Annotated in this window: 30 protein-coding genes and 2 pseudogenes; 22 read left to right on the forward strand and 10 right to left on the reverse strand. The window is 72.4% G+C overall.

Translation table 11 applies throughout. The features are described 5' to 3' along the window. Together ACFV04_RS21075 and ACFV04_RS21080 are read left to right on the forward strand one after the other, a co-directional pair. Window positions 1-126: pseudogene (locus ACFV04_RS21075) on the forward strand (sensor histidine kinase); the annotation flags it as partial. Then, window positions 123-806, forward strand: coding sequence for a response regulator (locus ACFV04_RS21080; RefSeq protein WP_380531037.1), 684 nt, complete (start codon window positions 123-125; stop codon window positions 804-806). The pseudogene ACFV04_RS21075 and the gene ACFV04_RS21080, both read left to right, overlap by 4 nt. Window positions 807-1,203: 397 nt before the next feature. On the opposite strand, the gene ACFV04_RS21085 is transcribed toward ACFV04_RS21080, so the two are convergent. Together ACFV04_RS21085 and ACFV04_RS21090 are read right to left on the reverse strand one after the other, a co-directional pair. Beyond that, window positions 1,204-2,814 carry an amino acid permease gene (locus ACFV04_RS21085; protein WP_380531040.1) on the reverse strand — a complete coding sequence of 537 codons (1,611 nt, stop codon included), beginning with the start codon at window positions 2,812-2,814 and terminating at the stop codon, window positions 1,204-1,206. Between the two features lie 753 nt (window positions 2,815-3,567). Beyond that, complete coding sequence (locus ACFV04_RS21090; protein ID WP_380531043.1) at window positions 3,568-4,146, reverse strand: TetR/AcrR family transcriptional regulator; 579 nt, start codon at window positions 4,144-4,146, stop codon at window positions 3,568-3,570. Between the two features lie 88 nt (window positions 4,147-4,234). On the opposite strand from ACFV04_RS21090, the gene ACFV04_RS21095 reads away from it, so the two are divergent. Next, window positions 4,235-5,116 carry an SDR family oxidoreductase gene (locus tag ACFV04_RS21095; protein ID WP_380531045.1) on the forward strand — a complete coding sequence of 294 codons (882 nt, stop codon included), beginning with the start codon at window positions 4,235-4,237 and terminating at the stop codon, window positions 5,114-5,116. A gap of 221 nt (window positions 5,117-5,337) precedes the next feature. After that, on the forward strand, window positions 5,338-6,189 hold the full coding sequence (locus ACFV04_RS21100) for an NAD(P)H-binding protein (RefSeq protein WP_380531048.1): 852 nt from the start codon (window positions 5,338-5,340) through the stop codon (window positions 6,187-6,189). Between the two features lie 296 nt (window positions 6,190-6,485). Here ACFV04_RS21100 and ACFV04_RS21105 read toward each other — a convergent pair whose 3' ends face one another. The 7 genes from ACFV04_RS21105 to ACFV04_RS21135 all read right to left on the reverse strand — a co-directional run bounded on the left by ACFV04_RS21105 (window position 6,486) and on the right by ACFV04_RS21135 (window position 17,856). After that, entirely contained in the window at window positions 6,486-7,418 is a 933-nt protein-coding gene (locus ACFV04_RS21105) for an immunity 53 family protein (RefSeq protein WP_380531051.1), read from the reverse strand. Between the two features lie 258 nt (window positions 7,419-7,676). Further along, a complete protein-coding gene (locus ACFV04_RS21110) occupies window positions 7,677-8,201 on the reverse strand; it encodes a hypothetical protein (RefSeq protein WP_380531054.1) in 525 nt (174 codons plus the stop codon). Window positions 8,202-8,347: 146 nt separating this feature from the next. Further along, window positions 8,348-9,157, reverse strand: a complete 810-nt coding sequence (locus ACFV04_RS21115) for a hypothetical protein (RefSeq protein WP_380531057.1) — start codon at window positions 9,155-9,157, stop codon at window positions 8,348-8,350. Window positions 9,158-9,183: 26 nt separating this feature from the next. Further along, the gene (locus ACFV04_RS21120) at window positions 9,184-11,316 is read right to left on the reverse strand and encodes a PQQ-binding-like beta-propeller repeat protein (protein ID WP_380531060.1); all 2,133 of its coding nucleotides are present in this window, start codon (window positions 11,314-11,316) and stop codon (window positions 9,184-9,186) included. Continuing rightward, window positions 11,313-13,514, reverse strand: a complete 2,202-nt coding sequence (locus tag ACFV04_RS21125) for a protein kinase (protein WP_380531063.1) — start codon at window positions 13,512-13,514, stop codon at window positions 11,313-11,315. Before ACFV04_RS21125 ends, ACFV04_RS21120 begins: the two co-directional genes overlap by 4 nt. A 356-nt stretch (window positions 13,515-13,870) precedes the next feature. Beyond that, complete coding sequence (locus ACFV04_RS21130; protein ID WP_380531066.1) at window positions 13,871-14,014, reverse strand: hypothetical protein; 144 nt, start codon at window positions 14,012-14,014, stop codon at window positions 13,871-13,873. Beyond that, window positions 14,011-17,856 (reverse strand): HEAT repeat domain-containing protein, encoded by a 3,846-nt coding sequence (locus ACFV04_RS21135; RefSeq protein WP_380531069.1) that lies wholly within the window; start codon window positions 17,854-17,856, stop codon window positions 14,011-14,013. Before ACFV04_RS21135 ends, ACFV04_RS21130 begins: the two co-directional genes overlap by 4 nt. Before the next feature lie 217 nt (window positions 17,857-18,073). Here ACFV04_RS21135 and ACFV04_RS21140 point away from each other — a divergent pair, with 217 nt between their 5' ends. Further along, complete coding sequence (locus ACFV04_RS21140) at window positions 18,074-18,268, forward strand: hypothetical protein (protein WP_380531072.1); 195 nt, start codon at window positions 18,074-18,076, stop codon at window positions 18,266-18,268. A 70-nt stretch (window positions 18,269-18,338) separates the two neighbouring features. Here ACFV04_RS21140 and ACFV04_RS21145 read toward each other — a convergent pair. Continuing rightward, window positions 18,339-18,962 (reverse strand): annotated as a pseudogene (locus ACFV04_RS21145) (alpha/beta hydrolase); the annotation flags it as partial. Between the two features lie 482 nt (window positions 18,963-19,444). Between ACFV04_RS21145 and ACFV04_RS21150 the strand changes: the two are divergent. From ACFV04_RS21150 to ACFV04_RS21230, 17 genes are all read left to right on the forward strand, one after another. Next, window positions 19,445-20,146 (forward strand): hypothetical protein, encoded by a 702-nt coding sequence (locus ACFV04_RS21150; protein WP_380531074.1) that lies wholly within the window; start codon window positions 19,445-19,447, stop codon window positions 20,144-20,146. Between the two features lie 20 nt (window positions 20,147-20,166). After that, window positions 20,167-20,376 carry a hypothetical protein gene (locus tag ACFV04_RS21155; protein ID WP_380531077.1) on the forward strand — a complete coding sequence of 70 codons (210 nt, stop codon included), beginning with the start codon at window positions 20,167-20,169 and terminating at the stop codon, window positions 20,374-20,376. A 47-nt stretch (window positions 20,377-20,423) separates the two neighbouring features. Next, window positions 20,424-21,560, forward strand: a complete 1,137-nt coding sequence (locus ACFV04_RS21160) for a hypothetical protein (protein WP_380531079.1) — start codon at window positions 20,424-20,426, stop codon at window positions 21,558-21,560. 45 nt (window positions 21,561-21,605) lie between these two features. Further along, the gene (locus ACFV04_RS21165; RefSeq protein WP_380531081.1) at window positions 21,606-21,998 is read left to right on the forward strand and encodes a hypothetical protein; all 393 of its coding nucleotides are present in this window, start codon (window positions 21,606-21,608) and stop codon (window positions 21,996-21,998) included. Between the two features lie 3 nt (window positions 21,999-22,001). Beyond that, window positions 22,002-22,277 (forward strand): hypothetical protein, encoded by a 276-nt coding sequence (locus ACFV04_RS21170; RefSeq protein ID WP_380531084.1) that lies wholly within the window; start codon window positions 22,002-22,004, stop codon window positions 22,275-22,277. Beyond that, window positions 22,274-22,780: a hypothetical protein gene (locus ACFV04_RS21175; protein WP_380531087.1), complete on the forward strand. Its 507-nt coding sequence runs from the start codon at window positions 22,274-22,276 to the stop codon at window positions 22,778-22,780. The genes ACFV04_RS21170 and ACFV04_RS21175 overlap by 4 nt, the downstream gene beginning before the upstream one ends. An 11-nt stretch (window positions 22,781-22,791) precedes the next feature. Beyond that, a complete protein-coding gene (locus ACFV04_RS21180) occupies window positions 22,792-23,163 on the forward strand; it encodes a hypothetical protein (protein WP_380531090.1) in 372 nt (123 codons plus the stop codon). Then, window positions 23,160-24,887, forward strand: coding sequence for a hypothetical protein (locus ACFV04_RS21185; protein ID WP_380531093.1), 1,728 nt, complete (start codon window positions 23,160-23,162; stop codon window positions 24,885-24,887). The genes ACFV04_RS21180 and ACFV04_RS21185 overlap by 4 nt, the downstream gene beginning before the upstream one ends. Next, window positions 24,887-25,231 (forward strand): hypothetical protein, encoded by a 345-nt coding sequence (locus ACFV04_RS21190; RefSeq protein ID WP_380531096.1) that lies wholly within the window; start codon window positions 24,887-24,889, stop codon window positions 25,229-25,231. Before ACFV04_RS21185 ends, ACFV04_RS21190 begins: the two co-directional genes overlap by 1 nt. Before the next feature lie 23 nt (window positions 25,232-25,254). Then, entirely contained in the window at window positions 25,255-25,650 is a 396-nt protein-coding gene (locus ACFV04_RS21195) for a hypothetical protein (RefSeq protein WP_030241782.1), read from the forward strand. 5 nt (window positions 25,651-25,655) lie between these two features. After that, the gene (locus ACFV04_RS21200) at window positions 25,656-27,029 is read left to right on the forward strand and encodes a baseplate J/gp47 family protein (protein ID WP_380531100.1); all 1,374 of its coding nucleotides are present in this window, start codon (window positions 25,656-25,658) and stop codon (window positions 27,027-27,029) included. Further along, window positions 27,026-30,127, forward strand: coding sequence for a LamG-like jellyroll fold domain-containing protein (locus ACFV04_RS21205; protein ID WP_380531103.1), 3,102 nt, complete (start codon window positions 27,026-27,028; stop codon window positions 30,125-30,127). The genes ACFV04_RS21200 and ACFV04_RS21205 overlap by 4 nt, the downstream gene beginning before the upstream one ends. Next, a complete protein-coding gene (locus tag ACFV04_RS21210; protein WP_380531106.1) occupies window positions 30,124-30,777 on the forward strand; it encodes a hypothetical protein in 654 nt (217 codons plus the stop codon). The genes ACFV04_RS21205 and ACFV04_RS21210 overlap by 4 nt, the downstream gene beginning before the upstream one ends. Before the next feature lie 6 nt (window positions 30,778-30,783). After that, window positions 30,784-34,767, forward strand: coding sequence for a hypothetical protein (locus ACFV04_RS21215; protein WP_380531109.1), 3,984 nt, complete (start codon window positions 30,784-30,786; stop codon window positions 34,765-34,767). Next, window positions 34,764-38,048, forward strand: a complete 3,285-nt coding sequence (locus ACFV04_RS21220) for a hypothetical protein (protein WP_380531112.1) — start codon at window positions 34,764-34,766, stop codon at window positions 38,046-38,048. Before ACFV04_RS21215 ends, ACFV04_RS21220 begins: the two co-directional genes overlap by 4 nt. Before the next feature lie 109 nt (window positions 38,049-38,157). Next, window positions 38,158-40,029 (forward strand): beta-propeller fold lactonase family protein, encoded by a 1,872-nt coding sequence (locus tag ACFV04_RS21225; protein WP_380531115.1) that lies wholly within the window; start codon window positions 38,158-38,160, stop codon window positions 40,027-40,029. A gap of 66 nt (window positions 40,030-40,095) precedes the next feature. Beyond that, the coding region (locus ACFV04_RS21230) for a YncE family protein (RefSeq protein WP_380531118.1) at window positions 40,096-40,629 on the forward strand (534 nt) is incomplete at its 3' end.

Raw genomic sequence — 40,629 nt, forward strand, 5'->3', positions numbered from 1 at the left:
GCGGCCGGCGGGAGCGGCTTCGGCCTGCTCGGCATGCGCGAGCGGGTGACCTTGCTGTCCGGCCAGTTCAGCGCCGGCCGGCGTCCGGAGGGCGGATTCCGGGTGGCTGCGAGGCTCCCGGCATGAGCGTGCGGGTGCTGCTGGTCGACGACCAGCCGCTGATGCTGGTCGGGCTCGGGATCCTGATCGGCGCCACCGACGACCTGGAGGTGGTCGGCGAGGCCGGCGACGGCCGCGAGGCGGTGCGCCTGGTGCGTGAACTGCGGCCGGACGTCGTGGTGATGGACATCCGGATGCCGGACGTGGACGGGATCGAGGCGACCCGACAGGCGACCGCCGAGCCGGACCCGCCCAAGGTCCTGGTGCTGACGACCTTCGACCACGACGAGTACGTCTACGGCGCGCTGCGCGCCGGGGCCAGCGGATTCCTGCTCAAGAGCATGGCCCTGGACGCGATCCTGGAAGCGATCCGCGTGGTGGCCGCGGGCGACGCGCTGATCGCGCCGAGCGTGACCCGACGGCTGATCGCGGACTTCGCCGGAACGTCCGGCCCCGCGGCCCCCGAACCGGACGCCGAGCCCGCCGCGGACCCGAGTCCCATCGCGGGGATCACCGACCGGGAACGCGAGGTGCTGGCACTGGTCGGACAGGGACTGTCGAACGGCGAGATAGCCGAGCGGCTGGTGATCAGCGCGGCGACCGCGAAGACCCATGTCGCGCGTCTGTTCGCCAAACTCGAAGCCCGGGACCGCGTCCACCTGGCGATCATCGCCTTCGAAACCGGACTCGTGCCGCGTAGACGGTAGGGGGCAGACGGTAGGGGCAGGACCAGAAGAACGATCGCGACCACGAGTCCGCCGCGTTCCGGATGCGCCGGCACACCCCTGGTCGCAGCAGGATTGGGCTTCGGGGAGTACCTGTCGCTCGCGCCGGCGCCACCGGAGGCCCGGGTGGGCGGCCGGTCGGTGCTGCCGATCCCGGCCCGTGCCGCCGACCACCCGATCACGCTCGGCCGCGGGCCGCGAAACGAACCCTGACCTGCACGGCAGGCGAGGATGCCGAACCGTCGGCGATGTCGCGCGGAACGGCGGTGGGCGTCCGGGCCGCCGTTGCGGTCTCCCGCATACCCAGGATTATGCGGACACTGAGCTCATCCCCAAGTGGGGTGGCCTGCGGGGCCGCGAGTCAGGGGCGTCCCGGCGCTCATCGAGTGGCGGTCGTCGGAGTAGCGGCCGGTGTGGCGGCTGTCGGTGTCGCGGCCGGTGTGGCGGCTGTCGGTGCCGCGACCGGATCGGCCTCCGGCCCGCGACGGCGCCGCCGCACCCCGGCCACCAGCAGCAGCACCGCCGTCCACGCGCCGGTGCAGAGCACCTGGCTGCGGCTGCCCGGGTCCACCAGCATGAACAGCAGCACCCCGGCCATCGCCGCCAGCACCAGGTAACCCAGGTACGGGAAGCCCCACATCGGGGCCGCCTGCTGCAGCCCGCGCTGCTGCTCCAACCCCCGCTGCTCCGGCCCGCGCTCCTGCTCCAACTCCCGCTGCTCCGGCCTGCGCTCCTGCTCCAACTCCCGCTGCTCCGGCCCGTCCGTGCGCTGCCGCCGCCCGTGCAGCCGCAGGTGGGAAGCGGCGATCAGGATCCAGACCACCAGGATCGCCGTCCCGATCGAGTTCAGCAGGAACGGGAAGACGGTCCGCGGCCACAGCAGGCTGAGCACCACCGACGCGAAGCCGAACGCGGCCGAGGCGAGCACGGCGCGGCCGGTCCCGGCCGGGGCAGCCGGAGAGCCGGCCGGTACCGAGTCTCCGGCCGCGCCGTCGCCGTCGCCGTCGCCGCCGCGTCCGGCTGACCGGCCGCGGCCGGTCAGCAGGCGCGGGGCGTCGCCCCGGGCGGCGAGGGCGTACAGCATCCGTGAGGAGCCGTAGATGTTGGCGTTCATCGCCGACAGCAGGGCCACCAGCACGACCGCGTTCATCAGCTGCGCCGCGCCCGGCACCCCGATCCGGCCGATCGCCGCCGCGTACGGGCCGCCGGCGACCGCCGGGTCGTCCCACGGCACCACGGCGACGATCACCGCCATCGAGCCGACGTAGAACAGCGCCACCCGCCACAGCACCGTGCGCACCGCCCGGCGCACCGCGGCCACCGGGTCCTCGCACTCGGCGGCGGCGATGGTCACCGTCTCCAGCCCGCCGTACGCGAACACCGCCGCGACGGTGCCCACCGCGACCCCGTGCCAGCCGTGCGGCAGCAGGCCGCCGTGCGCGGTCAGGTTCTCCGCGGCCGGCGTCCGGCCGGCGAGCACGGCGGCGGCGCCGAGCAGGATGAACGCGCAGATCGAGGCCGCCTTCACCCCGGCGAACCAGAACTCCAGCTCGCCGAAGTGCCGTACGCCCGCCAGGTTCGTCCCGGTGAACAGCGCCATGAACGCCGCCACCCACACCCAGGCCGGCACCTGTGGCAGCCATCCCACCACGATCCGGGACGCCCCGATCGCCTCCGCCGCCACGCTCACCACCAGCAGTGCCCAGTACATCCAGCCGGCCAGCAGCCCGGCCCACGGCCCCCAGGCACGGGTGGCGTGCGCGGAGAACGACCCGGAGCCGGGGCGGGCGGCGGACATCTCGCCGAGCATCCGCATGACCAGCACCGTGAGCACCCCGGCCACCACGTACGACACCACGATCCCTGGCCCCGCCGCGGCGATCCCGACGCCGGAGCCGACGAACAGCCCGGCTCCGATCGCACCGCCCAGCGCGATCATGGCAATGTGGCGCTGTCTCAGCCCACGACTGACCGACCGGTCTTCGGACATCACGGCTCCCCCCGTTGTGATCCAACCGGGGGAGATCCTCGCCCCGACCACCCGTCGTGATCAAGTCCTCCGGCCGGTCCGACCGAGGCGTGGACACCCGCCGGCCGGAGCACGGACGCCCATCGGCCGGAGCACGGACGCCCATCGGCCGGGCTCCGGGGCGCGGCGGCCGACCGCTCCGGGCCGGTGGGCACGTCGAACGCGACGACCACGCCGTCCACCACGGAGAAACGCCCTCACCGACACCGTGCGCCAGCCGTCGTCGATCACCACCGCCCCGAGCCGCCGACGTCACCTCGGATGCGACCCACCGGGCCGACCGACCCCGCGGCGCCGCCGATCGACCCCGCGGCGCCGTCGACCGACCCGCGACCCCGGTCGCTGCGGGCGTAGCCGGGAGAGCGGAGGGGACCGGAGTGCCGGGCCCCGGACGGAGCGGGAGCCCGGTCCTCGGGCAGGGTAGCCCCCTACACGCCCTGCCTGGAGCAACGATTCGCCGCGGGATGCACCAGCGTCACCCATCTCCACAATGAAGTCGTTGCGAACAACGGCCCGTCACCTACCGGTTGGTCCGCTCCCGCCTCGCCGCCCTCCGCCGGGCTCCGGTCGGCGCGCAGCCGCGGCTGCCGGCGGTGCGGCAGGTGACCGGCCGGCTCACCCGACACCCCTGGACCCTGAACGAGGAGGACCGGGCCGGCCTGAAGGAGGTCTGCTTCTCGTCCACCGCGCCGGTGCCGGGCGGTGCTCGTCCGGTCAGCCCAGCGATGCGCTTGCCGCGCGCAGTTCGTTCAGGGCCGCCAGGGTGTACCCGGCGAGGTCGTCCTCGGCGCCTCGGTCGTCCTCGGCCCATTCGGCGTACCCCCGTTTGAAAGCGAGGACGCCCAGCTCGCCCGCGAGAGCCGCGGTCGGATCGGGTACGCCGCGGGCGATCAGAGCGGTTGTCATCGCGGCCGCGAGGCTGACGGTCTTGAGGGTGTCGCGCTCCTGAAGCTCGGCGCTGGCGGCGACGGCCGCCTTCAGGCGGGGGGCGAGTTCGCGGCTCCCGGGGCCCATCGCGGTCGAGGCGCGTTCGAGGCCGGCAGCGACTGCCTCAAGCGGGCTGGCGTCACCGGGGGCGTCGGCGATCCCCTCGGCCAGCAGCCGGCTCAGCGTCTCCTGCCCGGCGACCAGCAGCTCGCGCTTGTCGGGGAAGTGCCGGAAGAAGGTGCTTTTGGTGACCCCGGCACGCTCGGCGATCTGCGCGACCGTCGTGGCGTCGTACCCCTGCTCCGTGAACAGGTCGACCGCAGCCACGACGAGGCGTTCACGCGCACCTGGTTCCCATCGACTCATGGGTTCAGCATATGCGATGGGACTCTTGTCCCATCACCCTGCTAGAGTGATGGGACAAGAGTCCCATCACTTTCGGGAGGGCTTTCCCATGCGCGTTTTCGTCACCGGCGGCACCGGTCTGATCGGTTCCGCCGTCGTCGCCGAACTCCTCGGCAACGGCCACACCGTCCTCGCACTCGCCCGCTCCGACGCCTCCGCACAGGCCGCCCAGGCAGCCGGCGCCGAACCGCTGCGGGGAGGCCTCGCCGATCCGGACGTCCTGCGCTCCGGCGCCGCCCAGGCCGACGGGGTCATCCACCTGGCCTTCGGCAACGACTTCAGCAGCCCCGAGGCCCTCGCCAGGAACATCGCCGAGGAGACCGCCGCCCTCACCACCCTCGGCGAGGAACTCGTCGGCAGTGACCGCCCCCTGGTCACCGTCTCGGGTACGCCCTGGGTGCCCGGCCGTGCCTCCACCGAGGCCGACCCGGTGCCCACCGACGGGCCGGTCGGCGGCCGCGGCCGCACGGTCACGGCAATTCTGGGCCTGGCCTCGCGCGGGGTCCGGAGCACGTCCGTACGCCTGCCGCGCACGGTCCACAACGAGGGCGCGGGCGGGTTCGCCGGTCTGCTGACCGACATCGCACGCCGGAGCAGGATCTCCGGCTACCCCGGCGACGGCACACAGCGCTGGCCCGCCGTCCACGCGCTCGACGCGGCCGTGCTCTTCCGGCTCGCCCTGGAACAGGCGCAGGCCGGTACCGCCTGGCACGCCGTCGCCGACGAGGGGGACGAGGTACGGGACATCGCGGCCGTCATCGGCCGACGGCTGGGCCTGCCGGTCGAGTCGGTGCCGGAGGAGACCTACGGCCCGCTCGGCCCGATCTTCAAGGCCGACCAGCCCTCGTCCAGCACCCGCACCCGGCAGGAACTCGGTTGGCAGCCGCAGCACCCCGGCCTGCTGGAGGACCTGGAGAACATCCAGCCCTGACCGGCGACCGGCGACCGGGGCGGGCCCCCCGCAGCGACACCCCGTACCCGCACACCCCGCGGTCAACCCGCCCCGGTTCCCGGCCCGTTCCCCTTCCTCACACCATCGCCGACAACCGGGCCCGCCGGCACCGGTCCGCCCCTCCCGCGCGGCAGCGACACACCTCGCACCACCCGCGCAGATGCGGCAGTTCATCTCCACGACAAGCAGGAGGTTCCATCATGCCGACAGTTGTCTTCGGCGCTCGCGGCAATGTCGCCCGTCATGTGGCGGACGGCCTGCTGGCCGCCGGTGAGCAGGTCAGAGCAGTCAGCAGGACCCCAGCCGCGGGCCTGACACCGGGGCGCGAAGCAGTCGTCGCCGACCTGGACCGTCCCGAGACGCTGCCCGCAGCACTCGACGGCGCCGACAAGCTGTTCCTGTACGGAATGCTCGACCCCCACAAGCCCTACGACATCGAGAAGGTCACCGCGGCGGCCACAGCCGCGGGGATCCGGCACGTGGTCCTGCTCTCGTCGGTGTCGGTCGTCCTGGACCCCGACGCCCACCACCCGGTCACCCGCCTGAACCGCACGATCGAGCAGGCCGTCCAACGCTCCGGCATGGACTGGACGTTCCTCAGGCCCGGGACGTTCGCGACCAACACCCGCACCTGGTGGGCCGAATCGATCCGCACCGGCAACGCCGTCCGCCTCCCCTACCCACTCGCACAGTCGGCACCGGTACACGAGAAGGACATCGCGGCGCTGGCGGTGACCGCCCTGACCGAACCGGGCCACTCGCACCAGGCCTACACCATCCACGGCGCCGAGTCCCTGACCCTGCAACGCCAGGTCGAGCACATCGGCGAGGCCATCGGTCGTCACATCCGGGTCGAACACGTCTCCGACGAGCAGGCCCGCGCGGAAGTCGCCAGAACCATGCACCCGGTCGTCGCCGAGACGATCGTCAGCCAGTGGTCCGCCGCCGACGGCGTCGCGGCCGTGACCTCCGTCATCGCCGAAAAGATCACCGGCGCTCCGGCACACACCTACGCCCAGTGGGCCGTCGACCACGCCGACGACTTCCGCTGAACTCGTCCTGCCCACCAGCCACACAGGGCCCCGGCCTGCCCGGCACCCCGGTTCCCCCACCCCAGTCACAGCGGTGGAACGCGCAGCGGCGCACCCACCGCCCTCCGGAGTACAACGACCGCCCGGCACCCGTGCCGGGCGGTCGTTGTACTCCCGCTGCTTCGGCTGCCTCACCCTGCCTGCCGTCGAACGCTCGAATGACGACAGATAACGACAGGTGTCCAACGAACCCGGAGCCCCCGGAACACGCATCCGAACAGATCCGATGACGGACGACGACAAGGGTGCGGTGACAGCTAGTGCTGTGACTGCGTAGGTTCGCCGGGTTGGGTCTCGGGCTGCGTGACTGCGCAGGGAGTGTTCGCGGTCGCCCAGGAACGGAACAGCGTGAGGGCCTCGGTGAGGTTGCCGGGGCCGCACGCGGCGTGAAAGGTCTTCTCGGAGGTCCACGCCCGGACCCAGTCGTGCGTGCCGCGGTTGACGTCCTGGCGGGGGTACTCGTGTTCTTCCAGGTCCGTCTCCTCCAAATCGATGCGGACGGTCCAGCCGGGGTTGTCGAGCGTGTCGATCTTCACGCCCCACTCGTGCTCCCAGTCGCTGTTGCACTGCGCCACATACCAACCCTGCAGCCAGTCGAGGACATGCTCCGAATCGCTCATGGCAGGTGCTGCCAAGCGAGTCGCGGATCGGAAATCGGACGCGGCTGGTCCAACTGCCTGTGGGGACGCGATGAACGAACCCCCGTCCAGGACTCGCAATGCGGCCCATGCCGCCTGCCCGTCATCGGTTCGTGCCAGTTCCTCCAACGCCTGGCGATCAGCCCACCCGAGCACCACCCGCAGGTCGCGGGTGAGATCGAACCCGATCTCCCGTGCAACCCAGTCCGCGATCACCAGGGCATCCGCAACGACCGCCGGATCAGTGGCGATCTCCGGCCCCAGGAGCGAGAGGCCTCCGTCATTGGCTCCGCGAGCGAGCGCCAGCGCCACCAGGGCCCAACGGGCCACCCGGTCAGCAGGATCACGGTCCAACTGTTCACTGGCGTATTCGTGCAGCTTGTGGACCGTCACGCGATCGTTCGCCCAGCCACGCCAGAACTCATCGTCCCGCGGCAGCGCTTCCAGAGCAGACAGACCATCGCGCAGAGCCCGCACCATGCGTTCGCCGAACTCGGCATGGCCGGTGTCGGATCCGGACTGTCGAAGCTGATCGATCTCGGCCTGGTTCACCTGACCATCATGCTACTGTCCATCTCCCTCACAAAGGGACCAACGCGGCTCTCAATGCCACCGCCCGACTGGCTCCCGTTCGCGGTTCCGGTCCTGCCGTGAGGACCATCAATGGAGCTGGAACTCGTCATCATCCGCAGGTCATGCCGTTCAGTCAGCGGCGTCAGGGTCGGATTCCGTGGGCCGACGCCTCCCTGTTCTGAGGCCCGCCCGGCCTTCTCGGCACCAAGGGGACGTGCGCACCGATGCTGAGGGGGATCAGCCGTCAGCCGGCCTGAGGTCGATCACGACCATCTTGTCCGTCCGGTAGCTGTCGAGGTCCGGGCTGTGCCATGACTCGCCTGCACGGATCTGGTGGAACCTGAACGTCGCGTTGGTTTCGTTGGCACCGACGATGCAGCGCACCGGGCTTGGGTGGTCCAGTTCGGTGACGAGCCGGCGGAACTCCATGGCGAATGCGATCCCGTGAAGGAGAAGGACTCGCTGATCGTCCTGCGAGATCTGCGGGGCGTCGTCGATGATCTGAACATCGACGGGGACGTGGTCTTCCAGGTGGAAGGAGCTGTCGGCGCACTCCCAACCCGTGAGGTCGCCGAAGAACGAGGGAGCGCCGTCGGCGTTGCCCGTCGAGTCGGCCCAGGTGAGTACATCTCCTCGGCGGGCGATCCCTTCCGCAAGCCGGCCACGCAGGCCGGGGGCAAGGCCACCGGGCGGCGTCAGGACGGCCCCACCAGTAAGCACGAGCATCTCGGCCGCAGCATCGTTCATCGTCAGCGACAGCATGTGGCTCATGATCGCAGCCAGCTCAGCATCCGATAACCACAAGGCACTTACACGAGATCGCTCACACGCCCCGCCGGGCCTGCCTGCGGTTTGCTGCTCGGCCGGGTGGCAGTGAGCGGGCGTGTGCGCAGGTCCAGGCCGGGGGTTCACGAGGTGGTGAGCGTGGCCAGCGCGTCCTTGGCGCAGGCGATGGCGGCTGCCTCGGCGGTGTCGCTGGGAACGTCCTTGAGGGTCAGGCCGGAGTAGGTGAGCGCGGAGTACCTGACGGTGACGAGCGCGTTGCGCTGGGTCACCGTGAGTTCGACGTGGCCGAAGCCGCTGTAGGAGACGTAGAGCAGGGTCGCCTTGTCGCCGAGGTCGGGAACGGCCCGGTCGTCGGTGATCTTCGCGCCGGTGCTGGTCGCCGTGGTCCGGCTGGTGGTCAGCATTTGCTGGTAGACGGTCTCCGCGGTCGGGGACAGCGTGACGACGACCTGCGCGTCGGCGTAGCCGGCGGCCTTGCTCGTCCAGGTCGCGTTCGACGTGGTCGCACCGCCGGCGGGCGGCGGCGCGGTGCAGGTGGCTCCCTTGATGTGACGCTCGACCGTCTCCGGGCGCAGCAGCGCGCAGCCGTCGACCAGCGTGGTGTAGGGCGCGGTGGTCGGGGTGGCCGGGGCGGCCGGACCGGCGGAGGACGGCGCACCGGGGACGGTTGCCGCGGTGGTCACCGCGGTGGTCGGCGCGGCGGTGGGTGCCGGGTCGACGAGGTTGGCGGCCAGGCTCAGTGCGAGGGCGGCGGCGCCGGCCCCGGCGGTGAGGCCGCCGAGCAGCCAGGTCCACCGCCGGGTGGGGCCGGCGGGGCGCAGGTCCGCCGGGTCGGGGAGGGTGGCCGGGGTGGGCTGCCCCGGCAGGACGCGGGTGGACGCGGCGGTCGGCAGCGGCTGCGTCGCGGGTGGGGTGTCCTCGATGTCGGCCATCTGGTGGTGAACCTTTCCGGGGCGGGTCAGCTGCTGGGCAGGTGGTAGGCGGTCAGCGTGGTTCCGTAGCCGACCAGCAGGGCGGAGTCCTGGAGGAGGACCTGCGGGTTGCCCGGCTGCCGGGCGAGGGTCTGCTGCCACTGCGGGGTGCCGCCGGTGACGGTGAGCGCCTGCACGGTGATCCCGCCGGCGGCGGCGGGTGCGGTGAGGAGGACGAGCTCCCCGGCGCAGCCCCGGACGGTGGCGGCGCCCTGGGGCGACTGCCAGGTCCAGGCGGTGCGCCCGGTGCGCAGGCCGATGCCGGTCGCGCCCTGTGGCCCGCCCAGGACGAGCACCCCTGCGGCGTCCGCGCTCCCGGTGACGGAGCCGCTGCGCGGGCCGTTCCAGAGCCGGGCGCCCTGGGTGGAGTCGAACGCCGCTGTGTTGACCTGCTGGTCCGGGGTCGGCACGCCTCCGGGCGGCAGGCAGGTGAGCACGTCCTGGCGGAGCGAGAGTGAGCCCTGGTAGGCGGCGAGGAACATGGTCGCGGAGGCCGATGGAAGGCCGCTGGGCCGGCTCCAGAGGGTGGCGCCGTCCTGGGCGTCCACTGCGGCGAGGGCCAGGTCCGAGGTCAGGGCGTACAGCCGGCTGCCGGTCGGCGGCGCGTACAGGTCCTGGGCGTCGAGCGACCAGCGCTGCCGCCCGGTCGCGCTGTCGAGCCCGGCGAAGCGGAACGCGCCGCTCGCGGCCTCCTTCGTCCCGGCGAGGAGCGTCACGACCAGCAGGCCGGCCGACGCCATGCCCTGGAGGCGGTACGAGGTGCCGAGCGCGGCGCCGGTCCAGAGCCGGCCCCCGCCGGCCGCGTCGTAGGCGTGCAGCGCGCCGTCCTTGCCGGTGACCAGCAACAGGCCGGGTATCGGCAGGGCGACGGACTGCGCACCGGGAACGGTGTCGGCCGACCGCCAGAGCGTCGTGCCGTTGCGGGCGTCGCGCGCCTGCACCACGCCGGCCGAGTCCACCGTCCACACCCGGCTGCCGTCGCCGACCGGGAGGATGCCGGTCTCCGCGGTGCTGCTCCACAGGGTGTGCCCGTCGGTGCGGGCGTAGCCGACCACTCCGGTGCGGTCCGCGCACACCACTGCCTCCGGTCCGCAGGCGACGGGAGCCATGCCGGCCCTGGGGAGCGTGAGCGACCAGGCCTGCGGGGGTGCGCCGCCGGCCGGGCCGGGCCACAGCATTCGGGCGGCGCCCGCCGTGGCGGCCGTGGCGAGCAGGGCTCCGCCGAGCAGGAGCAGGCGGCGCCGGGTGCCGTTCGGGTCTCTCAGCACCCGGGTCAGGTCCCGCTCGCGCCGGCGCACCGTCCGCTCGGCCCCGCCCATCCAGTCGGTGCCGACCGCCGGACCGTACCGGAACGCTGCGACGAGTTCGGCCGGTGCGGGCCGCCGGGCCGGGTCCCGGTGCAGACAGCGCACCAGCAGCCCCACCAGTTCCGGCGGTACTCCGTCGAGGTCCGGGGGCTCCTCGGCGGACCGGTAGATCAGCACCGCCGCCGGCCCGTCGCCGAAGGGCGGGCGGCCGGTGGCGGCGAAGGCCAGGACGGCGCCGAGCGAGAACAGGTCGCTGGCGGGGGTGAGGTCCTCGCCCACCGCGTGTTCGGGGGACATGAACCCGGGGGTGCCGATGATCTCGCCGCTCGCGGTGGGCAGTGCGTCGACCGTCGGTTTGCTGATGCCGAAGTCGATGACCCTCGGGCCGTCCCGGGTGACCAGGATGTTCGAGGGCTTCAGGTCGCGGTGGATGATCCGGGCGCGGTGGATCGCGGCCAGCGCCTCCACCAGTCCCGCCCCCAGCACCTGCAGCGCGGGCCCGGTGAGCGGGCCGTGCCGGGCCACGGCCTCGTGCAGCGACGGGCCGGCAGCGAACTCGGTCGCCAGCCAAGGGAGTTCCGCCTCGGTGTCGGCATCCACCACCGCCACGGTGTACGCCCCGTTGACTGCCCTGGCTGCCGCAACCTCCTGGGTGAACCTGCGCCGGAACTCGGCGTCGGCCGCGTACTGCTGCTGCACGGTCTTCACCGCGACGGGGCGGCCGCTGTCGGTGGTGGCCAGGTAGACGTCGCCCATGCCGCCCGCGCCGAGCCGCCGCAGGACGCGGTACGGGCCGATGCTCCGCGTGCTCACGCACCACCTGCCCCGAAGGCGCGCAGCGTGGTGGCGGAGCCGCAGAACAGCGTCCCGCCCTTGGCCGCGGTGGTCCACTGGCCTTCGTCGGAGGGTGCCTTCGCCACCCAGCGGATCGCGCCGTCGGCCGCGTTCAGGACGGCTGCTCCGGACGATCCGTCACGCAGGGGCACGCCGAAGAAGCCGTCTCCGGCTGACGGCGCCTGGAAGTCCGCGCCCGTTCCCGTCCCGGCCGTCGCCCCCACGGTGGTGTGCCACAACCCCTTGCCGGTCGCGACGTCCAGGCAGTAGGCCGCGCCCCGGGCCCCGGAGAGCAGCAGCCGGCCGGCGCCGAGCGCGCAGCCGAAGACCGCCTGCGGGACGGCGGGAGCCGCCCAGCGCTGCTGCCCGGTGGCCGGGTCCAGGGCGGCGACCGCGGCGTCGCGGACCACCAGCAGCAGCTCGCCGGTGCGCAGCAGCCGCGAGGGCGTCCCGGTGTTCCCCGGCGTGAGGCCGGTGACCTGCCACTGCGACGCGCCGGTGCGCAGGTCCACCGCGTGGATGACGCCGCTGTCCTCGAAGTAGCAGCGGCCGTCGGCGACCAGGCCCATCGCGCTGCCGGAACCGCTCAGCCGGTTCTCGCCGGTGCGGGCCGAGGACACCGCCATGTTCTGGGAGATCTCCTGCTGCCACAGCACCGTCCCACTGCTCAGCTCGGCCCCGGCCACGACCCCGCCGCCCGTGAGGGAGGTCTGGCGGGCGAGCACCACCGTCCGGCTGTCCGCACCGAAGACCCGCAGGCTCATCGCGGCCTCGTCGCGCTGCGCGGCGGGAACGCCGAGCGGGCTCTGACCGCTCTCGCCCCCGGCGTTCAGCCACACCAGGTTCGCGAAACCCGCAGACGTCCCGTAGATCAGGTCGCTCTGTACCTGGAAGAACTGCACGTCCTGCCGGGACCAGACCTGACGCCCCGTCGCCCCGTCGAAGCCGACCGCGCCCAGCCCCCCGCTCCACCACACCGGGGTGGCATCGAGCAAGGACAGCTGGTGACCGATCGTCAGACCGCTGATCGGAGTGCTCCACAGCGGCGCCGGCGCGGCGGGCGGCGTGCCGGAACCTGCCGCTTCGGCGCCCCACGCGTCCGCGGCCTCGCCCACCGCCGCCGCGCCACGGGCCAGTTGGGCGCGACGGGTGAGCAGCAGCGGCACGCCGACGGCGGCGGCCGCCCCCGCGCCGAGCCCGGCGCCGAGCCCGAACAGGCCGCGCCGGCTGAGCGACTGCCACGTCCGCACCGGCAGCGCTGGCGGATCGGCCTGCGGCGCGCCCAGATCGGCCTCGGCCTGCCGCTCCCGGGCATCGAGGTCGGCGAGCAGCCCCGGGCCCAGCAGCGCCGCCGGATCGGCCGGGGCCAGCGCGCCCAGCACGGCCGCCGCGGTGGGCCGCCGGGCGGGGTCCTTGGCCAGGCAGGAGGCCACGAAGGGGTGCCATCCGGCGGGCACTCCGGAGAGGTCCGGCTCCTCGTACACGACCCGCCGGTTGACCTGCGCGGGCTCACCGCCGCCGAACGGCGTGCGACCGGTGAACGCGTACACCAGCACGCAGCCCAGCGAGAACACATCGGCCGCGCCGGAGGTGACCGAGCCGGAGACCACGCGCTCGGGGGCGATGTAGCCCGGTGTGCCGCACACCATGCCGGTCCGGGTCAGGTGCACGGCGTCGAAGGCACGGCTGATCCCGAAATCGATGACGCGCGGACCGTCCCGCGCAATGAGCACATTGCCCGGTTTGAGGTCACGGTGCACCACCCCCGCCGCATGGATCGCGGCCAACGCCTCGGCGAGGGCAGCGCCCAGGGCCCGTACTCCCGCCTCGCCGAAGGGGCCGAACCGCAGGACCACCTCGCCGAGGGTCGGCGCGGGCACATAGGACGTGGCCATCCAAGGACGGCGACCACGCGGCTCCGCGTCCACCACGGGCGGCGTGTGAAAACCGGTCACCCGCCGTGCGGCCTCGACCTCCTGCTGGAAGCGGCGCTGGAACTGCGGGTCCTCGGCGTACTCGGCCCTGATCACCTTCACCGCGAGCAGCCTCAACCCGGGCGAGCGGGCCAGGAACACCTCCCCCATCCCGCCCGCGCCCAACAGCCGCAGCAACTGATGCGGGCCCACGAACACAGGCCGCTGCGCCCGCATGCCCTCGGCGTTCTTGCCGGCAGCCACCAAGCCTCCCCACGCGTGTTGCCGTCATGACAGACAGGACACAGTGACACGTGCAGCTCACCCCGCGGTTGCCTTTCGCACAATGTTTGCCGCGCCAACCGGCAGCCGGGCACGCTGCGGCGCCGGAAACGCCGCCCGACAGGCTGAACGCAGTGCTTCCCACAGGAACGTCGGCCGGACGCACGCAAGATGGCGAAGGACCGGCAGCGGGCCCGGCCGGAGCCGTTGCCCCGATGAGGAGAGAAACCGGAGAGGCGCTGACAGCTGACCGACGGAAATCGGTCGTCCATCCCTCCCGGCCGTCCCCGAGGGTGGCGAGGCTGCTGGTCTCCCATGCCGATCGTGGCGAGGAGGTCCTACTGCTCCTGGTCGAGCTCGGCCCACCCGGCCCGCTGCGCCCGCACCCACCGGCCGATTGCCTTGCCCTCGTACTCCGTCGCCACCGGCAGGCCGGCCCAGTCGGCCAGGCCGTCGGACTCCAGGGGAGACCAGCCGATCAAGGACGCTGTGCCAACAGCGTCAGGGCCTGCCCTGCGATTAGCTGCACTTCTTCCTCCTCGTGCTGTTCCATGGCGCGGATAAGGGCGAGGCTTTCGGTTTCCTCCGGCCACAACAAGGCGAGCAGCTTGATCACCTGAACCCGGATGTCGGCCGGGTAGCTCGGTTTGGTGTGTTCGCACACAACTGGCCACGCCTCGTTGGGGAAGTTTGCTGCGAGCACTCGCAAGGCCGTGCTGCGCACGTAGGTGGTGTCGGTGTCGGTGATGTTGGTGCTGGTGGCGGCGGTGAGGACGATGTGGAGGGTATCCGGGTGGTCCGGCCAGCGCTCTCCCAGGGCTTGAAGGGCGGTGCTGCGGGTCTCGGTGGTGTCAGTCGTGTCAGTGGAGTCCGTGGCAGCGGCCAGGAAGGCGTTACCGGTTTCTGGGTCGTCCGGCCACCGCTCCCCCAGAACCCGCAGAGCTGTGCTGCGGACGTACGTAGGGTCGGTGGCGGCAGCGAGGACGGTTTGACGGGTTTCAGGATTGTCTGGCCATTGCTCTCCCATGACGTGCAGGGCGATGTCGCGGACGTGTGGGTCGGTGTCGGTGGCGGCAGCGAGGACGGTTTGACGGGTTTCAGGATTGTCTGGCCATTGCTCTCCCATGACGTGCAGGGCGATACCGCGGACGTGTGGGTCGGTGTCGGTGGCGGCGGCCAGGACGGTTTGACGGGTTTCAGGAAGGTCTGGCCACCGATCCCCCAGTACGTGCAAGGCGGTACCGCGGACGCTCGTGGCGTCGGTGGCGGCGTTCAGCATGGTTTGGTGGGTGTCCTGATCGTTCGGGAACCTCGCTGCGAGTACTCGGAGGGCGGTGTTACGGACGTCTGGTGAGGTGTTGGTGTCGGTGGCGGCGCTCAGGACGGCATTACGGGTTTCTGGGTGGTCCGGCCACCGCTTTCCGAGTACGCGCAGGGCGGTGCTGCGCGCGTACGTCTTGTCGGTGGTGTCGGTGGCGGCGCTCAGGACGGCATTACGGGTTTCTGGGTGGTCCGGCCACCGTTCCCCCAGTACTTCCAGGGCTGCGCTGCGGACATTCGCGATGGTGTTGGTGGCGGCGCTCAGGACGGCATTACGGGTTTCTGGGTGGTCCGGCCACCGCTCCCCCAGTACTTCCAGGGCCGTGCTGCGGACATTCGGGCTGTTGGTGTCGGTGGCAACGGTCAGGACAGCTTGGTGGGCTTCCGGATGGTCCGGCCAGCTTTCCCCCAACACGTGCAGGGCGGCGTCTCGGGCCTCCGGGTGGGTGGTGGTGTCGGTGGCGGCGCTCAGGACGGTTTGGCGGGTGTCCGGGTGGTCCGGCCACCTTTCCCCCAATACCCGCAGGGCGATGCCACGGACGAACGTGGTGTCGGTCGTGTCGGTGGCGGCGCTCAGGACGGTTCGGCGAGTGTCAGGATGGTTCGGCCACCGCTCCCCGAGCACCGTCAAGGCAGCGCAGCGAAGGAACGGATCCCAGGGGATGTACGCCTGGCGCGCGGTTTCCTCCACGTCTCGGCTCAGTGCCGCAGCAATATCGCCGCCCTGAAATGCGCGATCCCCTGACTGGGTCGCGTAGTACCAGCGAAGAAATCTCTCCCGGCCGCTCCAATAACGGTCGAAGGTCCCGAAAGCTGGCATGGCTTCCTCGATGGACACATATGTCGACTGGCGCAGCGCGGCAGTGAGGGTGTTGATGACGGCGTCACTTTGCGCGGCCGCGGAAAGGTGCCGGTCTTTGCTGTCCGAGGCGGGGGAGGCGCCGATTTCCTTGACCTCGGCCAGGACACGGATGGCCAGTACCAGCATTGGCACCCGCCAGCGCTGGGAACTCACCTCGCGTCGGTGTTGGTCAAGGAGGCGTGCGATGAAGGATGCCACGCCACGCTGGTGAAGGTTGCCGGCCATGAGGAGCAGCACTTCGTGCCAAGCGGGATCGCCAGCGTGGTCGGCCAGGACCCCGACCATTTCGTCGCGGGTCCATTCCTCCTCGTAGGAACGGTTGAGGAGTTCGGTGGCGGCGAGGTACTCGAGGAAGGTGCGGTGGACGAACCCGTAGATGCCTCCGCCGTAGTGGGCGAGGAGGAAGTTGCGGGTACGCAGCCGGTCGACGACGTGATCGGCGGCGATGTCGGCGGCAGGGCGGGAGATGTTGTGTTCGGTCAGGTAGGTGCTGATGATGGCGGTCAGTTCGTTGTGCTGGATGAACGTGCCGACGGGGTGGCCCGCGCCTTCCTGAATGCGGCGGGCGATGCGCTGGAGGACCTTGAGGCGTTTGTCGACGTTGAGCCACTCCAGTGCTTGGGCGGCCTCTCCGGTGAGGGGGGAGTGGGGGGTGAGGAACTTGGCGTCTTTGTCCCATTGCTCGATGAGCACTTCCACGGCGTGGGCGTAGACCTCGCGCCGCTCGCGGGGGATGGTCTTGCCGAGTCCCATGGAGGCCAGGACGGTTAGCAGCAGCGGGTTGCCGGCCAGCTCCGCCACCGCCCTCACTCCGCGTGCGGCCCCCAGCAGGCGCTGGGTGAGCTGGGATGCCAGGTGGGGGTTCTCCGGATGTGCTGCGGTGTACCAGCGGCGGATGAACTCCTCGACCTGCTGGTGCTCCAGGTTCTGGAGCACCACCTGTGTGAAGCCTGCCGCGGTGAACTCGCCGGCCCGGTAGCCGTACTCCCGCGACGTCACCACCACCCGAACGTCAGAGTGGTCGGAGGCGAAAGCGGTGATCTGCCGTGCGGTCTGTGCGCGCACAGCCGGGTCGAACACTTCGTCCAGGCCGTCGAAGAACACCACGGCACGCCCCTGTGCGAGCAGGCCTTCCAGCACGGGACGCGTCAGACACATCCGGTCCTGCCGGTCCACGTGCTCCAGGAAGTCCTCGATCGTCCGATCACGCCAGTGCGCCTGCGCGTACTGCCGTAGCTCCACCACCACCGGCACCAAACCGTCCAACTCGACGAGCTCGACCGGCCGCTCCTGCAGGGCACCGGCCAACGCCAGCGCCATGTACTTCGCCAGCGTCGACTTCCCCGCACCGGGATCACCTAGCACCACCACTCGCCGACCTGCCTCGCCCGCCAGTACCTCCAGCACCGGCCGTGTCGGCTGTGCCAGGTAGGTCTCCCGCAGAGTGCGGACAGTTTCGACTTCCAGCCCGGGTGGCAGGTCGGTGTCCGCCGACTCGCCTGCCGCCAGCAGCCGACGTACCTCAGCCGGCACGTGGGCCACGTACGGGCGGCACGACTGCGGCATGAACACCTGCCGCACCTCGATCTTCGGCTGCTCACCGGCGCTGCCGGAAGCGCCCAGAACATCGAGGTTCAGCCGCCAGTGAACCTCCCGCACCCGCTGGCGGTACGCTTCCACGGCTGCAGCCCACTCGGCGGCACGCACCTCTTCCTGCGCGACGTCATCGTCCTCGTTGGCCAGGCGGGCAGCCTCACGCTCCGTCCGGGCCCCGCCCAGCAGCCGCTCCCACCGGGACCGCTCCGCGCGTAGCCACCGCTCCTCCACCCGGCCATCAGCCGCCAGCGAAGGAGCCCCGGCCCAAGCCGACCACACCGCCACCACCGCCAGCAGAACCTCCGCGTCCTGCGGAACCCGTGCCTCCCCCGCACGGCCTGCCGGCGGCACCCACGAACTGATCCGCTTCCCCGCGAACCTCTCCGTCCCGGCCCGACCGGTGCGCCGCACCGCCTTCTCCAACTCCAGCTGCCCGCACAGAGCCTGCCGCGCCTTGCGCGCCTGCTCCGCCCGCTCCTTCAGCTCCAGCAGCCCCCCGTACAGCGCCTGCCGCTTCGGTCCCAGCTGCTGCTCGTTCTCCGGCACCGTCCCACCGCCCTGCCTCTCGCCCGCGCGTACCCGCCCCGCCCGCACCCGAGCTGAAGGGCACCCGCAACCGGCCACCGCTGACCAGCAGCGTAGTACCCAACGTGCCCGTCCTGCCCGCAACTTGGGACAACCTGGACGCTCGATGCCACATTCGATACCGGCGCCGGGCGCCCCGGCCATCCCAACACCGCGACAGCCGACAAGGACACCAGCCATGGACGACGACCTCGACCGCAAGCCGGCACCCGCCGACCCCTGCACCAACGCCAATACGGCAACGGACGCCACGCCCGTCCCGGCCGAACCCCTAACCCTCCGCCAGATCGGGCGAACGGCCGTGCTCTCCCTGGCTGCCACCCCCGCCCCAATCCTGCTTGCGCTCGTCGATTGGTGGCTGAAGACGCACTGACCCCGGCCCTGGCGGGGGTGGCGGCACACCCCCTCAATCAGCGACAGCGCCCGGAAGGCGGGCCGGAACCGCTCTTCTCCCGGCTGCCGAAGGCGTCGAACAGGTTCAGGGCCCGCAGGCGGGGTGCCCTCGTCGTCACCACTGCAGCAGGAACAGCAGCGGAACGGTGACCCTTCGGGCCTCCTCGTGCTGAGCTCGGGGCACGTGGCCCCCGGCGAAGAAGCCGGCGGCCACGATGCGTGGCTCGGTCACCCGCCGGCCGAGGGCGGTCCACCCCGAGTACCCGACCGGGCCTCTGATGTCGGGCAGCGGGAGGAGGGCGTCCAGTGCGGTCCGCCGTTCCGGGGCCGCGTTCTCGACCAGCGGCCCGATGAACGACTCGTCGACCGGTTCGGCGGCCCGTATGGCCCGCATGGCCCGGCGGAGGTCGGCGCGGGCCTGCTCGTCGGCGGCGGAACGGGGCCGGTCGCCGCAGCCGGGGGCGTCGATCGTGGCCACCGCACAGCCGGACGTCGCGCAGTACCGGGCCCGGGCCACCGGCCGGGGTGCCCGCCTGGGCAGGCCGTTGTTGTGGGCCGTGAGGATCAGCGGAGCCGGTGCGGCGCCGGACGTCCACAGGTGCCGGGATCCCGCCGAGGGTGAATTCGCGTTCGCGGATGTCGGGATCGAGGTGCCGGTCAGAGGTGAATTGCACAGTCGTGCCTTTCGGGAGGGCTCGTGAAACGGCGCTCCCGGGCGACCTGTCGCCCGCCCGCGACCCCGGAGGAGAGCGCCCATGTCGTCAGGTTCACGGATACCATCTTCTCGTTCTCTCGCACGGCCTCCGGAAACGTGGCAATGCCGGCCGCGGTCCGTCGAACGGACCGGTGGTCCGGGGGCGGAGGGAGTGGCCGGGGCGACCTGGAGAATTCAATAGGGTGGTCGTAAGAATCAAAATAGCCAATCGTATGTTATTGCGCCGCGCCCGCCGTCATCAAATGGCTTGCATGCGACCTGGATCCTGTTTTACTTGGCCCGTAGCCAAAAGATTCTTGCGCTTCCGGTCAGAACGAGGAAGGGGCGGGCTTGTCCACATTCTCTGATTCGGTTCTGCTCGCCCTGGGAAGTGCCGAGGGCCTCAAGTCCGCGCTGGCCCCGCAGGGTGACACCACCGGCGTCCGGACGTTGGTCGGGGCGGTGAACGACCTGGACCTCGGCAGGGTCGACGAGGTCCGGGACGTCGCGGTGGGCGATATCGCGCTGCAGGTCCCGTTCTTCCCGCCGCGCCGCATCGAGGGTGATCTCAGCCGCATCCTGCCGAGCCACGCCCGGACGGATCTGAGGCTCAGCATCGCCGGTGATCCGGTCTGGGCCGACATCCTCGCCCGGGTCAGGGTCCAGCTGGTCGTCGAGGTCGATCCGGGCGGTGTGGAGAACATCGTGACGCGGCTGGTCGACACCAATGGAACACTGGACGACTTCCGCGCCCAGGTCCCTTTCCTCGACGTCGACGAATTCATGAAAATCCATCACCTGGAGACGATCGAGGACCTGCGCGACGCATACGAGTACCTCGTCGCCGAGATCCGGCTGCGCGCTCCGTCGGTCTTCGATCCGGCCGATCCGGCCAATGCGTACGGGGTCGAGATCGCCGTCGCCGTGCTGGTCCTGGATTCCCTCGACCTGACCGCGGGGCTGCGGGCCGCCAAGGAATTCCGGGCGGCGACCGGTCACCTGCTGAGTCCTGCCGGGCCGAGCGTGCTGGGCGAGGCCGTCGCGCCGTACGCCGTGGCGGTCGTGCTCCCGAGGCCCGGAGCGGCCTCCGATCCGACGACGGGCAACGTGACGAAGCTGTTCGCCGGCGAGGGCGTGCTCAGCCTCTTCCTCCCCACCCCCTAGCCACGACCGAAGGAGTACCGATGCCAGCCCGCGGTGACACGCAGCCCTTCGACGCCGCGCCCCTCGGCGCCCCCGCGGACGAGCCCGGCGGTGCCTTCGAGCCGTCCCCGGCCCTCGACACCCCTCCGCCCGGCGGGGCCGCGGCCCCCGGGGCCGTGCCGGTGCCGGGCGAGCTGTCCCCGAGCGAGTTGCGTGCCCTGCAGGAGAAGTTGCGGGCGAAGTTCCACTGAGCCAACCGGCGTTTCCCGGGCGGGCCCGACAGAAACGGAGGCGGCGGATGGCCGTCAGATACATCAGAGTCACCCCCACGATCGACCTGTTCGCACCGGTCACCCGAGCGTTCGGCGACATCGCCGTGATCGGCAAGGTCACCGCTCCGGCTACGCCTCCCGCCGATCTGCTGGGCATCGGGGTGCCGGCCGTGTTCACCGACCCGGGGGAGGCCGCCCGTCGGGCCCCAGGCGAGCTCGGCACGTCGATCGGTCTCGCCTTCGCCCAGTCGCCGGGCCCCACCACGGTGTGGGGCGTCCGGGTGGACTCCGGCAGCCCGGACTACGACGGGGCGCTCGCCGCGGTGGCGGGGCTCGACGTCCAGTTCGTGGTGCTGGCCGACCTGGCGCTGGACGCGACGTCCGGGGCCGCGACGGGGCCGATCGGCAAGTTGGCGGCCCATGTGGACACGGTCTCGGGGACGGGAGGTGACGGCAAGGAGCGGATGGGCGTGGCGATGCTGGCCAAGGGGGTCGCCGACCCGTCCGTCGTCCAGGGGGGGCTGGCCACTGACCGGATGGTGTACATCGCGCACAAGAGCGACGAGGACGCCGCCGCGGCGGTGACCGGCGCGATCGCCGGCTATCCGCCGCACATCTCGATGCTGCTGAAGCAGGTCATGATCACCAGCCCGCCGTTCACCCCGACGGAGATCCAGACGATCAACGGGGAGGAGCCCGAGGGAGGCCCGCTGCCCACGGGCCCGGCGGGCCACGGCGTCAACTGGCTCAGCTCCCCGTCGCTGATCCCCGGTCAGGGCGTCTACCTCGGCGAGGGCTACACAGGCAATCCCGCAGGGAAGAAGTTCATCGACGTCGTCCGGACGCTCGACGACGTCTCCTTCCGGCTCAAGGCCCAGATGATCAAGACCATCGGCAACCTGCGGATCAGCCGGTCCGGACTGCGCGCCCTGATCGGACAGATGGAGTCGGTGCTCGATCCCCTGCAACAGGCCGAGGTGATCGACTCGTACACCATCGTCATCCCGCTGCTCGCCCTGCTGGACAAGGACCCGGCGACGCTGACGACCTCGCAGGGGAAGCAGATCACCAACGCGCACGGCCAACGGGTGGTCGAGGCCCTGGTCACGGTCGAGTACGCGGCCGCGGTGCACCGGCTCGACATCACGCTGAAGTTCCAGTAGCCCGCAGCGGGCCCCGTAGAGGACGCAGAGGAGGAGAGGACCGCCATGGCCGACTGGAACACCAGGCTGGAGGTCAAGCTCGGCGACGCCACCATCACGCCGATCTCGACCTTCACCCCGACGTTCAACGTGCCCCACACCGTGATCCACAGCATCGAGGCGGACAACGTCGGGTACGTCCGGCAGCCGTTCACCTTCACCTTCACCATGGGCGTGCCCGCAGTGGCGTCCGCGGTCGCGGATCTGACCGAACTGGCCACCAACGGGCGGGAGTTCTCGATCGCGGTCGCCGAGAAGAAGGGCACCGACTGGGCCTTCAAGTCGATCAAGTTCGCGCGCTGCGTCGTCACCTCGGCCAGCCCCAGCAACGTCGTCATCGACGGCGTGCCGCAGGCGAGCTTCAACTGCCTGGCGCTGTCCGTGGGGCTGGAGGCGTGATCCGTGGACGGTGACGAAGGGCAGGTCGCGCTGCCGGCCTTCGACGGCGGCGGGCGGGTCGAACGGACCGGCATCGCGCTGGTGCACGAGGGCGAGTACGTCGTCCCGGCGGGGTCCGCCGAGGCGGTCCTGGCCCCGGCCGGTGACGGCGGGACAGTGGTGAACTTCCACTTCCCGGTGGAGGTCCGGGTGGTCGGCGAGCTCGGCGACGACCACGTCCAGCAGGTCGCGGCGTACGTCTTCGGCGAGTTCGAGCGTGAGCTGACGAGCCGGCTGTGAGCGGGCCGAACGTTCCGGTGCTGGTGGGTGCGGTGCCGCTGCTGTACGTGCAGTCGATGACGATCAGCGAGGGCTACCGGGTCGAGCGGATCGCCGGGGGCCGCTTCTCCCAGCTCACCCAGCCCACCACCAAGACCATCGGCATCGAGGCGATGCTGATCGGGCCGGAGCGCCTGCTGCTGAAGAAGGCCCTGGAGGTCATGGCGCTGACGTCGCGCCTGCTGGTCTCCACCGCCGCGCCGTTGCTGGCCGTGGCCGGCATTCCCGTGGTGTCCGGCTTCACGATCAGCCTGGACATGCAGATCACCGATCTGCGGTTCACCCAGAACGTGCAGAAGCGGGAGGCCCTCGACGTCAGCCTGACCCTGCAACAGGTGCCGAGATCGGCGATCACCGCCGCCCTCGGCGAGGTCGCCGACCTCGCCCTGGCCGTGGCGACGGCCGCGCTGCCGAGCGGGCCGCCGCCGAACCCCATTCCCCGTACGCCACGCGACCCGATGTGACTGGAGGGACAGTGGCAACGCCGAGCTACCTCCGCCTGCCGATCGAGCCCGCCGAGGGCTTCCCGCAGGCGTTCCGCCTCCAACTGGGATCCGTCATCTACCAGTTCCACCTGTACGTGAACGTCGCCGAGGACCTGCTGACCACCGCCCCGGGTGATGCCGTCCTGGACCTGCCGGCGGCCGGGGCGTTCGTCGTGCTGCGGGTCGCCCGGGAGGAGGCCGCCGGCCCGAGGACGATCCTGCGCCGCAAGCTCGTCCCGGGGGTCGAGTACCGCGCCGCCGAGCTCTCGCTGACCTTCCCGACCATGCGGGTGGCCCGCCGGAACCTCAACGGCGTCGGGGAGTTCGGCTCCGAGGTGGTGGGCGGGGTGGCGCTCAGTTGAGCCTGGTCATCTGGTACAAGGTCGTGATCGACGAGCTCCAGCCCTCGGGCGGCCTGCTCTCGGCGGTGGCCTCGCTGGTCGGTGCCGGTCTCCCGGTGACCGTCTCCAACGACCTGCTGAGCGGCTCGCTCGTCCTGGACGCCGACATCACGGTCACCATGACGGAAGGCGCCTCCGCCGACACCTTCCAGCTCACCCTGGTCAACCTGCCGGATCCGACGGTGGAACTGATCCGGGCGAAGGTCACCACCACTCCGCTGCAGGTCCTGATCCACCTCGGCTACTTCGACGAGCCCGCCACCACCCTGAGCGCCAAGCCCGTCCTGCAGGGGCGCCTCACCGCGATCAACAGCAGCGTGGACCAGGACGGCTCCTCCCGCACGGTGATCACCGGGCAGGAGGAGGGCGGGTACCTGCTGCGCCGGACCGCCGTCGCCAAGAGCACCACCCCGGCCACCGACGTGACCGAGTTCGCGCGGACGGTCGCCGCGCAGGCCGGCGTCCAGCTGGCCGCCGGGTCCGTGCTGACCGGCAAGCTCACCAACTACACGGCCAGCGGCGGCTCCGCTCTGGACGTCCTGCGCGACTTGGCCGGCAAGGCGGACGTCCCCCTCGTGGTGCGGGACAAGACGGTGTACCTCGGCCCGGCCGTCGGCGACCCGGCCGACCGCGCACCGGTCGCCTTCGACCCGGACGGCAACCTCGTCTCGCTCGACCAGAGCCGCACCGAGGACGCCGGAGCGCGTTCCGCACCGGGCTCGCCGACACCCGCGCAGGATCCGGCATCGCCCACCTCCCAGAGCGTCCCGATGCGGGCGTCGGTCCACCTGGTGGCGCTCGGGCACCCCGGTCTGCGGGTGGGCCAGGTCACCTCGGTCACCGGGGTCAACGGCGTCCCCGACCAGACCATGCGCATCACCGCCGTCACCCACCGGTTCGGCACCCGCTCCGGGTACGTCGCCGATGTGGGGCTGGTGGTGGCCGAGCGGGGCAAGCGGGCACAGCTCGGCGGCGGCGTGCAGGGCGTCGTGGACCGCTGGCGGGACGTGGTCGACCGCCGGCAGCGGGAATGCCCGGCGATCGACGTCGGCGAGATCAGCGACTACGCCCCGGGCAAGGAGGGCAAGCACCTGGCATCGCTCCACTACGGCCAGTCGGCCGGGCCGGAGATCGTCGCGCCGAGCGTCGCATCGCCGGTCGACACCACGGTGGACCTGCACGACAAGCCGATCGTCTCCCCGTTCGCGTTCCACAACTGCGGGCTGATCACCCCGGTCTACCCCAAAATGCGGGCCGTCCTGGCCCACAACGGGGGGCTGGTCAACGACGCGGTGGTGGCCGGGTTCGTCTGGCCGGAGAACCCCGCCCAGGCGCACCCGCCCAACGAAGCCGGCGACTACTGGCTCGCGCTGCCCACCGAGCTCGGCCCGGACGGCCTGCCGACCGGCAAGGGTGCCAACGACCTGACCGACCGCAGTGGCCACCGGGTCGTACAGGTCGCAGGACTGCGCCTGCAGGTGGGTGCCGACAAGCTGCCGGCCCTCGGCACCCGGCCGAAGCCCCCGACCGACAGCACGATCACCATCGAGCACCAGAGCGGGACGAAGATCACCGTGGACAAGGACGGCAACGTCGGCATCACCACCGCCGCCTCCGCCTCGCTGAAGCTCAGCAACGGCCAGGTGACCCTCGCCCTCGACGGCCCTTCGGTGAAGGTGACCTGATGCCCCACGTGCTCACCACGGCGTCCGTCCTCCAGTGCATCCACGGCGGGCGGCTGACCGTGCCGGCCGGCGGCACCGCGCTCACCGTCGACGGCCGGCCGGTGCTGCTCCAGGGCGACCTCGCCGGCGCGACCGTGGCCGGCTGCGCCAACACCAACGCGGCCGCCGGCCAGACCCCCTGCCTCGTCGTCACCGCCGTCCTCGCCGGGCTCAGCACCGACCTCACCGTCGGCGGCCGGCCCGTGCTGCTGGAGACCGCGCAGGGCCTCACCAACGCGACCCCGGCCGCACCCGTCATGTGGCAGGTCGCCTCCGCCGGCCAGACCAAGCTGACGGCCCAGTAGCCGCCGGACCGAGGAGGATCGACATGAAGGACGGACCGTTCGGCCGCAGCCTGCTGCTGCTCGACGGCGACCTGGTGGTGCGGGACGGGCGACTGGCCGAGGTGGCCGGCGTGGACAACCTGCTGCAGGCCCTGGAGCTGCGAGTGCTCACCCCGTACGGCTCGGACGAGTTCAACGTCAGCTACGGACTGGACGTCACCGAGGCGTTCACCCGGGCCCATTCGGCCCGGTCGGTCCGGGAGGTGCTGAAGCTGAACCTGGTCCGCACGCTGGTGACGGACCCGCGGGTGGTGGACGTCCGGCAGATCACGTTCGACGAGTCGGACGAGGCGCGGCACCTGCGGAACCAGTCGGTCCGGGTCGAGCTGGACACCGTGGCGGAGCAGCCCGCCACCCTCGTCGTCACCCTGGGGGTCTGAGCGCGATGACCGACTACGGCGTCACCGAGGAGGGCTTCGTCCTCAAGCCCTTCGACGTCCTCCTGGGGGAAGCCGTCGAGCGGGTCAAGGCCGTCCTGGGGGTCGACCTGTCCGCCAGGGACGGCAAGGACGGGAACGGCGGACCGATCGACCTGACCAGTACCAGTCCGGTCCGCAAACTCCTGGAGGTGGCCGCGCACGAGGACGCCGAGCTGTGGAAGCGGATGGAGGACCTCTACTACGCCAACTTCGTCTCCACCGCGTTCGGCGATGCCCTGGACCTGCTCGGTGACGACGTCGGCCTCGCCCGACGGAACCTGTTCAGTGCGGGCACCGTCCGGTTCACCCTGAGCGGACCGGCCCTCGGACGGATCTACACCGTGCCCGAGGGCACGATCGTGACCACGACGGACTCCCCGCCGAAGGCCTTCGCCACCACCGGAGCGGCCCGGCTGAGCGCCACGGCCGGCACCGCCGACGTCGGCGTCGTCGCCGTCGAACGGGGACACGACCAGGACGTCGGCAAGGACCTGATCACCGTGATCGACCCGGCCTGGCAGACGGTGTACCTGGCCGACTTCGCCCCGGCGACCCTGACGGTGACCAACCCGGACGTGACCACCGGCGGCCTGGACACCGAATCCGACCAGGACTACCGCGCCCGCCTCAGCGGCCTGGCCCGCAGCATCTGGACCCTGGACAGCGTCCGCCAGGCCGTCCTGGACGTGGACGGAGTCATCGACGTCGCGACCTCCGACCCGCTCGGCGGGGTGGACGTGTCGCAGAGCTACTTCGGCCAGTTCGACTTCGACCAGCGGCTCTTCAACTCCGAGCGGCACATCGGCGAACCGTACTTCTTCGACGTGCTGGTCGCGCACGACTTCCGGTGGCCCTGGCGGACCCCGGCCCCCGTGCCCGGACAGGCCGCACCGGCCGTCACCGGGGTGTACGAGCGGGTCTCGGCGGCGGTCGACCGGGTCCGCCCGGTCGGCGTGCACGCCAACATCGTCGAGGCCGACCACATCGACGTCGGGGTGCGCGCGAGGGTCACCGTGGAGACCGGCTACGACACGGCCGCGCTGCGGGCCGCGATCCTCCGGCGGCTGGCGGTCGAGACCGGCGGCCCGCGGCTCGGCGGCGTGATCCGCTACTCGCAGGTCATGTGCGCCTTCGCCGAGCAGTCCGGCGTGGTGGACGTCCAGCAGCTGCACCTGCGGCGGCTGCCGCCCGCGTTCGGCCGGATCACCTTCGGCGCGGTGCCGCAACAGAGCGGGGTGGTCGAGGCGGCGGTCGGGGAGAACCTGGTGATGGGGCCGACCGAGATGGCGGTGTTCCGGCCCGACGGGCTGCTCGTCGACGTCACGGTGGTGGTCCGGTGAGCACGTTGTCGGCGGTGCGGATGGCCCGCCACCTGACGGCGCCCTTCGGACGGGGAGCGGACTCGCTCGCCCTGAGGCTGCTTCCGGGGGCCGACACCGGCTCCGCGCCGATCGCCCCGTACGACTTCGCGGACCACCGGGCGACGTACGGGCACCCCGCCGACCCGGCTTACGTGCTGACCCTCCTGACGGGCTGCGACCAGGACACCTCGGTCGTCCTCACCGTCGACCAGCCCGGCAGCAGCTTCCGCCCGGCCGTCGTCATCGTCCCGGCCGGGACCAGGGCGGGGACGTCCTACGTGGTGCCGCTGCCGTCCGGCGCCACCGGGGCCGCCCGGCTGACCACCCTGACGGCGAACCCGCCGCCGCCCGGCGTCACCGCGGCCGGCCGCTGGGCGCTCACGGCCCTGCTGGGCACCACCGCGAAGCTGCTGTGGGCGATCGGTGCCGAACGCGACCAGCTGCGCCACCACCTCGAACGGACCGTGGCGCAGCGTCACCTGGAGACCGCGACCGGCGCGAGTCTGGACCTGATCGGCAGTGACCTCGGGGTGCCGCGCTTCCCGCCGCTTCCGTACGGCTTCGACCCGGCCACCGTGGCGATGTACCACCTGGACGAGGACCCGCGCACGGCGCCGCAGGCGGAGGACCTGACCGCACGTTACCCGGGCCGCAACGACCACCACGGCACGATCACCGGCCCGGTCCTCCCGAGTGTCGGCAGGTTCGGGCAGGCGTTCGCCTTCACCGGTGACGGCGCACTGGTCACCGCGTTGACCAGCCCGGACTTCGACATCCCGGCGGACGGCGGGGCGACCGTCGAGTGCTTCGTGCGCCCCGACCCGGGCCTGGCGGCGGGACTCGTCCTGGCCCGGCACCCCGACCCGGCGACGACCCGGCCGGGCTGGGTGCTGGAGATCGGCGAGTTCGGGCGCGCCCAGCCCGGCAACGTGCGGTTCGCCATCGGCGACGGCACCACCGCGGTCGAGCTGTTCGCCGACCTCTCACTGCCCACCGACCGGTTCAGCCACCTGGCGGCGGTGGTCGACCGGTCGACCGGCCACCTCACCCTGTGGGTCGACGGAGCGCTCCGGGACCGCAGGCCGGACGGCGGACTCGGGGCCGTCCGCAACACCGCCGACCTGCGGATCGGCCCCGGGCACACGGGGTTCCGCGGCACCGTCGACGAGGTGCGGCTGTCCTCGGTGGCCCGCGCCGACTTCTTCCCCGCGCTCGGCGAGGGCAACGAGCACTACCGGAACCGGCTGCGCATCTTCCGCCGGTGGACGTTGCCCACGCCCGCGAACCTGACCAGGATCCTCAACGCCACGGTACGCCCGATCGGCTCGTCCCAGGATCGCGAGGTGAGCGACAACCCGCTGGTGGTCGACGACGCCAACGGCCGAGTGGTCCGCGGCACCCGCACGGTCACCGTCCTTCCGGCGCGGCTCGGGTCCGGGGAACGCATGGACCGGGACGGCCGCCGCAGGGTGTCCGAAGCCGACACCGTCGGCACCGCGGCGGACGAGCTGCGGTTCGACCCGGTCTACCTGCTCACGCACGACGACCCCGGGGTCGACTACCGGGTTCCGGGCCCGCGGGTCCTCGGACCCGGTGAACCACCACCGGATCCGCACCGCGTCCAACTGGTGCTCACCGCCCCGCTCGACCGACTGGTCGCGCTGGCGGCCGCGGAGGGTGCCGGCGGCCGGCTGCGGGTGGAGTCGGCCTTCGATCCGCGCGCCGACGACCTCCGGGCCACCGGCCGCGCCGTGCTGCTCACCCACGGCACGGTGGCGACGGACCGGCTGGCGGCCCTCGCCCACCGGGCCGGTTTCGACTACGTCGAGCACCGCGCCGACGTGGAGCAGGTGTACGCCGCGTGCGCCGTCGGGGAGTACCTGGCCCTGGACGCCGCTCCGCCGGGCAACGGGCCGGCCGACCTGGTGGTCGGGGCGAGCACCGGCGTCAGGCTGACCGTCCGGCCCGCGCTTCCGGTCGGCGCGCTCGCCGACTGGCTCACCATCCCGATCGGCCCGGGCCGGGCGACCCTGAGCAACGTCTCCGCCACCGGCGCCTCGCTCACCGCCGCCGCCCCCGGGGACATCACGGTGAAGGTCGAGGTCACCCGGGGCAGCCACACCGTCAGTGCCACCCGTACGCTCCGGGCCGCGCCGGCAGACCTCGCCGACGGCGCCCGGATCGCCGCCGACGGCACGCTCGACGCACCCGTGACGGTGGTGGGCAGCCCGGACCCGGACTTCGACCCGGTGTTCCTGCACCGGCACGACGACGCCCGCGCGGCGTACGGGACCGACCCCGACCACCACCTCATGCAGTTCGCCGTGGCCGGTCGGCTCGACGCCCTCCTGGACGAGCTGCAGCGGCGCGACGTGGCCGGCCCGGTGACGGTGGCCGCCGCCCACGACCCCGCCGGCACCGACCCGCTGGCCCGGCAGGGCCGGGCGCTCACCATCCGGACCACAGGCCTCGACGCCGGTCAACTCGCTGTCGTCGCACACCTGGTGGGCTTCGGGCACGTGCAGCGCTCGGGAACGGACGTGATCCTCCACCACCCGGCGGAGCCGTTGGTCGCCCTCACCGGACCGGACACCGTGACCGAGGGCTCCACCCTCGACCTCACGATCCTGCCGCCGCCCTCCGTGGTCGGTGCGGTCGGGCAACTGAGCCTGGCCACCGGGGCGTTCGCCGACGGCCGGGCGGCGCTCAACGGCGCGACCGACGAGTCGACGCCGAGCCTGACCGGCGAACAGGCCGGGCCGGTCTGGGTCCAGGCCGCCTACCTGATGGACGTGGGGTCGGAGCCGGAAAGCGCCAGGGTCCCGCCGTACACCTTCAAGGTCCGGCTGCGGCCGGAGCTGGTGGCGGCGGGGCAGGTCGTTCCCAAGGACAAGTACGACCTGATCATGAACATCCTCAACACCCTGCACCCGGTCGGTGTCGAGGTGCTCACCGGCGCCCTCCGCGAGCACGTCGTCGAGAGCCGCGACGCCGCGACGGCCAACCCCGACTACACGTACCCGAAGTTCCGAGTCGGCGCAGTGCCGCCGCGACGCACCAAGGAGGCCAGCCCATGACCGGGATCAGCTTCACCCAGACCTTCCACCACACGGACTGGGTGGACAACCGGGACCGGGTCCAGGCCGCCGGCCAGAACGGCTTCAACAGCCGTTTCAACGCGGTGGAAGCGGACCTGAAGAACCTCTCCACCGTCGTCGGCACCATCGACCAGGCCATCACCGCGCTCAGCGCCCACCCGACGACCGCACCGAAAACGATCAGCCTGAGTCCGCTGCTGGCCCCCGCCCTACCGTCCGCCAACAGCCCGCAGCCGTCCCCGGTCGGATGGAGCATCGACGCGACCACGGGGACCGCGCAGAAGCCGCTCGGCCTGTCGGGCAGCTTCGCGGGGGTGATGAACGTCGTCCTGCCGGACGGGGTGCTGGTGCAATCGCTGCGGATCACCGCCACCAACAGCTCGACGGTCGCCAGGTTCTCCGTCGCCCTCAACCGGATCCCCCTGGTCCTCACCTCCTCCACGGTGCCCGACCCACTCGTCAGGACCGCCATCAGCACCTCGCCGTTCGACGCGACCGTCAACACCTCCGCGGCCCTGGCCCAGGTCGACGTGAGCCACTTCCGCTACTACCTCGTGGCCGAGGTCCAGAGCGCCGTGGCCGCGGACGTGATCTCCCTCGGCGGCTTCCAGATCACCTACTCCGGCTGAGACACCGTGCGGGTCGACTGCCACATCCCGATCACGATCCGGATCACCGGCGCCCTGGGCGAGGCCCAACTGGAGGAGCTGGCACGGACCCTGGCCGAGGCGGTGCGCGCCCGGACGGCCGAGGCCGAGCGGGTGGTCGCCGCCCGCCTCGGCCGCCACACCCCGGTCGGACCGGCCGAGGCGCGCGAGCGCTACGACCCGGCCCGCGACGGCGACCGCGGCTACGCCGTGGCCTCCTACCGGGACGGCGGACGTCCGCAGGGCGTACCGGTGCGCGGCGCCGCCGGGCCGTGGACGGTGCTCCGCGCGGTCAACTTCCGGGCGCGGGTCGGCCGGTTCCTCGACTTCGTCGAGCGCCTGCACGAGGGCGGGCGACTGGCCGAGCAGGCGCTGTACGGCGACCGGCGGGAGGAACTCCGCTGGGTGGCGCTCTGGTGGGTGCAGACCGGCCGGGACCACACCCTGGCCGAGCTGTCCGACGAACTGTACGCGCGCGCCGCCCGGCTGGTCCGGCTCGGCCCGGGACAGGTCCTCGCGACGGCGATCTGGGTCACCGACGACAGCCGGGCCGCCCTGCTCGCCCTGGACGAGGACAAGGTGCTCGGCGACCGGATCGAGCGGATCGGCCCGCACAACGCCCGTCGGATCGAGGGCCGGGGAGCCACCGCCATGCTCCGCCACGGCGGCTGGGTGCTGTTCGCCGCCATGGTCCTGCCCAAGGTGGAGCTGACCGACCTGGCGGCCCTCGGCAGGGACACGGTGCTGCGACTGCCGGCCGCGGACGCGGCCTTCTGCCTCGACGCGCGGGACTTCGAAGCCCGGTACGGCCTGACCACGGCCCAGTACCTGCGCGAGTTCGGCACCCTCCCCGTACCGGTGTGGCTCCAGCCGCTGACGGTACGCCGCCGTGCCCGGCCCGCCGCGCTCGCGCTGCTCCTGGGCCGTCGGGCCGAGGAGCGGGCACCCTCGGGCGAGGACCGGGTGACCGGCGACCGCCTCCTGGTGCTGACCGACCCGGCGCTGAGCCGGCTGCCGGCGTCCGTCCGGGAACGGGTCGGCGCCTGGACCGACCCGACCACCCGGCGGCTGGACGACCGGGCCGGTACCTACCACCTCGAACCGGGCTGGCGTTGCCTCTTCGCCAGGGTGGCCCTGCCCGTGGACGCCGAACGGCTCGGCGCCGCCCGGTACCGGCCGCGCGCCCGCCTGCTGGCGGCCCGGCTGCGCGGCCTGCTGGGCGGTGACCCGACCGAGCGGTCCTGGCAGCGGGCGATGTCCGCCTTCCTGGACCGCGAGTTCGAGGAGGACCCGCCGGCCGAACGACCGGACGGCGGAACGCTGTTCGAGTACGTGCTGGCCGAACTGGCCGGGGACTTCGCCAGGCTGTACGAGGGCGTGGGGGCGAGCCGCCACTTCGGCCTGCGGCACCGCCTGCTGCGGCTCAGCCTGGCCACCTCCCGGGCGGCCGATCCCAGGGTGGTGAAGCTCCGGGACTCGCTGACCGAGCAGCGGCTCGCCGGGACCCGCAACGAGTACCGGACCGACCCCGCCCGGATCCTGCTCGACCGCGAGCCCGGCCGGACGGTGGCCGTGCAGGGCGTCCTCGGCGAGGTCGACTCGATCTACCGCAGCCGCCGCGACCTCGAACGGCTGCTCCCCGCGCGCGTCGAGGCGCTGCGCAAGGCCCTGGAGGCCGAGCGGGTGGAGCTGGTGGGGCGGATCGCCCGGGGGGAGGACCGCACCACGTACGACCAGGAGCGGTTCGCCACCGCGGTGCTGGCCGGCGCGGTCCGGCGGGTGGGGCTGACCCGGGCCGACTTCGTGAGCGTCACCGTCGAGCGGAGCATCCGGCTGCTGGAGGTGCGACGGCAGGAGGAGGGCGGACTCCCGGACTTCCACGTGCAGTTCGAGTTCGTGGAGCGGGTGGTCGGCGAGAAGGGCTGGACCCGGGTGGGCGACCCGGTGACGGAACGCGCCGGGAGCTTCGAGGAGCGGTTGACCTGGTGGCGGCTCGGCCGGGCCGGTCAGGTGTACCAGGTCGCCGGCATCGTCGTCGCCGCCGTCGGCGCGGTCTTCCTGGCCTGGGAGGCCGGCGTGATCGCCGCGCTGGTGAGCCTCGGCGGTGGAACCAGCGCGGTGGTGACCGGGATCGCGATCTCGGAGATCGTCTACCTCTTCCGGGTGGTCTTCGGTGATGCCAAGCTGACGCTCGGCGGCATCCTGACCGCCGCCCTCGAGGGTTACCTGCTCGCGGTCGGATTCCGGCTCGGCGGCGTGCCCGCGCGGTGGGCCGCCGAGGCCCTGGGCACCGTGACCCTGCGCCGGGCCGTGGCCGGCTGGGCCGCCCAGGCGCTGGTCCGGGGCTCCGTGGGCGGCGCGACCTCGGCGGCGTTGATCACCTTCGCCCACGACGTGGTCAACGTGGCCACCGGCGAGGGCTCGTGGTCCGGCATCCGCACCTACGTGGCGAACATGGCGCTGGGCGCGGTGATCGGGATCGTCGCCGAGTTCGTCCTCGCCCCGGCCCTGCGGGAGGTCCTGGTCGGTGCGCGCGGTGCGATCACCACGGCCGCCGGGACCGCCGCCCGACTGCGGGCCGCCGGCTGGGGCGCCCGGGAGTGGGTCCGGGTCTCGACCGAGGCGCTGGCGAACCTGCGGGCCACCCTCGGGACCTTCATGGGGGACGTGGCGGCCCGGGGCTTCGCCACCGCGATGGCCGCCCGGCTGGCGGAGGTCGCCACCGAACTCGGCGGCCGCGAACTGGCCCGGCACGTCCTCGAACTCGCCGGGGCCCGGTTCACCCTCGCGGCGAGCGCCGGACTGGAGCGGCTGCTCCCGGCCCTGGAGGCGACCGCCCCGGCCCGGGCCCGCACCGTCGCCCGGATCCTGGGCGAGCACCCGGCGGAGACCGTCCACCTGCTGGAGGCCCTGACCACGCTCGACCGGGCCGCGACCCGTCGGCTCGTCGCCGGGACCTTCGCGTCCACCGAGGACCTCGCCGCGTTCCTGGGGCGGCTGTCCGAGTACACCCCCGCCGAGCAGCGCGCGGTGCTGCGGCTGCTGGCCGAACTGGGTGTCGTGGCCGCCCGGCCCGTTCCGCGCGGGACCACCTCCGACCTGGCGCGCCGTCAGTTCGGGGCGTCGCTGCGGATCCAGGCGGCCGGGGCGGAGACGGAGGTGCGCAGGGTGGAACGGGAACTCGCCGAGGTGCTCGAGAAGGCCCGTGCGGCCGAGGCGCGCGGCAACACCCGGCGGGCGGGCGTGCTCCGGGACCAGGCCGAGGCGCTGCGGAGCCGGATCGAGGCCCAGCGGGCGAGGGCCGTCGAAGCGCGCGCCGAGGCCGGCCGGGCGACGACCGGGCTGCCGGAGCTGCCGACCCCGGCGGACATCGAGCGGGCGCTGGAGCAACTGGAGAGCCGCGGCAGCACGCAGACCTGGATCCGCCTGCCCGCGGGCGCGCGGTTCCGGGAACACCCCGAACTGCTGGAGCGGGTGGTGCGGCCGGTCTTCCGCAGCCGCACCGGGAACCGGGTGGTGTTCCGGGTCGAGGGCGGTACCCCGCCGGATGCCAGCTGGGAACGTGTTCCGATCGACGCCAACGGGCAGGCCCGGGTGCTCAAGAGCGGCACCGACCCGATCAACCTGAACTTCGGGGTGTTCGAGCGGGCCGTCGAGTTCCTGATCAAGGCGCGACCGGGCGCACGCCTGAAGGTGTTCGAGGTGGAGGAGGGGTGGTTCCGCGCCCTCCGCAGCCACGCCGTCCCGGAGCAGGGAGAACCCGCGTCCCTGCTGGGCCGTCCGCCCGGCACACCACCGGAGGACGCGGTCCCGCTGCCCCGGCCGCCCAAACTGAAGGAGGTCACCGGTCGGCCGCGCGTGGTGGACACCCGGTACGGGCAGGACCAGCTCCAGATCCCGGAGAACCTCATCCCCGAGCTGAACGAGTTCATCGTGCCGGGCAGCGGCCGGGTCGTGGAGTTCAAGCCGTGAGGCGCCGCTACCACCTGCCGGACACGGTGACGGGCGAGGTGGCCGCGGTGGACCGGGAGCGGCTGCTCGCCGTGGTGCGCGCAGCGGTCCAGCGCGCGCTGGCGGCTGCCGCGCCGGGCGAGGTGGTCGCGCCACGACCCGGGGAGCCGACCCGGGAACGGTTCTCCCCGGAGCGGCGGACTCCCGAGGGCGGGTACGCCGTGCCCGGCTACGACGAGCAGGGGCGGCCGGTGGGCGTCCCGCTGCTCCCGGCCGCCGGCGGGACGAGCGAGCGGCTCGGGACACCGCTGGACCGGACGGGGACGGGGACGGGATCGGTGTTGCCGGTACCCGGACCGGCCGCGGAGACCGGGTCTGCCGGGAGCACCGCGTGGAGCGTCGCACCCCTGCCGGCGGGCGCCGCCACACCCGACGAGGGCGCCGGCCTCGGGGTCGACCGTTCCACCGTCACGGCCGGGCCCGGAACCGCACCGATCGTCCGACTGATCCGCGAACGCTGGCCCGCCGCCGGCTTCGCCGACCCGGCCGGTGTCCGCTACGGCGTGTACGCCACCGGCGCCGGCGAAGCCACCCCGCGGCTGTTCTACCTGGCCCCCGACAGCGACGGGCCGGTATTGCGCGCCCTGCGGCTCGCCGTCCGGGCGCCGGGCGCCCCGCGCGTCGTGGACCTGCCCGGCGGCGACTACACCGTCGTCGCGCGCCCGCACAGCGCGGCCCAGCTGTACCGCGGACCGCGCCGACTGTCCGACCTGGGCAACCCGCAGGACCTCGACCTCACCGTGAACTTCACCGTCGTCTCCGACGTACCCGAGGTGACCGTCCGTGCGGCCCCCCGGTACCACCTGTGGCCCCGGCCGCGGATCATGCGGACCGATCAGCAGGAAGGGCCGGCCATCGTCGGCGCCGACACCACCTACCTCGCCGAGGTGGAGATCTGGCGCCTGGAGGAGTCCGGCCGCTGGACGCCGGTGTTCGAGCTGGCGCTGGTGTACGCCTTCATCAGCTACCGCTGGCGGGTGTACCGGATCGAGCACGACCGGCACGGCGAGCGGTACCGGGTACCCGTCGACACCGGCCGGCCGACCCGGGCCCACTTCACCCACCGCTTCGACCGGGCCGGCGAGTTCGAGGTGGAGTGCGAGGTCCGTCTCACCTACGAGGACGCTTCCCCGGAGCCGGTGACGGAGCGGCGCACCGACCAAGCCCAACGGCTCGAGGAACGAATGGCCCTCGAACTGGCAGGGCTGGAGAAGCCGACCCGCGCGGCCGGTACCGAGCCGCTCTGGTCCACCAGCACCGACGAACTCCTGACGGCCGCCCGACAACGGCTGCGCCGGGCCGAACAGGCCACCCCCCGGGACGAGTCGCTGATCCGTGAACTGCGCGACACCGTCGCCGCACTGGAGAAGAGACTGGTCGGCACCACCGGCGCCGGGCCGTTCCCGCTGCGGGCGCTGTTCACGGACCGCCGCACCGCCCGCTCTCGGCCGATCTCGCTGTTCGTCGGCCCCGCGCCGAACCCGGCGGGCCCGGGCCACACCTGGCTGCTGATCGACGTGACCTACCCCGCCTTCCACCGGACCTACCGGGGCACCGGGCCCACCGCCGAGGCGGCGCTGCGGGCCGCCTTCGAGGACGCCCGGACCTCCTTCCGCGGCAGTTACCCGCCCGGCCGGATCCTGGCCCGGATCGAGTGGCCCGGGATGGAAGGGCTGCAACTGAAGCCCTTCGACTTCGCCACGGACACCGAGAGTTGGCAACGCACCGCCTGGGAGTGGCTGTCCGTGGTCGCGACCGGGCTGGCCGTCGCGGGCACCGCGCTCGCGCTGGCCTTCCCGGTGACCTCGCCGGTGGTCGGCGCGATCGTGCTCGCCGGAGCGCTGACCGGCGGGGTGCTCAGCGCGGTCAGCCTGGCCGAGCGGCTGCACCACGACGCCTTCGAGTGGAACCGGGAGACCGCGGTCGACCTGGTGGCCATCGCCACCGCCTTCACCTCGGCGGGCGGGGCGGTCGCCCGCGGGGCCACGGCCGGCACCGGCCGGGCCATCGCCGCCGGGGCGCCGCTGACCATCGAGACCACGGCCCGGCTGGCCGGGATCCTCAGGTTCCAGCGCGCCGTGCTCTACGTCGACCTGGGCGCCCACCTCTCCGACGCCGTCCTGCTGTCCCACGACACCTACCTGCAACTGCGGGAAGTCGACGCCGCGATGTCCGACGCCGCGCTCGCCCGCCTGCAGCAGGAGTACGGCAACGAGGAGGGCCGCCGCCGGTTCGAGGCCGAGCGCTTCACCCGGATCCTCGGGGTGCTGGCGCGCGCCGCCGTCAACGGGCTGCTGACCCTCGTGTCGGTCCGCGGCACCGCCAAGGCCATCGCGGCCGGTCGCTCCGTGCGGCTCGCCGCCGAGCGCGGCAGGACGGTCCTCCAGGAGTTCCCCGAAGCGGACTTCCTGAAGGACCAGGACGGCTTCCGGCGGCACCAGACCGACGAGGTGGCCCGGCGGCTCGGGCTGACCACCGATCCCGTCGGCGCCGCGTCGGCACAGGCCCTGTCCGTACGAGCGGCCTGGGGGATCAACAAGGCCCTCGCCGCCCTCAGCGAGGACCGGCGGGCGCTCGTGCTCGCCACCATGCGCCCCGGAGGTGCCGACCTCAAGGCGCTGCGGTTATTTCTCACCGACGGCGGCAGCCTCACCGAACTGGCGGCCTTCCTGGAGACCCAGCCCGTCTGGCTGCGCAACCGCATCACCACCTTCGGCACCCTGCAGACCCGGGCCGCGGCCTTCGACCGCCTCAGCACCACCGTGCCCGACATCGCGGCGTTCCGCTGGGACCAGGAGAACCTGACCGATCACTTCGGCCGCCACGTCCTGGGGCGCGCCGGCTACCCGGAGGAGGCCTGGAAATGGGCGGAGCGCCTGGGGATCGCCCGGGCCTACGGCTTCGACCGGATGCGGTACCAGTCGCTCCTCCAGTCGACGGCGGCGGCCGACGGAAGGCTGCGCTGGGAGATCACCGAGCGGTTCCGCCAGGCCTACGGCGACTACGTGCACCACGTCATGACCCGGACCGCGGTGTTCGGCCGGACCGGCAAGGGCGCGGAGCTCGTCGGTTCGGACGGTGAACTGTTCTGGGCGGCCGCACCGACCGGCCTGATCTCCACGGGGTACTTCCCGGACAACCCGACGACCTGGCCGCCCTCGTCGGACGAGCTGGTGCGCAAGCTGAGTTCGGCGCTGTCCCAGGGGCAGTCGGTCGTGCAGCTGTACCGGCTCCCGCGTTGACCGGTACCCGCGTGGGGTGTCCGGCGCGGATTGCAGGCGTGGTCGGGGGCGCCCATCCTGGAGGTGCGGGCGCGCCGCCGGACAGCACACCACGGATCGGGAGTCAGCTGTGGGCGTTCTCAATCAAGGCCGTCGTCGCTCGGACCGAGTCGTCGACGCGCACGCGCCGGCCGGCCCGACGGTCGCGGGCAGCGGACCGGCGGGCCCCACGATGTCGGCCGCCGTCGAGACGATCGCCGTCGGCGGCGAGCTGGGCGCAGTGGCGGTCGCCCCGGACGGCCGCCGGCTCTACGTCGCCGGTGGCGCCGGGAAGTTGATCGCCGTCATCGAGCGGACCGGCGGCCCCGGGGCGGAAAGCCCCTTACCCGTCGGTGCGAGGCCGAGCGGGGTCGCGGTGGCCTCCGACGGCCGCCAGGCGTACGTGGCGAACACCGGCGACAACACGGTGTCGGTGATCGACACGGCCACCGACCAGGTGGTCGGGGCCGTCAAGGTCGGCGGCGGCCCACGCGCGGTGGCCCTGTCCCCGGACGGGGGCCGGGCCTGCACGGCGGACTCCGCCTCGAACACCGTGTCGGTGATCGACACCGCCACGAAGCAGGTGACCGCCACCATTCCCGTCGGAGCCGGTCCCACCGGCGTGGTGATGGCCCCGGACGGCCGTCGCGCCTACGTGGCCGACGGCGCTGCGACCAGCGTGTCGGTGATCGACACCACGGCTGGGCAGGTGACCGCCACCATGACCCTGGGCGCCGGCCCGCGCGGACTCGCCCTCTCCCCGGACGGACGCCGACTGCTCGTCACCACCCCCGACACGGACGCGGTTTCGCTGATCGACACCGGCAGCAACGAGGTGACCGCCACCGTCACCGTCGGTTCCAATCCCGCCGCGGTGGCCTTCACGCCGGACGGGAACCACGCCTACGTCACCCTCGCCGGTGCCGACAGCGTCAAGGTGATCGACACGACCGTTGACCAGGTGACCGCGACCATCGGGGTCGGCGCCATCCCCGTCGGAGTGGCGATCACCCCCGACGGGCGCCACGCGTACGTCGCCGACGGCGGATCCGACACCGTGTCGGTGATCGACACCGGCACCGGCCGGGTGACCGACACCGTCACCGTCGACAAGGGCCCCGTCGGGGTTGCCGTCACCCCCGACGGCAACCGGGTGTACGTCACCAACGGCGGCGCGGACACGCTGTCCGTCATCGGCGACACCACCGCCCACCAGGTGACCGGCACGATCGGCACCGGCAGGTTCGCCTGGGGAGTGGCGATCGCGCCGGACGGCCGCCACGCCTACGCCACGGAGGCGGGTTCGAACACCGTGTCGGTGATCGACACGACGACGAGCGAGGTCACGGCAATCGCCGTCGACGGTGCCCCGCTGGGTGTGGCGGTGACACCCGACGGCCGGCACGTGTACGCCACCGGCTCGAAGACGTCGCTGATCGACACCGGCACCGCCCAGGTGACCGCCACCATCGCCGTCGGCGACCGGGCCCTCAGTTGGGTGGCGGTGTCACCGGACGGCCGCCACGCGTACGTCACCGGCTCGGCGTCGGGCACGGTGTCGGTGATCGACACCGGGACCGGCCAGGTGACCGCCACCATCGCCGTCGGCGCCGAACCCGCCGCGGTGGCGGTGACACCGGACGGCCGCCACGCCTACGTCGCCGACTCCGACTCGGACACCGTGTCGGTGATCGACACCGGCACCCACCGGGTGACCGCCACCATCGCCGTCGGCCACCGCCCCGTCGGAGTGGCGCTGACCCCGGACGGCCGCCACGCCTACGTCGCCCACGTCGGCTCGCAGACCGTCTCGGCGGTGGACACCAGCACGAACCTGGTCACCGGCAGCGTCGCCGTCGGCGCCGACCCCTGGGAGGTGGCCGTCTCCCCGGACGGCCGCTACGCGTACGTCAGCCACAGTGACTCGGGCACCGTGTCGGTGATCCGCACCAGCCCGTCCTGACGGCACCGGCCGGTGGCGCACGTGAGACGGAGGAGTGGGCGCCGCCGGACAGCACCCGACAGATCGATGGATCAGGAGACCGCCGTGGACGTTCAATTCCCGCGCTGTCAGCGTGCCGTGAGCACCCCCGCGGGCGGCCCCGCCCTTGACGATGCGCAGGCGGCCGGTCCATCCCCGGCGGTCGTGGCGACCCTCGCCGTTCCCATGGGCGGACAACCCAACGGGTCGGTCGTGCTCCCGGACGGGCGTGTCTACGTCGCGTGTGGCGTCAAGGACACCGTCACCGTGCTCCGCGGCACCGGCGGGCTCGGAGCAGGTGACCCGGTTCCGGTCGGTGCGAATCCCGAAGGGGTTGCCGCGAGTTCGGACGGCCGTCGGGTCTACGTGGCGAACTCGGGTGGGAACTCGGTGTCGGTGATCGACACGGCCAGTGGCCAGGTGTCGGGATCGATCACCGTGGGTGCCGGGCCGCGAGGGGTCGCGGTGTCCCCGGACGGTGGCCGCGTCTACGTGGCGAACTCGGGTGGGAACTCGGTGTCGGTGATCGACACGGCCAGTGGCCAGGTGTCGGGATCGATCACCGTGGGTGCCGGGCCGCGA

Origin of the sequence: Kitasatospora sp. NPDC059599 (assembly GCF_042735125.1) — a bacterium.
GTDB lineage: Bacteria > Actinomycetota > Actinomycetes > Streptomycetales > Streptomycetaceae > Kitasatospora.

Coding starts and splice junctions, on each gene's coding strand:
- ACFV04_RS21095 (WP_380531045.1), top strand. CDS start 4,235: ATGCGCGTTTTCGTCACCGGCGGCACCGGTCTGATCGGTTCCGCCGTC.
- ACFV04_RS21090 (WP_380531043.1), bottom strand. CDS start 4,146: ATGAGTCGATGGGAACCAGGTGCGCGTGAACGCCTCGTCGTGGCTGCG.
- ACFV04_RS21200 (WP_380531100.1), top strand. CDS start 25,656: ATGACCGACTACGGCGTCACCGAGGAGGGCTTCGTCCTCAAGCCCTTC.
- ACFV04_RS21160 (WP_380531079.1), top strand. CDS start 20,424: ATGGCCGTCAGATACATCAGAGTCACCCCCACGATCGACCTGTTCGCA.
- ACFV04_RS21080 (WP_380531037.1), top strand. CDS start 123: ATGAGCGTGCGGGTGCTGCTGGTCGACGACCAGCCGCTGATGCTGGTC.
- ACFV04_RS21140 (WP_380531072.1), top strand. CDS start 18,074: ATGGACGACGACCTCGACCGCAAGCCGGCACCCGCCGACCCCTGCACC.
- ACFV04_RS21165 (WP_380531081.1), top strand. CDS start 21,606: ATGGCCGACTGGAACACCAGGCTGGAGGTCAAGCTCGGCGACGCCACC.
- ACFV04_RS21155 (WP_380531077.1), top strand. CDS start 20,167: ATGCCAGCCCGCGGTGACACGCAGCCCTTCGACGCCGCGCCCCTCGGC.
- ACFV04_RS21100 (WP_380531048.1), top strand. CDS start 5,338: ATGCCGACAGTTGTCTTCGGCGCTCGCGGCAATGTCGCCCGTCATGTG.
- ACFV04_RS21190 (WP_380531096.1), top strand. CDS start 24,887: ATGCCCCACGTGCTCACCACGGCGTCCGTCCTCCAGTGCATCCACGGC.
- ACFV04_RS21085 (WP_380531040.1), bottom strand. CDS start 2,814: ATGTCCGAAGACCGGTCGGTCAGTCGTGGGCTGAGACAGCGCCACATT.
- ACFV04_RS21195 (WP_030241782.1), top strand. CDS start 25,255: ATGAAGGACGGACCGTTCGGCCGCAGCCTGCTGCTGCTCGACGGCGAC.
- ACFV04_RS21110 (WP_380531054.1), bottom strand. CDS start 8,201: ATGCTGTCGCTGACGATGAACGATGCTGCGGCCGAGATGCTCGTGCTT.
- ACFV04_RS21115 (WP_380531057.1), bottom strand. CDS start 9,157: ATGGCCGACATCGAGGACACCCCACCCGCGACGCAGCCGCTGCCGACC.
- ACFV04_RS21210 (WP_380531106.1), top strand. CDS start 30,124: ATGACCGGGATCAGCTTCACCCAGACCTTCCACCACACGGACTGGGTG.